This is a genomic window from Streptosporangium sp. NPDC002607 (genome assembly GCF_053592655.1).
Window position 1 is genome coordinate 218,110 of the sequence record NZ_JBSFWD010000001.1, and the last position, 57,671, is coordinate 275,780.

At 67.6% G+C, this 57,671-nt stretch carries 41 protein-coding genes, 2 tRNA genes and 3 pseudogenes (2 of these 46 only partly in view); 17 read left to right on the forward strand and 29 right to left on the reverse strand.

The genetic code is table 11. From position 1 onward, the window contains the following. A protein-coding gene (locus ACWD3H_RS01005; protein WP_451953578.1) for a serine/threonine protein kinase crosses the window boundary here: on the reverse strand, positions 1-1,287 show its 5' portion. Its footprint begins 363 nt before the window's first position; the window shows 1,287 of its 1,650 coding nt (coding positions 1-1,287); it begins with the start codon at positions 1,285-1,287; its stop codon lies beyond the left edge, outside the window. Positions 1,288-1,753: 466 nt separating this feature from the next. On the opposite strand from ACWD3H_RS01005, the gene ACWD3H_RS01010 reads away from it, so the two are divergent. Both ACWD3H_RS01010 and ACWD3H_RS01015 read left to right on the forward strand, forming a co-directional pair. Further along, the gene (locus ACWD3H_RS01010; RefSeq protein WP_451953579.1) at positions 1,754-2,518 is read left to right on the forward strand and encodes a maleylpyruvate isomerase family mycothiol-dependent enzyme; all 765 of its coding nucleotides are present in this window, start codon (positions 1,754-1,756) and stop codon (positions 2,516-2,518) included. Between the two features lie 339 nt (positions 2,519-2,857). Beyond that, positions 2,858-3,253, forward strand: a complete 396-nt coding sequence (locus tag ACWD3H_RS01015) for a tyrosine-type recombinase/integrase (RefSeq protein WP_451953762.1) — start codon at positions 2,858-2,860, stop codon at positions 3,251-3,253. Positions 3,254-3,311: 58 nt separating this feature from the next. On the opposite strand, the gene ACWD3H_RS01020 is transcribed toward ACWD3H_RS01015, so the two are convergent. The 3 genes from ACWD3H_RS01020 to ACWD3H_RS01030 all read right to left on the reverse strand — a co-directional run bounded on the left by ACWD3H_RS01020 (position 3,312) and on the right by ACWD3H_RS01030 (position 5,194). Beyond that, a complete protein-coding gene (locus ACWD3H_RS01020) occupies positions 3,312-3,719 on the reverse strand; it encodes a hypothetical protein (RefSeq protein ID WP_451953580.1) in 408 nt (135 codons plus the stop codon). 312 nt (positions 3,720-4,031) lie between these two features. Further along, positions 4,032-4,646 (reverse strand): hypothetical protein, encoded by a 615-nt coding sequence (locus ACWD3H_RS01025; RefSeq protein WP_451953581.1) that lies wholly within the window; start codon positions 4,644-4,646, stop codon positions 4,032-4,034. After that, entirely contained in the window at positions 4,643-5,194 is a 552-nt protein-coding gene (locus ACWD3H_RS01030; RefSeq protein ID WP_350925451.1) for an RNA polymerase sigma factor, read from the reverse strand. The genes ACWD3H_RS01025 and ACWD3H_RS01030 overlap by 4 nt, the downstream gene beginning before the upstream one ends. 536 nt (positions 5,195-5,730) lie before the next feature. Between ACWD3H_RS01030 and ACWD3H_RS01035 the strand changes: the two genes are divergently transcribed. Next, positions 5,731-6,342 carry a hypothetical protein gene (locus ACWD3H_RS01035; RefSeq protein WP_451953582.1) on the forward strand — a complete coding sequence of 204 codons (612 nt, stop codon included), beginning with the start codon at positions 5,731-5,733 and terminating at the stop codon, positions 6,340-6,342. Positions 6,343-7,299: 957 nt separating this feature from the next. On the opposite strand, the gene ACWD3H_RS01040 is transcribed toward ACWD3H_RS01035, so the two are convergent. Then, the gene (locus ACWD3H_RS01040) at positions 7,300-8,322 is read right to left on the reverse strand and encodes an RDD family protein (protein WP_451953583.1); all 1,023 of its coding nucleotides are present in this window, start codon (positions 8,320-8,322) and stop codon (positions 7,300-7,302) included. 142 nt (positions 8,323-8,464) lie between these two features. Between ACWD3H_RS01040 and ACWD3H_RS01045 the strand changes: the two are divergent. From ACWD3H_RS01045 to ACWD3H_RS01060, 4 genes and pseudogenes are all read left to right on the forward strand, one after another. Next, positions 8,465-9,603: pseudogene (locus ACWD3H_RS01045) on the forward strand (replication initiator). Then, on the forward strand, positions 9,600-9,785 hold the full coding sequence (locus ACWD3H_RS01050; protein WP_451953584.1) for a helix-turn-helix domain-containing protein: 186 nt from the start codon (positions 9,600-9,602) through the stop codon (positions 9,783-9,785). Before ACWD3H_RS01045 ends, ACWD3H_RS01050 begins: the two are co-directional and overlap by 4 nt. Further along, positions 9,782-11,026 carry a tyrosine-type recombinase/integrase gene (locus ACWD3H_RS01055; RefSeq protein WP_451953585.1) on the forward strand — a complete coding sequence of 415 codons (1,245 nt, stop codon included), beginning with the start codon at positions 9,782-9,784 and terminating at the stop codon, positions 11,024-11,026. Before ACWD3H_RS01050 ends, ACWD3H_RS01055 begins: the two co-directional genes overlap by 4 nt. A gap of 58 nt (positions 11,027-11,084) precedes the next feature. After that, complete coding sequence (locus ACWD3H_RS01060) at positions 11,085-11,756, forward strand: hypothetical protein (RefSeq protein ID WP_451953586.1); 672 nt, start codon at positions 11,085-11,087, stop codon at positions 11,754-11,756. Positions 11,757-11,819: 63 nt separating this feature from the next. Here ACWD3H_RS01060 and ACWD3H_RS01065 read toward each other — a convergent pair. The 9 genes from ACWD3H_RS01065 to topA form a co-directional block, all read right to left on the reverse strand. Further along, positions 11,820-11,896: transfer RNA gene (locus ACWD3H_RS01065), tRNA-Thr, on the reverse strand. 64 nt (positions 11,897-11,960) lie between these two features. Further along, positions 11,961-13,457, reverse strand: a complete 1,497-nt coding sequence (locus ACWD3H_RS01070; protein ID WP_451953587.1) for an alpha/beta hydrolase — start codon at positions 13,455-13,457, stop codon at positions 11,961-11,963. A 148-nt stretch (positions 13,458-13,605) separates the two neighbouring features. Beyond that, positions 13,606-14,463 (reverse strand): PSP1 domain-containing protein, encoded by an 858-nt coding sequence (locus ACWD3H_RS01075; protein WP_451953588.1) that lies wholly within the window; start codon positions 14,461-14,463, stop codon positions 13,606-13,608. A gap of 226 nt (positions 14,464-14,689) precedes the next feature. Then, positions 14,690-15,844 carry a glycosyltransferase family 4 protein gene (locus ACWD3H_RS01080; protein ID WP_350930220.1) on the reverse strand — a complete coding sequence of 385 codons (1,155 nt, stop codon included), beginning with the start codon at positions 15,842-15,844 and terminating at the stop codon, positions 14,690-14,692. After that, positions 15,841-16,593, reverse strand: a complete 753-nt coding sequence (locus ACWD3H_RS01085) for a hypothetical protein (RefSeq protein ID WP_451953589.1) — start codon at positions 16,591-16,593, stop codon at positions 15,841-15,843. The genes ACWD3H_RS01080 and ACWD3H_RS01085 overlap by 4 nt, the downstream gene beginning before the upstream one ends. Before the next feature lie 504 nt (positions 16,594-17,097). Then, a complete protein-coding gene (locus ACWD3H_RS01090) occupies positions 17,098-18,279 on the reverse strand; it encodes a DNA polymerase III subunit delta' (protein WP_451953590.1) in 1,182 nt (393 codons plus the stop codon). Between the two features lie 100 nt (positions 18,280-18,379). After that, positions 18,380-20,443 (reverse strand): dTMP kinase, encoded by a 2,064-nt coding sequence (gene tmk, locus ACWD3H_RS01095; protein ID WP_451953591.1) that lies wholly within the window; start codon positions 20,441-20,443, stop codon positions 18,380-18,382. Between the two features lie 194 nt (positions 20,444-20,637). Beyond that, positions 20,638-22,044 carry a metallophosphoesterase gene (locus ACWD3H_RS01100; protein WP_451953592.1) on the reverse strand — a complete coding sequence of 469 codons (1,407 nt, stop codon included), beginning with the start codon at positions 22,042-22,044 and terminating at the stop codon, positions 20,638-20,640. Between the two features lie 133 nt (positions 22,045-22,177). Further along, entirely contained in the window at positions 22,178-24,829 is a 2,652-nt protein-coding gene (gene topA / locus ACWD3H_RS01105) for a type I DNA topoisomerase (RefSeq protein ID WP_355547387.1), read from the reverse strand. Between topA and ACWD3H_RS01110 the strand changes: the two genes are divergently transcribed. Further along, positions 24,756-25,172, forward strand: a complete 417-nt coding sequence (locus ACWD3H_RS01110; RefSeq protein WP_425427982.1) for a DUF5703 family protein — start codon at positions 24,756-24,758, stop codon at positions 25,170-25,172. The genes topA and ACWD3H_RS01110 overlap by 74 nt on opposite strands. Before the next feature lie 182 nt (positions 25,173-25,354). On the opposite strand, the gene ACWD3H_RS01115 is transcribed toward ACWD3H_RS01110, so the two are convergent. The 3 genes from ACWD3H_RS01115 to ACWD3H_RS01125 form a co-directional block, all read right to left on the reverse strand. After that, a complete protein-coding gene (locus tag ACWD3H_RS01115; protein WP_451953593.1) occupies positions 25,355-27,589 on the reverse strand; it encodes a chaplin family protein in 2,235 nt (744 codons plus the stop codon). A gap of 249 nt (positions 27,590-27,838) precedes the next feature. Then, positions 27,839-28,459 (reverse strand): hypothetical protein, encoded by a 621-nt coding sequence (locus tag ACWD3H_RS01120; protein WP_451953594.1) that lies wholly within the window; start codon positions 28,457-28,459, stop codon positions 27,839-27,841. Between the two features lie 109 nt (positions 28,460-28,568). After that, on the reverse strand, positions 28,569-29,876 hold the full coding sequence (locus ACWD3H_RS01125; RefSeq protein ID WP_451953595.1) for a M20/M25/M40 family metallo-hydrolase: 1,308 nt from the start codon (positions 29,874-29,876) through the stop codon (positions 28,569-28,571). Between the two features lie 163 nt (positions 29,877-30,039). Between ACWD3H_RS01125 and ACWD3H_RS01130 the strand changes: the two genes are divergently transcribed. After that, a tRNA-Leu gene (locus ACWD3H_RS01130) sits at positions 30,040-30,125 on the forward strand. A 535-nt stretch (positions 30,126-30,660) separates the two neighbouring features. Here ACWD3H_RS01130 and ACWD3H_RS01135 read toward each other — a convergent pair. The 3 genes and pseudogenes from ACWD3H_RS01135 to ACWD3H_RS01145 form a co-directional block, all read right to left on the reverse strand. After that, positions 30,661-31,779 (reverse strand): annotated as a pseudogene (locus tag ACWD3H_RS01135) (recombinase family protein); the annotation flags it as partial. 381 nt (positions 31,780-32,160) lie between these two features. Next, entirely contained in the window at positions 32,161-33,036 is an 876-nt protein-coding gene (locus ACWD3H_RS01140) for a hypothetical protein (RefSeq protein ID WP_451953596.1), read from the reverse strand. Continuing rightward, complete coding sequence (locus tag ACWD3H_RS01145) at positions 33,037-33,435, reverse strand: hypothetical protein (RefSeq protein ID WP_451953597.1); 399 nt, start codon at positions 33,433-33,435, stop codon at positions 33,037-33,039. 696 nt (positions 33,436-34,131) lie between these two features. On the opposite strand from ACWD3H_RS01145, the gene ACWD3H_RS01150 reads away from it, so the two are divergent. After that, a complete protein-coding gene (locus ACWD3H_RS01150; RefSeq protein WP_355510402.1) occupies positions 34,132-34,479 on the forward strand; it encodes a GntR family transcriptional regulator in 348 nt (115 codons plus the stop codon). A 942-nt stretch (positions 34,480-35,421) separates the two neighbouring features. On the opposite strand, the gene ACWD3H_RS01155 is transcribed toward ACWD3H_RS01150, so the two are convergent. Then, entirely contained in the window at positions 35,422-36,507 is a 1,086-nt protein-coding gene (locus tag ACWD3H_RS01155; protein WP_451953598.1) for a tyrosine-type recombinase/integrase, read from the reverse strand. 493 nt (positions 36,508-37,000) lie between these two features. Here ACWD3H_RS01155 and ACWD3H_RS01160 point away from each other — a divergent pair, with 493 nt between their 5' ends. Together ACWD3H_RS01160 and ACWD3H_RS01165 are read left to right on the forward strand one after the other, a co-directional pair. Beyond that, on the forward strand, positions 37,001-44,854 hold the full coding sequence (locus tag ACWD3H_RS01160; RefSeq protein ID WP_451953599.1) for a LamG-like jellyroll fold domain-containing protein: 7,854 nt from the start codon (positions 37,001-37,003) through the stop codon (positions 44,852-44,854). After that, positions 44,827-45,282, forward strand: coding sequence for a hypothetical protein (locus ACWD3H_RS01165; RefSeq protein WP_451953600.1), 456 nt, complete (start codon positions 44,827-44,829; stop codon positions 45,280-45,282). The genes ACWD3H_RS01160 and ACWD3H_RS01165 overlap by 28 nt, the downstream gene beginning before the upstream one ends. A 370-nt stretch (positions 45,283-45,652) precedes the next feature. Here the strand turns inward: ACWD3H_RS01165 and ACWD3H_RS01170 are convergent, their stop codons facing one another. The 8 genes and pseudogenes from ACWD3H_RS01170 to ACWD3H_RS01205 form a co-directional block, all read right to left on the reverse strand. Then, the gene (locus ACWD3H_RS01170) at positions 45,653-45,793 is read right to left on the reverse strand and encodes a hypothetical protein (RefSeq protein ID WP_451953601.1); all 141 of its coding nucleotides are present in this window, start codon (positions 45,791-45,793) and stop codon (positions 45,653-45,655) included. Between the two features lie 327 nt (positions 45,794-46,120). Further along, positions 46,121-50,083 (reverse strand): MobF family relaxase, encoded by a 3,963-nt coding sequence (mobF, locus tag ACWD3H_RS01175; RefSeq protein WP_451953602.1) that lies wholly within the window; start codon positions 50,081-50,083, stop codon positions 46,121-46,123. A 429-nt stretch (positions 50,084-50,512) separates the two neighbouring features. Beyond that, positions 50,513-51,364 carry a helix-turn-helix domain-containing protein gene (locus ACWD3H_RS01180; protein WP_451953603.1) on the reverse strand — a complete coding sequence of 284 codons (852 nt, stop codon included), beginning with the start codon at positions 51,362-51,364 and terminating at the stop codon, positions 50,513-50,515. A 4-nt stretch (positions 51,365-51,368) separates the two neighbouring features. Further along, positions 51,369-51,821 carry a DUF6879 family protein gene (locus ACWD3H_RS01185; RefSeq protein ID WP_451953604.1) on the reverse strand — a complete coding sequence of 151 codons (453 nt, stop codon included), beginning with the start codon at positions 51,819-51,821 and terminating at the stop codon, positions 51,369-51,371. Between the two features lie 43 nt (positions 51,822-51,864). Further along, the gene (locus ACWD3H_RS01190; protein ID WP_451953605.1) at positions 51,865-52,089 is read right to left on the reverse strand and encodes a hypothetical protein; all 225 of its coding nucleotides are present in this window, start codon (positions 52,087-52,089) and stop codon (positions 51,865-51,867) included. 49 nt (positions 52,090-52,138) lie between these two features. Continuing rightward, positions 52,139-52,699: pseudogene (locus ACWD3H_RS01195) on the reverse strand (WbqC family protein); the annotation flags it as partial. A gap of 180 nt (positions 52,700-52,879) precedes the next feature. Beyond that, positions 52,880-53,548, reverse strand: coding sequence for a YdcF family protein (locus ACWD3H_RS01200; protein WP_451953606.1), 669 nt, complete (start codon positions 53,546-53,548; stop codon positions 52,880-52,882). Continuing rightward, positions 53,451-54,665: a helix-turn-helix domain-containing protein gene (locus ACWD3H_RS01205; RefSeq protein ID WP_451953607.1), complete on the reverse strand. Its 1,215-nt coding sequence runs from the start codon at positions 54,663-54,665 to the stop codon at positions 53,451-53,453. The genes ACWD3H_RS01200 and ACWD3H_RS01205 overlap by 98 nt, the downstream gene beginning before the upstream one ends. Positions 54,666-54,822: 157 nt before the next feature. On the opposite strand from ACWD3H_RS01205, the gene ACWD3H_RS01210 reads away from it, so the two are divergent. The 5 genes from ACWD3H_RS01210 to ACWD3H_RS01230 form a co-directional block, all read left to right on the forward strand. Next, complete coding sequence (locus tag ACWD3H_RS01210) at positions 54,823-55,266, forward strand: recombinase family protein (protein WP_451953608.1); 444 nt, start codon at positions 54,823-54,825, stop codon at positions 55,264-55,266. After that, positions 55,256-55,879 (forward strand): hypothetical protein, encoded by a 624-nt coding sequence (locus ACWD3H_RS01215; RefSeq protein ID WP_451953609.1) that lies wholly within the window; start codon positions 55,256-55,258, stop codon positions 55,877-55,879. The genes ACWD3H_RS01210 and ACWD3H_RS01215 overlap by 11 nt, the downstream gene beginning before the upstream one ends. Before the next feature lie 170 nt (positions 55,880-56,049). Next, positions 56,050-56,220 carry a hypothetical protein gene (locus ACWD3H_RS01220; protein ID WP_451953610.1) on the forward strand — a complete coding sequence of 57 codons (171 nt, stop codon included), beginning with the start codon at positions 56,050-56,052 and terminating at the stop codon, positions 56,218-56,220. A gap of 68 nt (positions 56,221-56,288) precedes the next feature. Next, a complete protein-coding gene (locus ACWD3H_RS01225) occupies positions 56,289-56,462 on the forward strand; it encodes an FxLD family lanthipeptide (protein ID WP_355510375.1) in 174 nt (57 codons plus the stop codon). A 62-nt stretch (positions 56,463-56,524) separates the two neighbouring features. Next, positions 56,525-57,671 carry the 5' portion of a lantibiotic dehydratase family protein gene (locus ACWD3H_RS01230; protein ID WP_451953611.1) on the forward strand. 878 nt of this gene lie beyond the right edge of the window, so only the first 1,147 of its 2,025 coding nucleotides appear in the window; the start codon lies at positions 56,525-56,527; its stop codon lies beyond the right edge, outside the window.

Consider the following 57,671-nt stretch of genomic DNA (forward strand, 5'->3'; position numbering starts at 1 on the left):
TGTCGACGGTGGTGTCGACGGTGGTGGTGTCGACTGCGGCATCGACTGCGGCGGGGAAGCCGGTTGCCCGCCTGCGACCGTGCGTGATCCGGAGTCCCTGCCGCCACTGGTAACGGCCTCCGGCCTCGCCGCGCCGTCGCCGGAGGAGCCACCGAACGTCCCTGTCGCGTACAGCGTCACCGCCGTCGCGAGCGCCGCTGCGACGCCGGTGACCGCGATCAGTACCGCAGGCCTCCGTCCCCGTCGGGGCACCGGCTCACCAGGCCGCGGCTCCGTTTCCTGCACCGCCGTATCCGAACGGCCGAGATGGCGGGTGGGGGCCGGGCCGTACGCGGGTCCGGCCGGGCCCTGTGCTCCGGACGAATCGGCTGGAAGCAGTCTGGTCGGCCCGGGACCGGCCGCGACCGGAACCTGATCCGCCCGGCCGCTCCAGTCAGCGGGAAGGTAGGCGGTGGGCACCGGGCCGACGTCGGGGACCGTGACGGTGGGGGCTCCGGTGTCGACCAGGCGGATCATGAGCGCCCGGGCGGAGGGGCGTACCCCGGGGTCCTTGGCCAGACAGACGGCCAACGTCTCCCGCAGGGGCGATGAAATGTCCGTGAGGTCGGGCTCGGCGTTGAGTATCCGGCTGAAGACCGCGGCAACGGTGTCGCTGCCGAACGGCGCCCGGCCGGTAGCGGCGTAGACCATGGTCGCGGCCCAGGAGAACACGTCGGCCGCGGGTGATCCGTGCACGCCGTTGAGCTGTTCGGGAGCCATGTACGGCGGGGTGCCGGACATGGCCGAGGGCATCGTGCTCGCGTCGAGCAACTGGGCGATGCCGAAGTCGACCACCCGCGGGCCGTCCGGGCCGAGCAGCACGTTGGCCGGTTTGAAATCCCGATGGATGACCCCCGCACTGTGGATGGCGGCGAGCGCGGTAGCCGTGGCGACCGCCAGGCGATCGAGGTCGCCGCCACGAAGGGGACCCTCGTCACGTACCCGATCCTGCAGTGCGGGACCCGCGATGAACTCGCTCACCACGTAGGGGTCTGGCCGGTCGGTCTCCGCCTTCAACACCCGGGCCGTGCAGAAGGGGGCCACCCGCAGTGCCGACTGCAACTCCCTGGCCAACCGGCGGCGCGAGGCGGGATCCGCGCCGCTGCGAAGTACTTTGATCGCCACCCGCTCGCCGGACCGGCTCCACCCTTCGTAGACGATCCCCTGCCCGCCCTCGCCCAGACGCCCGACGATCTCGAACTCCCCCAGCACGCGCGGGTCTCCCGGCTCCAGCGGGCCAGCGGGCATCGGCTCCTCCATGCACGGTCGTCTCCACACACTAGCGATGCGAGACCCGGCCCACCATGGTCCTCCATCAGGGCGATGGCCAGGGAACCGGAACGGCAGGGAGATCAGGCCATGGGAGCCATCGAGTGACCTGGAGCCGCCTTGGGGAATCGACCCCAAGCCCCCTTCATTACGAATGAACGACATGTCCCCAGGGTGGGCAGAGCCCTCCGCGAAATGTGTACCGGAACCTAAAAAACGACAGCGGGTGAGCGGTAGCGATACTTCTTTCCGGGCCAACGCGCTCTTTGCCGGGTGTGGTCAGTCGTAGTGGAGGCTGTCTACGCAGGCTGATCCGCACTCTCGCGCGTGGATGGTCGGCGATAGCTGCCGGGATGCGTCTGCGGGCATACTGGGCGACTGGTGGCCCAGTGGCCCGTCGCCGGGCGGGCTGAACGAGCCGTGAGCGTGTGCTGAACTGTTCGGTATGGAATATCCCCGACTCCTTGACTGCCTCGCGGCCGACTTCGGCCGCCTGCGGGCCGTCGTGCCGACCGACCCGACCGCGGTGGTGCCGAGCTGTCCCGATTGGACCGTCGCCGACCTGACCCGTCACATCGGCGAGGTGTACCTGCATAAGACTCTGGCCATGCGCGAGGGCGCCGAGCCCGACCCGTGGCCGCCGAAGGAGCTCGCGGACGAGGAGCCGCTCGCGCTGCTCGACCGGGCGTACACCGGGCTGCTCGACGAGTTCGGCGCCCGCAAGCCGGGGGATCCGGCCGGCTCCTGGTACACCCCGGATCAGACCGTCGGCTTCTGGATCCGGCGGATGGCGCAGGAGACGGTCATCCACCGCATCGACGCCGAGCTCGGCACCGGGCAGCCGGTCACGCCGGTCCCGGCAGACCTCGCCGTCGACGGCATCGACGAGCTGCTCAAGGTCTTCGTGGCATACAGCGTCGCCGAGTGGGGCGACTACTTCACCGACATCCTGGCCGGCTCGCCGGGCCGGACGTACACGGTGCGGACCGACGGCGCGGCGTGGCGGGTGCGGACCGGCCCGGGGCTGTTCGCCGTCGAAGACGGCGCTGACGACGACGCGGCCGACGTGACCGTGAGCGGCCCGCCGACGGCCGTGCTGCGCTGGATGTGGAACCGGGAAAGTGCCGGCGAGCCGAGCGGCGTGACGGTCGAGGGCGCCCCTGAGGCGGTCGAGGAGCTGCGGCGCTGCATCGTCATGGCGACGCAGTGAGGCCGGTCGCCTGCACCCTTGCCCAACTCGGCGGTCCGATCCGCACCCGGCTCAGGCGGGTGACCGCCCAGGCCTCCTGACGCCTTCGTAGTTCACACCAGCATGATCACTCCGTGACCCCCTTTCTGGCACACATTTCGTGGAGGGCTCTGCCCGTCCTGCGGGCGAACCGCCCTGATCCGCGTCGACGGCCCCGTCGATCGTCCAGCCCTGCCGGTTTCCCGAAGTATGTGCCAGAACCTGTTTTCACCCGTCGTTGACACTGGCTCGTCTTCGCCGATGAGTCCGGCCGGAACCTGAGACCGCCCAAGCCGCAAGGGGCAGCCCCCGGTGTTGCGGGTGTCTTATCGCGGCCATGGGCGGACGGCCTCTCTGCTCCTGTTCGGGTTGTGCATAGCAGCGTTCCTGGATCGTCAGCGGATTCAGGGTGCCGGGGAGAGGTGGAAGCACTCCGGCCTCGTGTTCACCACGAAGAACGGGACCCCGGTCGAGCCGCGCAATTTCTACCGGTCCTTCGAGCGCTACTGCGAGAAGGCCGAGGTTCCCCGTATCCGCGTCCACGACACTCGGCACACCTGCGCCTCGCTCCTGGCCGCACTCGACGTTCACCCCCGGGTCGCGATGCGCATCCTCCGGCACTCGCAAATCTCGGTGACCATGAACGTCTACACGCAGGTCCCCTCACCGGAGACCCGTAAGGCGCTCGACCGACTCGACCAAAGCCTCGACGGCTGATCACCGTCCAAGCAGGACAGAAAGTGACTCTTCCGGATGAGCTGAGAGGGACTCTTGATCAGCGGTTAAACCAAGCTCTCGCGGAGGGGAGAAGCAGTAGAACGACCACTATGACCGGCAGAACCACGTTGATATTCAGCAAGCTACGCATGCTGAGATCGGAATCCAGAGCAAGCACGGAGACGAAGCCGAGCGCCATGAGGGTTTCGAGCGCGAGCACGGCGATTCGGTCTCGCCTTTCACGATAGATCCACTTATTTGCCAACCAACCGGCCAGGACTGCGATAACGACGCAGAAGCCAACGAACAACAGCACAAGCCCGGAGTTCATGTCGTCAGCTGAGTTCACGAAGACAAAGGCGAGCAGCGCACCACCCGCCAGCGCTTGCACTGCCTGGAGCGACACAATGAACTCGGCGATCTTCATCACGCGCGGCATGTGTTGGGTCTTGCCTGTCTCAACCACGGGAACCTCTTGAGGGGTAGGAGATCACCGGCAATCCCCCTAAGTGTACGGCCTAGGTCACATCCCCTATTTGGGTGTTCCTGTAAGAAACGGGACTTTCTTCGATCAACGCCAGGAAGCCGCACCGGAGTTCCACTGCGCCGACAGCACGTTGCTGCACGGATACGGAAGAGGCCCTCCCGGACGACGGCCACCTTCCAGCCCGATGCGCCGAGGCGGGAGCCTGCCCGATCAAGCTGATCGGGCAGAACCTCTATCGGATCCACCTTTGGGTGGTCGCCGCCCTACGAACGGGGATCGCTCCTCGCGGGATCAGCTTCCTGCGGGGGGCTGGCCGGTGCCGTCAACGTCGTTCCAGGTCGGATTGTCGACGACGACGCACGGCTTGGCCTGGCCATTGACCACATATGCGGAGAACTGCCACGCCGTCTCCGGCTTCTTCACCCTAGAGGCCTGCTCCTTGCTCTCGCTGAACGCCATCACCAAGGTCTGGCCCTTCCCGACGTACCGGGGGTCGATCTCCAACCCCCCCGTCCTGAGCAGACGCGCGGCCCTGTCGGACACGGAGCCCTTCCACTCCTCCGGGGAGCCGCCCCCGACGATCTCGCCTCTGTCTCCCCCGCACCACTTGCCGGGCTTGAGATAGGTGATGTCCGCAGATACCCCCATCCTCTTTAGATCCTGTTCCAGTTTGTCAGCGTCCCTGAACTCGTTGAGCTTGACGTTGATCGTGCCGTCGCCGTTCCTGGTCACCGCGTACGCGGGCTGCTCCGCTCCGGTCAGCAGCGGCACCGCGATCGCCGCCGCCGCGGCCAGCCCGGCCACCGCCGCCCCCGCGAACAGGCGGCGGCCGGTGCGACGACGCCGTTCGGCGCGTGCGATGATCTCGGCTTTAAGTTCCATCAGTATCTGCTCCTCGAAACTCATCCCGGTGTTCCTTCCATGACAAAGGGCAGTCCCTGCAGCGTGCGACGAGCGCGATACAGCCGCACCTTGGCGGTCCCCGGCCGGATGCCCAGGGCCGTCGCCGCCTCGGTGACCGTGAGCTGGTCGATGACGACCAGTTCCAGGACGGCGCGTTCCCCTTCGGGCAGGTAGGCCATGGCCTCGAAGATCCGCCTGGCGTGCCGTTCCGCGTCGATGCGCTCTTCGAGCCTGGCGAGGTCGTCGGTGTCCAACGACCGCCGCCCGCTCACCCGGCTGGTCAGCCGCGACTGCTTGAACACCCGGCGCCGCTCGGTCGAGAGTGTGTTACGTGCCACGCCGTACAGCCACGCGATCTCGGTCCCCAACCCGGCCCGGTAGGTGTGGGCGGAGTCAAGCACCGCCATGAACACCTCGGCCACCAGGTCGGCGACCGTGTGCGGGTCGTCAACACGCCGAGCGAGAAAGCGGGTGACCGCATCGACGTGCCGCCGGTAGAAGGCTTCGAACGCCACGTGATCTCTAGCGATCTCCGCCTGTTTGCGACGCACCGGCAATGCTCCCTTCGTCGATTGACACCCCTGCTTGGTCAGAACCATCCAAATGGTTACAAGAGGGCGGCTCTCCGCCTCTCCATCCGAACGAAGACGAGAGAACGACACACGTTGTCTCCGGTCGTGGCATGCGGTGACCGAGCTCTGAGAGCGCGTAGGCGTCGACGGCCTCGGCCAGCCCCGTCCGCTGAATCTTGCCGAGCTGGTTGTCCGCGGTGCCGTTGGTGACGATCGCCACCTTCCAACCTGACGCACGTAACCGTGACAGCCCGTCCATCACCTCTCGACAGTGGACGAGGTACGGCATGCGCTGGCGGTAGCGGCTCCACAGCTCGTCGACCGGCTTGGGTAGGGCGAAGTGGTCGCGGACCTTGGTGAAGAAGACCTCACGGTGCGGGTAGCCGGCTTGGCCGAGAGAGATCAGCCACCCGATTGCCTCACGCTCAAGCCCATGAGGTGCTCCACCTCTCAGCTCTGTCTCAGACGCGCTTTGCCATACTGGCGCCCGATTTAGAACACGTTCGGGGGAAGCCGTGGCAGTCGTGGAGCAAGATGCGCAGGTCACTGGCCTGCCCGGCGCAGCGGCGAAGAGGGTCCGCATCAGTATCGTGCTAGGTGCCTGGGGCCTGTTCTACACCTGTTATCGGACCTACTACGCGCTGGGCGGGACCGTCGGCATGTTCGGCACACCCGTGTCGTATCAGCAGTGGCAGATGGTCAACGCGTTGGGGGCGGGCATCCTGCTGGTCGCCACGGTGCTGCCGGTGGCGACGCTGCCGTTATGGCGCCGGTCCCACGGGCGACGCGTCCTGCTGGCCATGTGCTGGGCGGTGACGGTGGGGTGCGTCATGCACGCCCTGATCAACAGCATTCAGCGGGCCCTGAGCCTGGCCGGCCTGATGCAGCTGAATCTGCCGTTCTGGACGACGATCGACCATCGCACGGCCGATCTTCAGGATCTCCTGTTCAACGAGCCATGGTTCCTGGTGGAAGGGCTCCTGTGGGCCTGGCTCGCCTTCTCGAGCCTGAACGCCGGCACGGCGAGACGCCGATGGTTGATCAGTGCCGGGGTCGCGATCGCCGTCCTCACCATGATCGGCATGCTGAGCGTAACCGGGGTGATCGGCACTTTCATCGTGGGGTAGGCCACGTCCGCTCGGCGCCGCCGGCTGCTGCCGGCAGTGGATCAACAGGCCATCGTTCCTACCACGACCGGCCTTGCGTTTAAGGTTCCACGTCCTGGTTGATCACGTTCTGGATGGCGATGCGAGGGTCTACTGGACGGCCCAGGGATGGGTGTTTTACGGAATCGTGGACGGCGACCGGACGTGGGGTGTGGAGGTTCTACTGGACGGTCGTGCCGGGATGCCCCTCGCTGACAAGCCGCTCAGGATCCTCAACGGAGCATCGACCAGCGGCTTGAGGCACACGCGCTGCTCCTGGCTGTCCACCGCTGGCCACACCTGACGCTGGAGTTGGCCCTCCCACAGGGAACAACACCGGTCCTGGTAGGTACGGACCTTCTGCCATGGGTCGATGAGGCCTCGGGACCGACGGACCTGTGGTGGTTCGACGGAGCATCCGCCGTGCACTTTCACCTCAGCAACTGGTGGACAAAGGATCATGACATCTGGGTGGCCCGTTGCTTCAGCCGAGACGCCACAGCCCTGAACCAGATCAAGGAAGCGTTGCTCAACGAGGTGACCGAACTGCTGCAGCTGAGGGAGGTTTGGTGCTCACTGTGCGGGCGGCGCACCACCTCGGGCAGACCGTGTTTATGAATGCTGCAGTCTCCAGGTGTTGAAGACTGATCGATTCCCAAACACTCACCCTGCCGCGGGAGAAACCACCGGGCCCACAGCACTGTTAGCAAAAGGCCCCCGCCGGTGTCCGGTGGGGGCCTTTCGACCTGGAGCCGCCTTGGGGAATCGAACCCCAGACCCCTTCATTACGAGTCAGAACACGATCGTCCAGAACCGTCCGCCGCCGTCTTCTGGGCCTGGTCAAGCGGGTGTTACGGGGTCCCTCAGTCCATGGTCGTCCAGGACCGTCCAGACCTGTGGTAGCACCCGCGTTAGCAAGATCATGCCGATGGTGGCCAGTTACGTCTGAGGCTGAGAGTCCCGTACCCGGTCGCGTACCACCGCGGCGCCCAGCCAACGGTCATGAAGAACCCGGCCTTCGGGATCGAGGAACATCCACAGCCCGCCCGCGAGGAGACACAACAGCCCGACGTCGGGGACGAAAGCGAGGAGAGGAAAGACCAGCGTGCGGAGCACGGTCCTGCCCGCGCCCAGCCGTCCACCCGTCCGCACGGCGATGACCCGAACACCCAGCAACCGCTTGCCCAGCGTCCGCCCCCACAGAGCGTGCTGTACCCCGAAGTAAAGGAACAGCCCGGACAAGATGACCAGCTCCTCGAGGCCCGTACCGACCTGAAACAGGTCGACCTGCACCAGAAGCCCGAACCCCATCCGGAACCCGGAGCCGAGGCCGATTAAGGACCAGACCGGTCCCACGACGACACCCAGGACGGCAACGGCGATCAGATAGTCGACCAGGGCCGCCGCCAGCCGACGCCACACCATCCCGGCCCGTAACGCAGTCGGCTCGTCCTCGGTGACAGGCCGTATCTCGCGCGACGCGGCGAACACCAGCGCCGCGGCCGCCAGGAGACACAGCTGGGTGATCCCCCACCCGCCAGCGCTGAACAGCGGGATCGTCTCGCCGTAGATTCCCCGCCCGCTGTACAACCAGGCGAGAAGTTCGATGCCCGCGATCAGGACGAGGAGTCCCGCCACCCGCTGGCCTGTCGTCCGGGGATCCCTGCAGCCGAGACACGCAAGGAGGCCGAGCAGGACCACGAGAGCCGAAACCGCCCAGTCCTCCGTGATCGTCATGACCGTTTCGAGATCACGGCGCAGCGGGGCAAACGGCGACAGCGTCGTTCCGCTGTTGTACAGGCCCACGACCCCGTAGATCGGGTCGGCCCCCGCATGGGTCCGGGTGAACTCCTCAGCAGCGAGGCGCTCTCGCCACAACTCCCAGGTCGGCAAGGCGGCGACGACCGCAGCCGCCGCCCATACCGACAGCGCTGACCGCGATAATCGGGAGAACTGCGGCACAATGATCCTTTCGGCCTGAGAGCGACACCTTACGACGCCCCGGCACGCAACACAGACACGACGGCCGGGTCGGGCACCGCATCGGGGAAGGATCCGAGCCAGTTTCCCACCGAGCTACAGCACCGCCACCGAACCGGACGGCATCCTTCGTGTCCCGTGCAAGACCCGGCGCGCCTCGCGCTGTCCGGCCTGCGCCGAGACCTACCGGGCCGACACCTACCACACTCGGTCACCGCGCACCCCTGCCTGTTCGTCACCCTCACCGCTCCCTCCTTCGGCACCGTCCACACCCGGCGAGAGAAAAACGGGACCGTCCTGCCGTGTCACGCTCGACGCGATGCGGCCACCTGCCCACACGGGCGCGTCATGTCCTGCACCGCTCGGCACGGGGCCGACGAAAGCCGCCTCGGTGAACCGCTCTGCCCGGACTGCTACGACTACGCGGGCTCGGTGTTGTTCAACGCGATGTCCCCGGAGTTGTGGCGGCGCCTCACCGAAGCTCTTCGCCGACGCGTCGCCAAGAACGCCGGGCTGACCCAGCGGGAGCTACGGGAACAGGCCCTGCTCTCCTTCGCCAAGGTCGCCGAGTACCAGCGGCGCGGCGTCGTCCACTTTCACGCGGTCATCCGCGTCGACGGTCCCGAGGGGCCGGCTACCCCTCCACCGGCCTGGGCGACGGCCGACCTGATGGCCGACGCCGTACAGCATGCCGCCACGGCCGTGGCGGTCACCGTCCCTGCGGTACCCGGCGAACCCGCGCGGTCTTTCGGCTGGGGCACTCAGCTCGACGTCCGCGAGATCACCATGACCGGTGACCTCACCGAGCAAGCCGTAGCCGCCTACATCGCCAAGTACGCCACCAAAGCCGCCGAATGCGTCGGCACCCTGGACCGGCGCATCAACCCCCTCGACGACCTCACCGCCCTGCCGATCCGGGACCACGCCCGACGGCTCATCGCCGAATGCCTGCGCCTGGGCGCCCTCGACGAACTGACCGAATTCCGGCTCATCAAATGGGCTCACGTGCTGGGCTTCCGCGGCCACTTCTCCACCAAGAGCCGCCGGTACTCCACCACCCTCGGCGACATCCGCGCCGCTCGCACCGAGTACATGCGCGGGGAAGCGATCACCACCGGTCGCCTGCCGCTCTTCGACGAGGACACCGTGCTCGTCGTCTCGCACTGGGAGTACGCCGGACAGGGCTTCTCAGCCGGTGACGCCCTTTTGGTAAGCGCCCTTACCGGAAACCGCCTGCCTGCTCTCTCAGGGGGTGGCTCATGACTCGGCTCCTTCTCACCGTTCCCGAAGCTGCGGCTGCCCTGGCGGTCTCCCGGAGCAAGCTCTATCAGCTGATCGCCTCCGGCTCGGTCGCCTCGATCCGGATCGACGGCTCCCGACGGGTCCCGGTCTCGGCTCTGCAGGACTACATCACTCACCTGATCTCGGCGGAGCGTGCGGCATGACCAAGCTCCTCGTCGGCGCCCCTGACAAGCCGAACAAGAAGAGCGCGCCCAAGCTCCGCGACAGGGTCATGAAGCGCGGGAACACCTGGTCCTACGTAATCCGCGTCAAGGATCCGGAGACGGGCGAGAGCAAGCCGAAGTGGGTGGGCGGCTTCACCACTGAGGAAGCTGCCAAGGCCGCTCGTGACGAGGCACGTGTGAACGCTCGGCGCGGCGAGTACGTCGACCGAAACGAGATCACCGTAAGCGAGTACCTCGATGACTGGATCGAGGATCACGCCATGGAGATCAAGCCGGGGACGCTTGAGGACTACCGGATCACCATTCGCCTCTACATCAAGCCCCACATCGGAAAAACGAAGCTTCAGGCGGTCCGGCCCTCCACGATCACCAAGCTCTACCGGGATCTGCTGGCCAGGGGTGGGCGCGGTGAGAAGCCACTGGCGGTGTCCACCGTCGTCCACACGCATGCGATCCTGCGCCGGGCCTTCCGTGATGCCGTCGAGGTTCGCGAGTACCTCAGCAGTTCACCTGTTGACAAGGCCAAGCGTCCCCGTGAGGACTGGAAGGAACCGGGCATGATCTGGACCCCGGCACAGCTCCGGACCTTCCTGGAGCTGGCCCGCTCGCATCGGCTGTTCGCCTTCTTCCATCTGGCCGCGTACACGGGCGCCCGGCGGGGTGAGCTGCTGAACCTGCGATGGCCGGACGCCGACCTGGAGGGGCGGCAGATCATCATCAAGGGCTCGACGGGCGTTGTCGACGGCGAGCACATCGCGGGCACCACGAAGAGCGGCCGGACTCGCGTCATCACCCTCGATGAAGGGACGGTCAACGTTCTCCGCACCCACCAGGAAGCACAGGAAGCTGAAAAGCTCCGGGTCAGAGGCGTCTGGAAGGGCGAGGAGAATGGCCACGTCTTTACAACCGCCTGGGGCGGCCCCATCTACCCGACCACCGTGACGGCGTTACCGGGCAAACTCATCAAGGCGTACAACGAGCCGGAGGACAAGAGCCAGACCCCGGCTGATCCCCTGCCCTATGCCCGTCTCCACGACCTCCGGCACATCCACGCGACCACCCTCCTCCTAGCCGGCGTTCCCGTCCACGTGGTCGCTTCCCGGCTCGGCCACGCTGACCCCGCCATCACCCTTCGCGTCTATGCTCACGTGATCCGCTCAGCAGAGACCGCTGCCGCCGATGTCTTCGCTCAGGTTCTAAGCTCCGACGAAACCCACTGATAACGATCCACACCTTGCTGCCGATGATTTATAGGTAGATCCAACGGCAAGGAGAGTTATGGGTTCAACACTGTTGGCGGAGACAGTCAAGACGATACCCAACCTCGTCGTCGCCCTATTAACGCTCTCTTTAGGGTGGTTTGTCGGTAATCGCCTAACCGCCCGATGGGACGAACGCAAGAAGCGCCGAGAGCTGGATCTCCTGGCTCTCGGCACTTTCTACGAGGCTTACGGACAGTTCTGTGCGATCTGGAAGCTGTGGGGCGGTACTCCCAACAGTCTTATGGAAGATGATCAGTTCCGGGCCGATGTGCTCAAGCAGGCTGCCGAGGTGGAGGGCAAGGTGGAAGCACTCCTCGTCCGCCTCGCCTCCGAACGCAGCCTCTCCGAGCGGGAATGCGTTCTTCTCGGGTGCTTTCGACAAGGTTTCCAAAGTTTGCGCAAGTCGATTCAACGTAAGGATCCCCTTCGATCCCGGATCTACAGGGCAGGCGGCCCCGAGATAACGGCATACCCGTGGACTAGCTCGGACGCCCCTCCCTACCTTGCTTTCAAGGCGCTGGCTGGATTCGCCGCCGATCTGATGTCCAGGAACAGCCGATCAAACATCGAACCGGGGGCTGCTTCTATCGCACTTCGGCAGATCACCAGCAACGACCTGGAGCGGACATGGGTCGACAAGACGTTCACATTGCTCAGCCTCGAAAGCCACACCTGGCCGATCAAGTGAGCCGCTGTTAGCAAGGGTGTTAGCAAAAGGCCCCCACCGGAACCCGGTGGGGGCCTTTCGACCTGGAGCCGCCTTGGGGAATCGAACCCCAGACCCCTTCATTACGAGTGAAGTGCTCTGGCCGACTGAGCTAAGGCGGCGTGCCGTGTTTCACCACGACCTACGGCAGTCTACAGGCTCCCAGGGCCTTCCCGCGCACCGGAATCAGCCGATCTTGGGACACTGGGTTCCATCGGCGGGGACGGTCAGGTCGATCAGGTAGTCGTCCACCAGGCGATCCACGCACGCCGAGCCGGTCAGATAAGCGGTGTGGCCGTCTCCGTCGAAACCGACCAGGACGCCAGAGGAGAGCTGGGAGGCGAGGGCCTCTGACCACTGGTAGGGCGTGGCGGGGTCGCGTCTGGTGCCGACGACCATGATGGGCGGGGCTCCGGGGGCGTCGATCTTCTCCCGGGCCCCCGCCTTGACCGGCCAGTACGCGCAGGGCAGTGAGCTCCACATGACGTACGCGCCGAACAGGGGGGCGACCTTGGCCGCCTGTTCGGCCGCCTTGGCGTAGGCGGCGGGGTCGCGGGGGTAGATGCTGTCGACGCAGTTGACCGCCAGGTTGGACTCGGTCTGGTTGGTGTACTCGCCGTCCTCCCCACGGTCGACCAGCAGGTCGGCCATGCGGAGCAGGACGGTGCCGTCCCCCTTCAGCGCCTGGGCCAGCGCCTGGCGGAGGACCGGCCATGCCTGCCGGTCGTAGAGCGGGGTGATCACACCGAGGATGGCCCAGGCCTCGGTCACCGTACGGTCGTCGCCGGTCCTGTTGGCCAGGGAAGCGGTGTCCGCCCTGCGGAGCAGCGTGGTGATCTCCGCACGGGCGGAGGCGACGGAGCCCTGGAAGGGGCAGTCGGTGGCCGCGAGGCAGTTTTCGAGGAACGCGTCGAGGGCGACCTCGAAACCGCGTGCCTGCGCGGTGTTCAGCTCCAGTGGGCCGAGCGAGGGGTCCACGGCGCCGTCCAGGACGAGGGCGCGGACCCGGTCGGGGAAGAGATCGGCGTAGACGGCGCCCAGCTGCGTGCCGTACGACTTGCCGAGGTAGGTGAGGTGGGAGTCACCGACGGCGGCACGCAGCAGGTCCATGTCCCTGGCGGCGTCGGCGGTGCCGACGTACGGCAGGAGCCTGCCCGATCGGGTCTCGCATCCGGCGGCGAACCGTTGCGCCCCCTCCTCAAGCACGGTGACCTCCCCCGGCGAGTCGGGCGAGCTGTCGAGGCCGACGAAGGTGTCCAGCTCGCTCGGCGACAGGCACCGGACGGGCGCGGACTCGCCGACCCCGCGCGGGTCGAAGCCCACGACGTCGAAGCGCTCGCGAACCGCCTCGCTCACCGCGGTGCGGGCACTTCGCGCGTACTGCACTCCGGAGGCACCCGGCCCGCCGGGATTGAGGAGGATCGAACCGATCCGCTCCCCCGAGGCCGGGAGCCGGATCACGCTGAGCTCGATCTTCTCGCCGTCCGGCTTGCTGTGATCGAGCGGTACGGCGAGCTTGGCACACTCGAAACCGTCCTCGCACTCGTGCCAGCCGAGAGCCGCTCCCGCCACACCGCGGCCGGCTCCGGTGCCGCCACTGGCGTCGGCAGGGACGTCGGCGCCGGTGCACGCGCTCGCGAGCAGGGCCACCGCCGCCAGTACGGCGGTCACACGGGATCTCACGCCTTGTCCGCTCCGTAGTCCGTAGGTCGGGGTCACACGCGGATCCGGCAAGGGGGCCGACACGCGGAGAGGCCGAACGGTCGAATCCTATGTGCCCGCGCCGAGCCCCCATGACGGGACATCGACCTCAGCGGGGACAGCCGATCGGTCACCCTTCCGGCCCGCTCTCGGCGACCCGCACCGCGCCACCGTACGCCTCGTCGTGCTGCTTGCGCGGGGAGCAGACCGAGGCCGACGGGCAGGCGCAGCGGCGGCCGCCGTCCTCCAGGCGGACCACGACGGAGTCCGAGGGTACGTTGCGGCCCACGACGGTTCCGGTGCCCTCGGGGGTGTCGACCTTCAGCCCGATCCGGGGCATCCTGCTCTGGGCGTCGAGGTAGAGGGGGTGCTCGTACTTCAGGCAGCACATCAGCCGCCCGCACGCCCCCGCGATGCGCAGCGGGTTGACCGGCAGGTCCTGGTCCTTGGCCATCCGGACGGAGACCGGCTCGAAGTCCTTGAGGAAGGTGGCGCAGCACAGGTCACGGCCACAGGGGCCGATGCCGCCCTGGAGGCGGGCCTCGTCGCGCGGGCCTATCTGGCGCAGCTCCACCCTGGCGCGCAGGTTGCGGGCCAGGTCACGGACGAGGGCGCGGAAGTCGACCCGGTGCGGGGCGGAGAAGTAGACCGTGTAGACGTTCTCGGCGTCCAGGTAGTCGACGCCGACGACCTTCATCGGCAGCGTGTGCCGCTTGATCAGGCGCTTGGAGACGCTCCGGGCCTCGGCGCGGCGCCGTTTGTTGCCCTCGTCGCGGGTGAGGTGCTCCTCGGTCGCGATACCCGCGCACACCGGCAGCCCGCCGATCTCCTCGCTCGTCCACTGCGGCGCCCAGACGCACTCGGCGACCTCGGGCCCGGCCTCGGTGGGCACGAGCACCTTGTCGCCGACCTTGGGGCTGTGCTCGCCGGGGTCGAGGTAGTACAGCCTGCCGTAGCGGGTGAAACTCACCGCCATGATCATGCCCATATGGCTCCAAACCTGGGGGTACGGCTCGTGCTCACCCTACGCTCCGCACCCGGCGAAGTGCGGGGCCGCCAAGGCGTGAACGCGGGCCGTGTACCCCGCGCACCGCCCCATCAAGAACCACTCCGGGGACGAGCACTGCTCTCTTTCGGCAGCCCACGGGAGCATCCTCACGAGGGCCGGGAGAGAGTCGTCTGTCGATGCAGGGCCCGGCACCCCGGGCAGCCGCTCAGCGGCCGAGTTCGGCGAAGGACTTCTCCCAGCGTTCGGCGATCATCGAGATGTCGTAGCTCTGGGCCGTCTGGATGGCGTTCTTGGCCATCCTGTGGCGGCCCTCCTCGTCGTCGATCATCTGGATCAGCCCGTCGGCCAGGGCGTCCACGTCGTCGGCGGGAACCAGCAGTCCGTCGATCCCGGGTGTGATGATCTCGCGAGGTCCACGGGGGCAGTCGAAGCTGACCACCGGCACCCCGGAGGCGAACGCCTCGATGATGGTCATGCCGAAGCCCTCGAAGCGGGAACTGACCGCGTGGATCGACGCCTTGGCCAGCTCGCCCTCGATGTCACCGGTGGGGCCCATGAAGGTGACGTTGTTGTGCAGCCGCAGCTTGACCGCCTGCCTGACCAGTTTGTCGCCGACCCGGCCCTCGCCGTAGATCCGCAGCTTCCAGTCGGGACGTTCCCTGGCCACCCGGACGAACGCCTTCAGCAGCCGGTCGTACCCCTTGACCGGCACCAGCCTGCCCGCGGCCAGCACGATCCGGTTCTCCTGCCTGGAGCGTGGACGCGGCCCGCCGGGCAGCCCGTTGCCGATGGTGAACACCCGGGTGGGCGACCCGTTGAGCATGTTCCGGTAGTCGTGCTCGTCGGCCTCGGTGAGGGTGACGACCGCGTCCAGTTTCGGGTACCAGGTCCGGATCTCCTCGAAGATCCCGGGCTGGTGCGCCTCGAAGTGCAGGTGCTCCTGGGCGATCGTGACGACCTTCCTGCGAGTGTACCTCGCGGCCATGATGTTGAGACCCGCGCGGGTGGTGATCAGGACGTCGCTGCGGAGCCTGCGCAGCTCGCGGACGAGGACCTCGTCGCTCCAGGCGCTGAAGGACGCGTAGGCGCGCTCCTCGGGGTGGATCAGCGCGCTCTCCCGCGCGCCCAGCCGCTCGGCCCTCTTCGTGTACGGCCAGCGGACCCTGGCCCCCTCCCGCAGGTCCACCAGCGAACGGAGCCTGACCCGGGGGCCCAGCGGCAGGAAGGGGGTGTCGGTGTGCTGGAAGACGCTGACGACCTCGACCTCGTGCCGCTCGGACATGGCGGTGGCGAGGTCGAAGGTGGCGCGGATGGTGCCGCCCATGCCGTAGGCGTTGAGAATGAGAAAGGAGATCTTCACGGTTTCTCCTCTTCGATGCTGAGCGCGACGGCGAGGCTGTCGGTCTCGGTGTAGTACGGGCGGACCCTCACCTGCCCGACATGCTGGGCAGGAAAACGAACTTTGATCTTCTTATCTGTTATGTCGTCAAGACGGGTCGCCAGCGGCAGCCGGACCCCGGAGATCTCCGCGTACAGGTCCCAGAAGACCCGGCGCCGCACCTGCGCCTCGGCCATCGGCGCGATCTCGATCGCTCCCTCGAACCACCGTCCCTGGAAGGTCGCCGGCCCGCTCACCGGCTCCGGCCCCCGGCGGGCCACCGCCACCAGCCTGGCCTCCCCCCGGATCGGGTCGCCGTACGCGACGGCGCCCTCGACGGCGATCACCCCGTCGTCCGCGGTCACACGGATCACCTCGACGTACGGCTCGACCTCGCGGACCCGCAGGCCCAGCGTGCCAAGGGAGGTGCGGAACGCCCTGATCTCCCGGTTGCGGCGGATCTCGGCGTAGGACCAGAGCCCGTCGAGCGAGAACCCCGGGTCGTCGGTGGCGACGGGCTCGCCCCGGCATGAGGCCATCCAGATACCTGGGGCCAGCACCGTCAGGTCCGCCGTCCCGCACTCCTCACCGGTCTCCACATGCCGCAGGACGATCTCCGCGTCCGTCGGTGCCGACCATTCGATCCTCAGCGTGTCGTCATCGCCCACCCGGCTCGTGACGGCCCGCCCGCTCACGGACGGGACCACCCCGTGGCGCGCCTCGGTGCTCACCAAAATTCCCCCGGTCTTCGCTGCTCATCCCCATAGAGCAGGACACTTCCCGTTGTTTTATAACAAAAGCATTGATTTTTGCCCGTGAATCCTAACGACCCACACTCATGCTTTGAGGTGATTTAGCGAGGAATGGTTCCATCTAATCGAAAAAAGACGGGTAGGGGGCGCGCGGTCGCGACGGCCCCCTCCCCTCACCAGCCGATATCCGTCACACCGGGTTACCGGAAACCTTGAGGTGTCCGATGTCGGCCAAAGTTGATCACCTCGAACTCCGGTTCCCGCCGGACCACGATGTGCGCCTCCGAACCATCCGTGCCGGCCGGCCGGAAACCTCCCGGCCATCGCGGTAGCGCATGTCCGCCCGCCTGCCGCCCCTGGCGTAGAGCCTGCTGATCGTCTCAGCGGGCTCCGGTCCGCCCAGTTCCAACATTTCGGTCTGCATGACCAAAAACGTGAAAACCATCTCCCGTCGTGAGGCGGATCAGGCCAGGCCGACGCGGTTCAGAGCCGGGGCTGATGCAACGAGAGGGTCATCGACTCCACGGCCATCTGCGGGCTGACGTTGGCCGCCAGCCGCCTCCGGCAGCGCATGATGGCGTCGATCCTGCGCAGGGTGTCCTCCGGGGTGGAGGCACGGGCCAGGTCTTCCAGATCGGCGCGGCGGTCCTCGCCGGCCAGTTCCACGTGCGCGCCGAACTGCACGGCCAGCACGTCGCGGTAGAACGCCACCAGGTCGAGCAGCGCCGCATCGATGACGTCGCGCTTGGTGCGGGTCGCCCGGGACTTCTGCCGGTCCTCAAGGTCCTTGAGCGCCCCGGCGCCGCCGCGGATCAGCCCCCTGTTGAGCCCCTTTCCGGTAGAGCCCTCGCCGTAGACCTGACGCAGTTCGGTGATCTCCGCCTCGTTCAGCACCGCCGTGACCGCGGCGGCCTCGTCCTCGGCGGTCTTCACCAGGCGTTCGGCGGCCATCACGCACTCACCGATGCCGGTGAGCGACCTGGGGATGGACAGCACCGCCTCGCGACGCGAGCGCGCCTCCTCGTCCAGGGCCAGCCTGCGGGCGCGGTCGATGTGCCCGTGGGCGGCCCTGGCCGCGAACTCCGCCATCGCCGGCGGCACGTTCTCGCGCGTGGCCAGCACGTGGGCGACCGCCGAGGTGGGCGGGGTGACGAGCGTGACGATCCGGCAACGGGACCTGATGGTGATCATCATGTCGTCCGGAGCAGGCGCGCAGAGCAGCCAGACGGTCTTCGGCGGCGGCTCCTCGATGGCCTTGAGCAGCGCGTTGGACGCCCCCTCGGTCGCCCGGTCGGCGTCCTCGAACAGCACGACCCGCCAGCGGCCCAGCGTCGGCGCCCCGGCCGCGCGCAGGATGAGCCTGCGGGTGTCCTTGATGCCGTACGAGAGTCCCTGCGGGCGGACGATCTCCAGGTCCGGGTGGGAGCCGACCGACACCTGATGGCACATGTCGCAGTGGCCGCACCCCTGCTCGTGGCAGAACAGCGCGGCGGCGAACGCCCGCGCGGCCTCCTCACGCCCGGACCCGGGCGGCCCGGTGAACAGCCACGCGTGGGTCATCCCGGCACCGCGCCCCCCGGCCAGCAGGTCGGCCCCGGCCGCCGCGGCCCGGCGGAGCGTTACCGCGGCCCGCTCCTGCCCCACAAGATCATCAAAGACTCCCACGGACCCAACCTACCGCCGGTGCCGGTCGCCGGGTCAGGAGCTCACGGAGAGGACTCCCCCCGCGACCTCGGCTCCGCTCACGGCTCGCGGAGGCACCGGGTCAGTCACGGATCGCCGGGATGGTCCCGGTGACGTCCTCCGACTCCTGTGGCACCGGGTCGGGCATGATCTCGCGGACCCGGTCGTAGATGAGCGAGGAGATCCCTTCCTGGGTCAGGGTCCCGTCGACGACCAGGTAACGATCCGGCTCCGCGGCGGCCAGTGCCCGGAACTCGCGGCGGACGCGCTCGTGGAACTCCAGCGGCTCCGACTCGATGCGGTCGGCGGCCCCGCCCAGCCGGGCCAGCCCCACCGACGGCGGAGTGTCGATGAGCACGGTGAGATCGGGAACGAGCCCACCGGTGGCCCAGCCGTTGATCCTCTTGACGTCCTCGATGTCCAGCGCCCGGCCCGCGCCCTGGTAGGCCAGCGACGAGTCGACGTACCGGTCGGAGATCACCATGGAACCCCGCTGGAGGGCCGGGTGGATGACCTTCTCCACATGCTCGGCCCGGTCGGCCGCGTACAACAGGGCCTCCGACCTCGCGGACAGTCCCTGGTGCACCGCGTCGAGCAGGATCGCGCGCAGCCGCATGCCCACCTTGGTCGAGCCCGGCTCACGGGTCTGTACGACGTCGAACCCCTGGTCGCGCAGCCAGATCGCCAGCAGCCTGGACTGGGTGGTCTTGCCCGACCCCTCACCGCCCTCGAAGGCGATGAACATCCCGCGCGCCTGCTCGACGCTCTCGGGGGTGAACCGCTCCCCGCGCGCCGCGGCGATCAGGTCGGCGACGATCGAGACGCCCCTGCGGTCGTCCATCTGCCGTAGCGCGACGGCCCCGACGGCCACCGCGAGCAACCCGCCGACCAGCAGCACCAGGTTGGAGCCGTCGAACTGGTAGACCGGCTCCTGCCCGACCCTGATCTCCCGCTCGCCGAACAGGCCCGCCAGGGTCGGCGCGACCGCGACCACCAGCAGCAGGGTCACCCGGGCGAGCGACTGCAGGAAGGAGAACGTGCGGCCCCGCAGGTTGTCGTCCACCTCCAGCCCGATCATCGTGTAGCCGATGATCCAGGCGATTCCCGCGCACGCGCCGAGCAGCACGGTCAGCAGGACGACGATCACCAGGTTGTGGACGAGCGCGATCGCGACGAGGACCACCCCGGCCACCACGATCGACAGGCCGAACAACCGCCGCCGCGACAGCTCCCTCAGCAGCCTCGGCCCGAAGAACATGCCGGACGCCATGCCGACGAAGACCGCCCCGAAGACCACGCCGTACGCCGCGTCGCCGCCGCCCAGCGCGTCCACGTAGATCTTGGCCACCCCGACCACCGCGCCGCCGGCGGCGAACGCGCCCAGCATGCCGATGATCAGGCCGCGGATCAGCCGGTTGCCGCCGACGAACCGCCAGCCCTCGAAGATCTGCCGCAGCACCGACGGCGTGGAGGTCGCGGCCCGCGCGCCGGCCTTCGGGATGTCCTTGAGCGAAAGGATGATGAAGGCCGAGACCAGGTAGGCGAGCGCGTTGATGAACAGCGCCAGGTAGGTCTCCCGCTGGGCGAAGAACGGCACCAGGTTGCCCAGGGCGTCGTCGGCGACCGACAGCACCGCGAACAGCAGCGCGGCGATCGGCGCGGTCCCGTAGGTGACCAGGAGGTTGAGCTGGTTGGCCTCCTCCAGTCGCTCCTTGGGCACCAGGTTGGGCACCGTGGCGTCCTTGGCCGGAACCCAGAAGAGGTTGACGCACTCGACCAGGAAGGTAGCGATGATCACCCACTGGTAGTTGCCGATCAGCGGGATCGACAACACCAGCGCGAAGCGCAGGAAGTCGCAGAAGAACATCGTCATCCGCCGGTCGAACCGGTCGGCGAACGCGCCGGCGAGCGGGCCCAGCAGGATGGCGGGGAGCATCTTCGCCACGAAGACGCCTCCGATGGCCAGACTCTGGACCTTGTAGCCGGACCCCACCGTGAGGTTGCCCGCCAGGGCGGTCAGTGCCAGCAGGTTGAGCCAGTCTCCGAGGCTGCACACCGACATCGCCGTCCACAGCTTGCGGAACGGGGTGTTGGCCAGCACGTGGGGGGGCTTACGTCGCGCGGTGCTCCGGCCAAGGGTGGTCATAGTGTCAGCGTATCCAGGTGCTCGCTGGGCTGGGGAAAACATGAGCCAGGCGGAAATGCCCGGCTGCCCGTCGCATGAGGGTAATGCCTCCACCCTGTGCCCCGCAGGTGCCACACCCGAAAAGAAGCGTCAGATGCTCGTGTTTCCAGTGATGCGTCTCCGCGCCCTGGCCGGCTCTCCCGATCGGTGCCGGGCTACCGGAGCCTCTCGTTGCTGACTTCCAGCAGGGTTATCTCGGGTGGGGCGCCCACCCGGACCGGCGGCCCCCAGAAACCCGCGCCCCGCGTCACGTAGACCTGGGTGCCGTCCACCTCGCCGAGACCGGAGACGACCGGCTGCTGCATCGGGATGATCAGATTGAAGGGGACCATCTGCCCTCCGTGCGTGTGGCCGGACAGCTGGAGGTCCACCCCGTAGGTGGCCGCCTGGACCGCCTGGACCGGCTGGTGGGCGAGCAGGACCGTGGACCGGGAGCGGTCACGGCCACCCAGCGCCCGCTCGAAGTCCGGGCCGTCACCCGATGCGACACCGCCGACGTCGTTGACCCCGGCGAGATCGAGCACGGCTCCCCCGTGGGCGATCTCCACACGCTCGTTGCCCAGCGGGCGGATGCCGAGCTCGCGGAGCTCCTCGATCCACTCCTGCGGGCCGTTGGCGGTGTAGTACTCGTGGTTACCGGTGACGAAGTAGGCGCCGTAACGGGATTCGAGGTCCTTCAGCGGCCTGGCCAGCGGGCCGAGCTCGGCCACCGTGCCGTCGACCAGGTCGCCGACGACGGCGACCACGTCGGCCTCCAGTGAGTTGATCATGCGGACGATGCGCCGGGTGTGCTCCGTACCGGTGAGCGGGCCCAGGTGGATGTCGCTGACGACCGCGAACCGCAGGCCGTTCAGGCGTGGATCCAGCCTGGGCAGCACCACCCCGGCCGACTCGATGACCGGGTCCCCGAGGGCGGTCCTGATCCCGAACCCGATCGTGCCGAGCGCCCCCGCCCCGGCGGCGACCGCCGCCGTACGGGCGATGAACAGCCTCCTGCTCAGCCCGCCTGCCGTGTCCTTCGCCCCTCCGCCGCGCGGCGTGCCTCCAGGACCCGGTACGACGACCACCCCACCGACCGGGGACTCTCCACGGTCCGTCTGGGCCGTGGAGACGGGCCGGAGGGAGTGCTCGGGGTGAACGGCGGCCACGGACGCCGGTGTGCCGACGGTTTCGGATCGAACGGCGAGCTCCGGCTGCGCGGCTCGTTTCGCACGGCGGGCGGCCACCCCCGGCGGCACCAGGTGCCGCTCGGCCCGATGCTCCATCCCGCGCACCACCAGCAGGGCCACGGCCCTGGGGATCTCCAGGACCACCAGGAACACGACGAGGTAGAACATCGTCGCGATCCAGAAGAATCCCGGCCACGCCAGGAAGTGCCCCCACTCACTGCGGGAGACGATCAGCGTCACGGGGGCGAGCACCGCCAGGCCGACGAGGATCCAGGTCAGCACCCGGCGGGTCCGCCCCGGCCGGGTGGTCGAACGGACCAGGCGACGCCACAGGTAGTAGTGGACCACCGTGATCGCACAGATGACCAGCGACACGAAGCCCACGATCGTCACTTGCCTTCCCTCTCGCGCCCACCGGCCGTCCCGGCGCGTTCCGAAGAACGCCCGAAACGGCGAATGCGTTCCCAGCGGGTGCGGAAACCCCGCGGGCCAGGGCCCCGGTACGAGGGGTCCTGGCCCGGCGGCGTCAGGCCTTGGCCTTGGCCCGGGTGGTGCGGGGACGCTTGGGCGCCGGGCCTCGGGCGCGACGGTCGGCGAGAAGCTCGGCGGCGCGTTCGGTGGTGATCTGCTCGACCTCGTCCCCCTTGCGCAGCGAGGCGTTGGTCTCCCCGTCGGTGACGTAGGGCCCGAACCGCCCCTCCTTCACCACGATCGGCTTCTTGGAGACCGAGTCCTCACCCAGCTCGCGCAGCGGCGGCGCGGCCGCGGCCCGCCTGCCCCTGGTCTTGGGCTGGGCGAACAACTCCTTGGCCCGATCGAGGGTGACCGTGAACAGTTCCTCCTCCGACCCCAGGGAACGAGAGTCGGTGCCCTTCTTGATGTACGGCCCGAACTTGCCGTTCTGCGCCGTGACCTCCTGGTCGTCGATCACCCCGAGCACCCTCGGCAGCGAGAGCAGAAGCAGGGCGTCCTCAAGGGTGACGGTGTCCAGGGACATCGACTTGAGCAGCGACCCGGTGCGCGGCTTGGGGGCGTCGGCCTTCTTGGTCTTCTTCTTGCCCTCGGCCGGAGGCGTCTCCACCGGCAGGATCTCGGTGACGTACGGACCGAAGCGGCCGTCCTTGGCCACGATCACGTGCCCGGTCACCGGGTCCTTGCCCAGTTCCCGGTCACCCGTCGGGCGGGAGAACAGCTCCTCGGCCATCGAAGCGGTGAGCTCGTCGGGGGCCAGGTCCTCCGGCACGTTCACCCGGACACCCTCCCGGTCCAGGTACGGACCGTAGCGGCCCACCCGGATCATGATGTCGGTGCCCCTGATCGAGAACGAGCTGATCTCCTTGGCGTCGATCTCACCGAGGTCGGTGACCATTTCCTTCAGACCCTCGCCGCCGTCCACACCGAAGTAGAACCGGCGCAGCTCGGGCACCCGCTCCGCCCGGTCGTTGGCGATGTCGTCGAGGACCTTCTCCATGTCGGCGGTGAAGTCGTAGTCGACGAGGTGGCCGAAGTGCTGCTCCAGCAGGTTGACCACCGCGAACGCCAGGAAGGACGGCACCAGGGCGGTGCCCTTCTTGAAGACGTAGCCGCGGTCCAGAATCGTTCCGATGATCGACGCGTACGTCGAGGGACGGCCGATCTCCCGGTCTTCCAGCTCCTTGATCAGCGACGCCTCCGTGTACCGGGCCGGCGGCTTGGTGGCGTGCGACAGCACGTTCAGCGCGGACGCGGTGAGCGGGTCGTTCTCGCTCAGGTTCGGCAGGCGCTTCTCGGAGTCGTCGCGGTCGGTGGACGGGTCGTCCGCGCCCTCGACATAGGCCTTCAGGAAACCGTGGAAGGTGATGGTCCGCCCGGAGGCACTGAACTCGACCTGCTCCCCCGAACTGGACGTGCCGTCCACCTTGACGGTGACCGACTCGCCGACCGCGTCCTTCATCTGGGAGGCCACGGTCCGCTGCCAGATCAGCTCGTACAGGCGGAACATGTCACCGCTCAGCCCGGTCTCGCCCGGCGTGCGGAACTCCTCACCCGAGGGACGGATCGCCTCGTGCGCCTCCTGCGCGTTCTTCACCTTGCTGGCGTAGACGCGCGGCTTGTCGGGCACATAGGCCGAGCCGTAAAGCTTGATGGCCTGGCTGCGGGCGGCGGCGACAGCGGTCTCCGACAGCGTGATGCTGTCGGTCCGCATGTAGGTGATGAAGCCGTTCTCGTAGAGGCGCTGGGCGACCTGCATGGTCGACTTCGCGGAGAAGCCCAGCTTGCGGCTGGCCTCCTGCTGCAGCGTGGTCGTCCTGAACGGCGCGTACGGCTTGCGGGTGTACGGCTTGCGCTCGACCGACCTGACCTTGTACGGCACACCGGCCAGGCGCCCGGCCAGGGCCTGGGCGGCCTGCTCGTCCAGGTGAAGCACATCGGCGCTCTTGAGGGTGCCGTTGCTCGCGAAGTCCCGGCCCTGGGCGACGCGCTTTCCGTCCACGCCGGTCAGCATGGCGGTGAACTCGTGCGGAACCTCGTCACCACCGGTGTCGAGCAGCGCCTGCAGGTCCCAGTAACTCGCGCTGGTGAACGCCAGGCGCTCGCGCTCGCGCTCCACGACCAGCCGGGTCGCCACGGACTGCACGCGCCCGGCCGAAAGCCGGGGCTTGACCTTCTTCCACAGGACCGGGCTGACCTCGTAGCCGTAGAGACGGTCGAGAATGCGCCGGGTCTCCTGGGCGTCGACCAGCCGCAGGTTCAGGGCGCGGGGATTGGCCACCGCCTCCTGGATCGCCCGCGGGGTGATCTCGTGGAACACCATGCGGTGCACCGGGACCTTGGGATTGAGCACCTCGCGGAGGTGCCAGGCGATCGCCTCGCCCTCGCGATCCTCGTCAGTGGCGAGATAGAGCTCGTCGGCGTCCTTGAGCAGCTGCTTGAGCTTGCTCACCTGCGCCTTCTTGTCGTGGTTGACGACGTAGAGCGGCTCAAACTCGTGATCCACATTGACGCCGAGGCGTGCCCAGGACTCTCCCTTGTACTTCTCAGGGATGTCGTCGGCCTTCTCAGGGAGATCACGAATATGCCCGATGCTGGACTCCACGACGTAGCCGCGGCCGAGGTACCCGGCGATGGTCTTCGCCTTGGAAGGCGACTCGACGATCACCAGGCGGTTTCCGCCGGCGTTGCCGTTCTTGGCTGGCACGCTGCTTCCTACCTCGCTGTTCGCATTCGTTCCCCGTTTACTTCCCCTCGGGTTACCCGATCTGAGTCGGGAACACTCCCAAGGAAAGCCGCAAGGACGCAGAATAAAGCCCTATGAGTGTCGACGTCCCTCGGCTCACCCTCGGAGACTAATCGCTGTGCTGGACTACTCCTACTTGGTTCTCCACCTCCCGCGTGGCACCTCACGGGACGCAGCCCGCCGGATACTGACCGAACATGCAGAATACGGCGACTGGGAGCTCGACCGCCTGCGACTGTATCCCGATGGCCGCCGAGACGTCCGGCTGCGCCGGAAGATCATACGTGTGACCAGGACGATGTGATTCCAGACATGGCTTTGCCCGCCCCGGGCCGCGCCCCCGGAACGGGCAAAGCTTCCGTGCCTCGCCACGCGAGCGAGCACCGCACCACGCAGGCGCGGTCATCCTGTCTCGCCGCCGTCGAGGCGTCTGCGCGCCTTCCTCAGTGGCTCTGAGGAAGGCATGCCTAATGGGTGACTAATGCCTTACTTTTTACCGAAACGGATGCGGCGGGTGGTGCCGAAGACGGTCGCGGAGGCCGCGGCCAGCGCCCCGATCAGCAGGGTGACCAGGGAACCGACGTTCATTCCGGTCACGCCGACGGGCTGAGCGGCACTCATCAGACCCAGGTCACGGATCGGCAGGTCACCGGCCGGGGTGGAGGACGTCAGGCCCGTAACGGGAGCCAGCGGCGAGCTACTGTCGGCCGCCGCGGCCCGCTTGCTCACCGGGGTGGCGGGCATGACGGGGAGCTCGGGCAGACCGGCGGCGGCCGGAAGCCGGGACTGGCCCGCCTCCTGGGCACCGCGGGCGTCGGACAGCGACGCCTGACCGGCCTCGCCGCCGATCCCCGGAACGGCGGGGAGGACGGACAGCAGGCTACTGGTCCTGTGCCTGCTGGGCTTGCCGTCCCAGTCGCCTCGGCCGCCGTTGTGGCCGCCCTTGGGTCCGCCCCGGTGACCACCCTCGTGGCCACCCCACTGACCGCCGTTGTGGCCGCCCCACTGGCCACCGCCCGGCCCTCCGGCACGGGAGCCGCCGAGGCAGCCCGCGGCGGCGTCGCCCAGGACGGCGACCGCGTTGCCGCAGATGTTGATCGGCGCGGTGATCGGCGCGACCACCTGGTTGCCACCCAGGACGCTGCCCTGCCCGGAGGTGCGGTTGCCACCGGCCCCCGCACCCGCGCCGCCGGAGACCGAGGCGCCGCCCCTGCACCCGGCCGCGGCCCGGCCGAGCACGCCCACCGCGTTGCCGCAGACGTTGATCGGCACGGTGATCGGCGCCACCACCTGGTTACCGCCGCCGATGCTGTGATCACCGTTCGTACGGTTGCCACCGGCACCGCCGCCACCGGGACCACCGGTCCCGACGGACGCACCACCCTGGCAGCCGGCGAAGGCTCCACCCAGGACGGCCACCGCGTTGCCGCAGACGTTGATCGGCGCGGTGATCGGCGCCACCACCTGGTTGCCACCCAGGACGCTGCCCCGCCCGGAGGTGCGGTTGCCGCCCGCACCGCCGCCGCCCTGGCCCGTCCCCGCGGACGAACCGCCCGGGCAGCCCGCCTGGCCGTTGCCGACGGCGCTGCCGCAGACGTTGGCGGGCGCGGTGATCGGCGCGACCACCTGATTGCCGCTACCGGCTCCGAAGCGCCCGTCGGTGTCGTTTCCTGGCCGGCCGTAGCCCGAGCCGGGGCCGCCGGGACGCGGGCCGCGCTCCCAGCCTCCGCCGTGGCCGCCGTGGTCGCCGTGGTCTCCATGCCCCTCGTGGCCTCCGTGACCGCCGTAACCCGGCTTACCCGGCCAGTCGGGCTTGCCAGGGCCGCCGTGCTCTCCGGGGCCACCCGGCCGTCCCGGACCACCTGGGTGCCCGGGACCACCAGGCTGTCCGGGCCCGCCAGGGTGCCCGGGACCACCGGGGTGCCCAGGACCGCCAGGGTGCCCAGGACCACCGGGCTGCCCCGGCCTGCCGGGCCTGCCGCCGACGACCTCGGCACCGCCCTCGCAGCCGGAGAACGCCTCGCCGACGACGGCGACCGAGTTGCCGCAGATGTTGATCGGCGCGGTGATCGGCGCCACCACCTGGTTGCCACCCAGGACGCTGCCCCGCCCGGAGGTGCGGTTGCCACCGGCACCGCCGCTGCCACCGCCCTGATTGCTCACCGAGGCACCACCCCGGCAACCGGCGGTTGCCCCACCGAAGATCGCGAAAGAGTTGCCGCAGGCGTTGATCGGCGCGGTGATCGGCGCGACCACCTGGTTGCCGCCGCCGATGCTGTGATCACCGTTCGTGCGGTTGCCGCCGGCACCGCCGCCGTTCCCGCCCTGGTTCCGCACCGAGGCACCGCCTCGGCAGCCCGCCTCGGAACGGCCGATCACCGACACCGCGTTGCCGCAGGCGTTGACGGGCGCGGTGATCGGCGCCACCACCTGGTTACCCCCCAGGACGCTGCCTCTCCCGGAGGTCTCGTTGCCCCCCGCGCCGCCGCCACCGCCGTTCTCGACGGACGCGCCGCCCTCGGAGGAGGCGGCCGACTGTCCGGCCACAGCGACGGCGTTTCCGCTGATGTCGATCGGCAGGGTGATCGGAAGGTTGACCTGGTTGCCTCCGGCGATCGAGTGGTCACCGTCGGTGTCGGCGAAGGCCGTACCGCCGCCCATGGCCATGACACCCAGTGCGAGCAGTGCCGCAGGGGCCGTGCCCCTAACCCACGTACGCATGATTGAAGCTCCTAGCAGTCTCGGGGGGACCTTGAACCCTCGTGAGGGCATGCGAGAGCCATGCGAGGACCGGACAGGTCCGCACAGCGGAGGCCCAGGCGGGCCGTCATGAGGAGTTGGGAACTGGCTGACTCGTCGGCCTGCTCGTCGCTCACCGGTGGAGCGGCTCTCCTGGGGACGGAGGGTCGAGACAGGCTCCGCGACCGGCGGATCACTCGAAAGGAGATCAGGCCGGTCTACAAGACGATGTCAGTCAGGAGAGAAAGAAGGGTCGTCCGCCGCTGTGCGGACGACCGGGGGGAGCACGAACGCCAGCGGAACACGCTGTGTCGCCAGTCGCGGGTCGTAGGCGAACCACGCGACATCCCCCGGACCCGAGCCGAAGAGGCCGGATCCACCACCGCTCTGGGGCACGAATCCATTGCTGCCAGAACCGTGGTCGACGGTGGCGGGTGCCGGGGCCCCCGGCTTGGAGTGGCTGGTGAGCCCGTCCACACCTCGCCCCGCCATGGCTTCGGCGTTGTCCGTCGCCGACGGTTTGCCGCTGCCCGTGGGGAAGTCATCGACCTTTGAAGCCGATCCGGAAGCGGCAGCGTCAAGGGTCTGGGAACGGGCCACTCCTGTCGCCGCGGTGGCGTCCGCGACCGCGGGAGTGGCACTGAGAAAGCCGAAGACGATCGCGAGCAGCCATGCGGCGGCCAGGAGGCCGCCGATGGCGAGGGCTTGCCTGATGCCCCACCGGGTGCCGGCCGCGAACCGCGCCATCCGGTCAGCCCGGTCGGGGATCGTGTCGTCGACGGAGAAGGCCACGGGCACGCGTCGAGCAGCGGGCGAGGACGCCCTCCACTGCTCGTGCGGCACGTGCGCCACATGGCCTCCCAAAGCTCCTGGACAGGCCCGCTTGGACACGAGCCACCCTTCAACGGAGAGTCACGTTAGCACTACGTGGAGTCAACGCAACGGATTTCCCGAGAACGGATCAGCAGCCGTCCAGGAATCGGTCAAGAACCCGGACCCCGAACCGCAACGAATCCACCGGCACCCTCTCGTCCACCCCATGGAACATCCCGGAAAAGTCCAGGTCGGCGGGGAGCTTCAGCGGCGCGAACCCGAACCCCCGGATTCCCATCCGGCTGAACGCCTTCAGGTCCGTACCCCCCGACAGCGTGTACGGCACGGCCAGCGCGCCCGGGTCCTCGGCGAGGAGGGCGTCGGCCATCGCGCGCACCAGCGGCCCGTCGAAACCGGTCTCGATGGCGATGTCGTGGTAGATGAACTCCCTAGTCACATTGGGGCCGAGCAGTTCGTCGACGGTCTGGAAGAACTCGTCCTCATATCCCGGCAGGAAGCGGCCGTCCACGTGCGCGGTAGCGGCCTGGGGGATCACATTGGCCTTGTAACCGGCCTCCAGCATCGTGGGGTTGGTGGTGTTGCGCAGCGTGGCGCCGATCATCCGCGCCAGCGGCCCCAGTCTGGCGACGGTCTTCTCCGCGTCGTCCAGGTCAAGCTCCAGCTCCAGCGCCCTGGAGGTCTCCTCCAGGAACGTCCTCACCGTCTGTGTCATCCGTACCGGCCACTCGTACCGGCCGATGCGGCCCACCGCCTCGGCCAGCTCGGTGACCGCGTTCTCCGCGTTGAGCATCGAGCCGTGCCCGGCCCGGCCGGTGGCGGTCAGGCGCATCCAGGCGATGCCCTTCTCGGCCGCCTCGATCAGATAGAGCCTGCGCGCCTCGTCGATGGAGACGCTGAACCCACCCACCTCACCGATCGCCTCGGAGCACCCGTCGAACAGGTCCTTGTGCTCTGAGACCAGCCACTGCGCGCCGTAGTGGCCCCCGGCCTCCTCGTCGGCGGTGAAGGCCAGCACCACGTCCCTCGGCGGCCGACGCCCCTCGCTGAGCCGCTGTCGTACGACCGCGAGGATCATCGCGTCCATGTCCTTCATGTCGACCGCGCCGCGCCCCCAGACGCAGCCGTCCGCGATCTCACCGCTGAGCGGGTGGTGGGCCCAGTCGGCGGCGTTGAAGGGCACGACGTCCAGATGTCCGTGCAGCAGCAGCGCGTCCCGCGAGGAGTCCTCCCCCGCGATGCGGGCGATCACGTTGGCCCGCCCCCTGTCCGACTCCAGGATCTGCGGCTCCAGCCCGACCTCGGCCAGCTTCTCGGCCACGTACTCGGCGGCGGCCCGCTCCCCGGGCCCCGAATTGTCACCCGCGTTGGTCGAGTCGATCCTGATCAGGTCGCGGCACAGCCCGACGACCTCATCCTCACCGTTGAGCGTGGCCATGTGGACTCCTTGAGTTCGGTACGGCTTCCCCCCCATCCTCCCGCCGTACCCTCCTTCCCGGCACCCCGTCCGCACCCGCCCTCCTACCGATATGACGCAAGCTCAAGAGTTTGCTAACCTAAGTCCGCCGACGCGGGATGACGGTCCCGCGTGCAGGCACCACGTCCGGGTGGCGGAATAGGCAGACGCGCTAGCTTGAGGTGCTAGTGCCCTTTGCGGGGCATGGGGGTTCAAGTCCCCCCTCGGACACGTTCGATTCGCCCATGAGGTCCTGGTCAGACGTAGAGCTGACCAGGATTCTTCTTTTGCTGGGGTGATAGGTCAGCCGAACGCCGAGCCCGGCGTACAGCCGGGCCTTCCTGACCGGCTCAGCCTTTCCCAGAAGCCGTACTGCGTCACCCATGGTGTTCATCACCTTCGCAAGGTCGTCTCGGGTTAGCTGCCGCCTGCGGTTCGGTTCACGGCGTAGCTGTGCTTCGGCTCGGATCTTCTTGGCTTGTTCCTCTCGGATCCAGCCGGCGACCACGGCAGGGTCCGCACCCGCCTCCAGCGCGGCGCGATGCTGGGCGAGCTTTCGATCGCATTCAGCCAGTTGACGCCGCGCCACGGCGAGACTCTCATGCTCCGACGGCTCGATCCGCTGAGCTTCGACCAGAAGGCCGAGCGTCTCATCGACTCGGTGAGGAACGAACAACCTCCCCAGCCAGCGATCAAGCTTCGGAACGATCGCGTCCTCTCGGATGTAGACATTGCGAGGGTGCACGACCCGATTCGCCAGGGCGTACTCCTCGGGAAAGCGGCACCGGTAGTACGGCGCCTCGTTGGACCAGTTGCCCTGCATCCGTCGATCACATACTCCGCAGAAGAGCAGCCCTCGGAGGATGTATGTGTGGCTCGCGGCCTTGAGGCCGCGGCCGGTCTGCCGCCCACCGCGCCCGGCGAGCAACTCTTGGACGACCTCGAAGTCCTCTGCGGTCACGATCGGCGGTTGCGCGATCTCGTCGGACCACACCCACTCCTCGCGCGTGTTCCAGCGGAGCTTGGTGGCGTGGCCGAGGCCGACGTCGTCAACGTCGATGAGGACCTCGTCCTTTCGCTGCCGGTTCCAGACCTGGCGGCCGGTGTAGCGAGGATTGGTGATTATGGCCCGTATTGCGCTCTTGGACCATGCGATCCCGGATCTGTGGCGGTTGCGGCCCGGGTCATGGGCCGAAGGGCAGGGAACGCCGTCGGCGCTCAGACGTTCGGCGATGGCGTAGAGACCACGGCCCTCCAGGAACTCATCGAAGATCCGGGCCACGACGGCAGCGGCGAACTCGTCGAGTTCCAATCGGTGCTGCCGCTTGCCTTCGGCCGCCTTGGCGGGATTGGGATGGGGGCCGGCATCAGCCAAGCGATAGCCGTACGGCGGCCTGCCCCCGAGGAAGCGGCCTTCCACCTGGGCTTGGGCCTTCATGGCGCTGCGCACGCGGATCTTGATGCGATTGCGCTCGCCCTTGCTCATACCGGCGAACACGCTCATGACGAGGTCATGAGCCTCGTTGTTCGGGTCGATGGGGCCGCCCACCTCGGGCACCCAGAGCGGAACCCTGAAGTGCTCGAAGACGGGAAAGGTCAGGCCGTACTGGTTGCCGTAGAAGGCTCGTTGCGGCTCACCGATCACCACCGCGTCGAAGCCGCGGTTGGGGTTGCGTAATTCGGCGAGCAGCGCCGCCGCGTGCGGGCGGCGCTGCCAGGGGATCGAGCGGGACTTGTCGACGTCGAAGAACTCGGTGACGATCACGCCCCCGCGCGACTCGATGAGCGCGCGGGAGCGGGTGATCTGCCAGCCTCGCGAGGACTGGGGATCCTGCTTGTCCTCGGTGGAGACCCGGCCGTAGAAGGCGAAGCGGATGGTGTTCATGGGTCCTATGCGGCGTTGGGGTGGTTGACAAGCATGGCTTGGTGAGCCTCCAGCAGGATGGCGAGCAGTTCCGTGGCGGCGCTGGGCGTCAGGCGGGGCGGTCCACTTGGTAAGACGATGTGCGGAGTCGGCTGTTTACGAGTGGTGGATGCGGTCATGATGAGAGGCGCTCCTATGCGTTCGTTGCCGGCGGGTAGGGGTGCGGCCCCGGCGACGTGCTTGGCGGTACTGGAGTCGGGGCCGTTTTGCCGCCGTACCTTGGCGTAGATCCGCACGTTGCGGCTGGCACCTCGGCAGGGCGGCGGGTCGGATGTTTCCGTGACGTCGAAAGCACGGGCTGCCTGCGGTGTTTTCTCAAGCAGGACGGTGCTTTGCGTCTGGTCATGACGCAGGTCTCTTAGCTACGAGTGGGTGGCACGCCGGGCAGCGCGCCACAGTGTTGTCGCGAAGTTCCATCTGCCGGGTGCGCTCGTCGCAGTGACCGCACCAGTCTGGGGCGATTCTCAGCGACGGACTGGGCTCGACGCCCTCGACCGCAGGCAGGAACTTGTCGGGGTCTTCCTTGATTGCCTTGGCCACGTAGCGACTGCGGTGTTTGACGGACCGGCCATCGAGGATCGTGTGGCGGATCGCGGCCGCGTCGAGGAGGCGGATCTCGCGGCCGGTCAACTCAGCCAGGAGCTGGACGATACCGCGATCGATGGAGTCGTCGTCGTTCGCCCAGGCACGCGCGTTACGACGAGAAGACGACTGATTGTCTGCATCTTCTTCCGTCCTAGTCCCCTTCGGGGACTGGACGGAGCTGCGTGGCGTTAGTAACGCGTTACGTTTGGCGTTACTAACGCCACCGTCGACGGCGTGTGGCTCGATCCGGTTGCGTCGCTTGTCTCGCCACCTCTTCTGCCGCTCGGCGTTGGCCTTCCGTTCTTTCTCCGCCCGCTCCTTAGCGGGCACGAATGCGAAGAAGTCATGGATCACCCACCCCTTAGCCACAGGCGCCGGGCAGAGATCGGAGGGACACTCCTCGCCAGGCAGATGCCAGGTACCCCGGGACACGAGTTCGGCGATGAAGCGCAGCGGCTTTCGCACTCGCGGACACACGTCGATCAGGTCTTCCTGGAGTACCGCACCGTCGGTCAGGTTGTGGGCACACCAGAAGATCGCTGTGAAATGTATACGAAATGCGGCGTCCGACAGGCCTGCTACCTGCCTCCGAGTCGGGAATCGGTCGTCGAAGTACAGCCCTTCCCGTTTCATCTAGCGCCTGCCTCTGTCCGTCAGATGCAGAGCGGCCGTGGTGTTGAAGGCACGGTTGATTCGGAGCGCGAGGTCACGTGCTGTCTTCCGGGCCGCCGTAAGTTCTGACAGAGCCTTGTCAAGACGCTCGCCGGGGTCGCCATGGTCGTCACCCAGTTGCCCGGATTCCTGCATGCGCCGCAACGCCTCGCCGAGTTGCCCCAGCAGTTGGTCAAGCCCAGCTGTCGAAATGCTGATACGGCCGAGGACGTCGTACACGGTGGACGGATAGGTGACGCCGACATGGGAGAGCGTGGCGTGGTTGAGGACGCGAACGGCCTCGGATACGGCTGCGGCGACCTCGCTGGTGTAGTCGTCACCATGGGGGCCATCTGACGACAGCCAGACGGTGTCAGCCACCGGCGTTGACTCCGATCGCTGAGATCTTGTCAAGATGCCCGCGTCCCGTCAGAGTGGTGACGAGAGTCAGCAGCCGACGCATGAGCCATTGAGGCATCCCTAGGGTGTCTGTGCTCGCGATGGATGGGATGCTGAACATGACCTACTCCCTTCGAGTGGGTCTGATGGGAGGCCCGGCGCCAGCCAGCCTCCAAGCAATGCGGGCGCCGGGTCCTCCTGTAGTTAACTCGCAGAGGGCCAACTTCATGATTCGGCGGGAAGCTGTTCAGCTACGCCGACATGCACAGTTGTCCGCTTCTCATCTACTGGTGCTCCCCCAGACGTCTCACCCCCTCGTGTTCCAGGAATCACGTACGTAGCAGACGTATCTACCATGATGACACAAATCACTTTGCTGGTCTTGACTCAAGAAGTCAGAAGATTCACCTTGCGCTTCAGCGCCCCGCGACCCCCTGCTGTCCTCATCACCTTCACGCCATGCCGCTGATTTGCCATGCGCGCACATCCATCCGGCTAGTGATCCGAAGCACGGCGACATCACACCGTGTCGGAGCCGTCAGCCCATGGCGATTGCTCTTACCTTTCCTTCTTGCCTGGCGATCAATTCGATCTAGGTAGACCATACTGTACTAGTTCAATCTAGGTATAGCTCAACTGTGCTTTCCTGGTACAGCTGAAGGGCTTAGCCTTGGTGTTGTGTCCGTGCCTGATTTCAGCGATCCTCGGCCTGCCTACCTGCAGATTGCAGACGACCTGCGTCAAGAGGTGGCGGCAGGTCGACTCAAGCTCGGCGAGCGGCTTCCGGCGCGGCGACAGTTGGCCCAGCGCTACGGCGTGGCCGTTGAGACGGTCCGTCGGGCCTTGGACGAACTTGCGCGCGATGGCCTGATCAGCACGCAATCGACGCGCGGCACATACGTGGTCAAGACTCCTGACCAGAATGAGCCGTCCTCCGAACTTCAGCAGGCGATGACCGAGGTGCGCCGGCTGGCCGAACGCATAGAAGGTCTGGAGTCTCGCGTGAAAGACCTCGAAGGCCGCTGACCCCCTCCACGCGTCCCTTCGAGCTTCATCCCTTCAGAACGTCGTGCGTGCAATGCCACGCACCTTCGAGGTTCCTCCCTCTCGGGCTCCGGGCTCTTCCTCGGCAGCAGCCGAATCGGCCGTTGCGAAGCCACAGGTCCAGGTGGAGCGGCCCGAGCGAAGCGAGGGACGACTACCTGGAGGTGCGGCTTCGCAACGGCCATCATCGGCCTGCGAGGAAGACTCGAGCGGCCGCGATTCTCGCCCGCCGTTAAAGAAGATCGTTTTTGACGGTTCCGGCTGGGTTGCGTCTTCTCCCAGAGCTCGCGAAAGGCAGCGTAAGAAATAACCCCTGAGTTCCGACTATGTCTGCCGCTCTCGGATACCGCCGCTGCGGCCTGGGACCAGGGACTTTCCGCCTTCCTCAGCACGATCACACTGAGTTGAAGTAGCTTCACGATTTGTGAAGAGACCTCGGCTTGGCCGAGCTTCTTGCCGACCGGGTGGAAATCCCAGAGTTCCCGCGAACCCAAAGGTCGAGTCCAGGCTGTTGGGGTGGTCTGGGAGGTTGTGCACCCTTGGGTTCCCCGGAACCCAAGGCCGTCTACGGTCAGCCGTTCCCGGAGCGGCACCGGGCGGCGCCCCAAGGCCCGGCGACGCGAGACCCCCCGGCCCGGCGAGCAGTCAAGGCGCCTGAGCCGGTGTACGGTGCCAACCCCCGCATGAGCAGGCGTCCTCTGCCAGGGCGGTGCCCAGCACCGGACCGAGTCATCCCCGGCCCGGGCCAGCACACGGCTCCTCGGCTTCACCACCACGACAAAAACCTCAACGAAGAGGAAGAGGCTTCACCGATCCCGAGACCCCTTCAACCGTCAAAGCGACGTGCCCTGTACGGAGAACGCCCAGGTCCTGGAGCTATGGCCACGATGGAGGGCTCAGGGAACTGTGGGGTTATTCCTTAGATCAGTAGTCGAGGGCGCGGTCGACGAGGTCGGCGACCTCGGTGGCCGAGGCGCGGAAGTAGCGGGCGGTGGTCTCGATGGAGGCGTGTCCCAGGAGGGCTTGGATCTGGGCGTGGTCGGCGTCGGCTTCGCGCAGCCGGGTGGCGTAGGTGTGGCGCAGCCGGTGCGGGCGCAGGCCTGGCAGTCCGGCATCCTTGCCGACCGCGCGGACCACGTCGGTGACGCCGTCGACCGACAGCCGTCCGCGCTGGCCGGCCCACAGTCCTTCGCCGACCGCGTCCGCCAGGGCGGGCCGCGCGGCCAGCAACTCGGCGCGCGCGAGCAGCCAGGCGGTCAGGCGTTCGCGGGCTGGGACCGGCAGCGGGACGGTGCGGACCTCGTCGCCTTTGCCGTGCAGGCGGGCGGTGCCGCTGCGTGCGGTGATCGGTATGTCGCCGACGCGCAGGCGCTGGCATTCCTCGGCGCGGGCTCCGGCGCCGAGGAGCAGGGCGATGAGGGCTGAGTCACGGGGGCCGCGCCGGTCGGCGGCGCGGCGGACCGCGTTCTCCTGCGCCCGCGACAACGCATCCGGAGCTCCAGGCTTGGGGATCCGGGCGCGTTTGACCGCCAGGCGCAGCGCGGGCCCGTGCTCATACAGCAACGTCACCGCCGCCAAGGCCTGATTCACCGTCGCCGGCGACGCGCCCGCGGCGAGCAGGTGGCGGCGCCAGGCGGTAACCGCGGCCTCGGCGCCGACCAGGTCGACGAACGCGTCCGCGTGCTCGGCCGCGTGCGCGAGTAGCCAGTCGCGGTAGGCGATCGCTTGGCGGCGGTAGGCGGTCACCGTGTTCGCCGCCAGCGCGCACCGATCGAGATGCGTGCCGAACGCGGCCAACGCCACCTCCGCGGCGGCGGTCACCGATCCCGGGTCGAGGCCGGGCCGGATCGCCACCACGTTGCCCGCGCTAATCCCTCGCCGATCGGCAATGCGGTTGTCGACTGGGCCGCCGTTCTGATCGCCACCTTGATTGCCGCCCCGGTCGTCAACCTGGTTGCCGATTGTGTCCTCGCCACCGTTGTTGATCTTGTTGTCGGCACTCGCGGTCACCCTCCGGACCCTTCCTCCTTATTATCCGGGGAGTTTTTCCGGCGTTAGCTCCGGGCCCGGCTGGATGTTATCCGGGGAGATCATACCGAGACTCCCTGGATAACGGAACTTATCCGGGGAGCATGCGGAGAGCCGACGCATCTCCTTCTATACCAGAGCACAGGCCCCGCAATTCGTAACCCGCAGTGATTCATCGTGTACACATACGGCAAGTTCTCAGGTGAAACCTGGCTAAAACGTCTTTTATTTGTTCCTTATGTAGATCTTGCGAGGTTAGATGATCTATGGGTAATTTCTGATCGTTTGCTCATATCTGTTGCACTCCGAACCGTTGACCCCGGCTGTGTCCGGACCTTTGACGGGCTGGGGTAACGCGAGGGCGTTCGGGTCTCGCGCTGACTTGTTCGGAGGGTGACGGCGTATGCGCCGGAATGTGTCATGGTCGCGCTCGGCCCACTGGGCTCGTCTGGCGTTACTCGCAGTCGTTCCAGGATTGCTGCAAATTCCCGCATTGCCCGCCCTCGCGGCCGCTGACCCGGTGACCTCGGCCTTGGCGGCGCCTTTGGTGACCCCCCGGCAATTGACCGGGTCGGCGGCTGGTTTTCCGACCCTGGTCGGCAGCGAGGCGACCACGGAAATGTCGGCGGCGGTGGTTGAGGGGCAATGGCGCTCGGACATCGAACCTCCCCAGGACGCGGTTCCGGTCGAGGAGCGGTTTGTCGATCAGCGGGAGGCGGGCACGCAAACCGGGCCGCTATCGAAGACGTCGGCCGCGCCGGCGCAACAGCGGGCCGCGTTGCTGGCGAATGAGCCGTTGCTGCTGAACGCTTTCCCGCGCAGCGGGATGTTGATGGATTCGCTGACCCCCACCTTGCGGGCGCAGGGGCGCAGCCCCCTGGGCGGGACATTGCGATATGCGTTCAAGATCTGCGACAAGGCGACGATGACCGGGACGGGCTGCACCTCCTCGGGCACCCTGGCGGCCGGGGTGAGCACGTGGAAGGTTCCGGCGGCGAAACTGGCGTGGGCCAAGCAGTACTGGTGGACCGTGACCATCACCGACACCACCAACTCCCTGACCACCGTCTCGGCGGTGCACACGTTCGTCACCGGGGTGCGCCAGCCGGTGATCACCTCGCAGCTGTCCACCTCCGGAGTCGGCGGCCAGGAGTTTGACCAGCAGAGCGGCAACTACACCACCGCCGCCACCGATTTATCGATTCCGACCGCGGGGCCTCCGCTGTCGGTAGCGCGCTCTTACAACAGCATGGACCCGCGTACCGATGGGATCTTCGGGGCGGGCTGGTCGACCCGCTGGGACATGAAGCTCGTCAAAGAGACACGGGGCGCGGTCGTCTCAGCGCTGGTGACCTATCCCGACGGGCGGCAGGTGCGGTTCATGGGGACCGGGGCGGGGGTGTTTCAGCCGCCGCCGGGCATGCACGCCACCTTGGCCGAGGAAAGCGGCGGCACCTGGCGGTTGATGGACAAGTCGGCCACCTCCTATGCCTTCGACGCCCAGGGCCGGTTGACCGAGATCACCGATTCGCAGGGCCGCGGCCAGGAGCTGACGTATGGCACCGGTGGGAAGCTGGCCACGGTGACGGCGACGGGCGGGCGGTCGCTGACGTTCACCTGGAGTGGTGATCACGTCAGCGCCGTCTCCAGCGACCCGGTGGGCGGCACGCCGCTGACCTGGACCTACCACTACGACGCCGGCCGGTTGACCGGGGTGTGCGCGCCGGTGGCCGCCCCCAACTGCGCCCACTACGCTTACGGCAGCGGATCGCAGTACCGCAGCCGGGTGCTGGACTCCGACCCGTACGCCTACTGGCGGCTGGGCGAGGCCTCCGGGACGGTGGCCGCCGACCAGGGGGCGGGCGCGGCCGATGCCACCTACCAGTCGGTCGCCTACGCCAAGCCCGGCGCGCTGGCCGGCAGCACCGACACCGCGGTGGAGTTCACCACCGGCTCGGCGGTGAAGCTGCCCGCGCACACGGTGCCGCATCTGGGCGATCAGATCTCGGTGGAGATGTGGTTCAAAACGGCCCAGTCCGGGGTGCTGATGGCCGCCGGCACCCAGGAGACGAGCGGGATTCCGTGGGGGCCGATGCTGTATGTCGGCACCGACGGCAAGCTGCGCGGCTCGCTGGCCGCGGTCGCCGCGCCGATCACCTCGACCGGTGTGGTCAACGACAACGCCTGGCACCACGTCGCTTTGACCGTCTCGGGCCAGGACCAGACGTTGTTCCTGGACGGGGCGCAGGTCGGCACCCTCACCGCGGCGGTGACCGCCTGGCGCAACAGCGCGACGATCGGCAACGGCGTCGCCGACCCGGCCACCTCCCCGGCGGTGCCCACCCCGCGGGCGGCGTTCGCGTTCAAAGGCCTTATTGACGAGGTCGCCCTCTATGACAAGCCGCTGACCGCGGCCGAGGTCGCCGCCCACCACGGCGCCCGGGCCGAGGCGGCGCACAAACTCACCGGGGTTGCGCTGCCCTCGGGCCGGGTGTGGGCGGCCAACACCTACGACGCGGCCACCGACCGGCTCAAAACCCACGTCGACCGCAACGGCGGCACCTGGCAGATCGGCGCACAGACCTACGACCCGCAAAACGGCGCCGCCCGCGTCACCGTGGTCGACCCGCGCAACGAGGAGCTGAAGTACCTCTACGACGCCTGGCGCGGCTACCGCATCATTGGCGCCACCGACCAGCTAGGCCACACCTCGTGGTTTGAGTACAACCTGTCGGGCTCTTTGGCCAAGCTGATCGACCGCAACAACATCGTCAACGACGTCTACTTCGACGAGCGCGGCAATCTCATCGCCCGCAAGTACTGCCGCGCCGTCGGCGAATGCGCGATCGACCGCTGGACGTACTACCTCAACACGGCTGATGCCTTCGATCCGCGCAATGACCAGGTGACCGTACATCGCGATGGGCGTTCGGCCTCTGAGACCGACAATACCTTCGCCACCGTCACCGAGTACACCACCCACGGTGAGGTGGCGAAGGTGACCAGCCCGGCCACCCCGGACTTTCCCACCGGCCGCTCGGTGATCTCCTCCTACACCGACGGCACCGAGCCCGCGATCGGCGGCGGCACCACTTCGGCCGGGTTGCTGAAGTCGGCCAAGGACCCCAAGGGCAACGAGACGACCTACCGCTACACCGCTTCTGGGGATCTGGCCGAGCAGACCAGCCCATCGGGGGTGAAGACCACGTTGGTCTACGACGCGGTGGGCCAGGTGATCTCCAGCACCGAGGTCTCCCAGGCCCACCCTGGCGGTATCACCGCGACGTTCACCTACAACGGCCTGGGCCGGCTGCTGACCCGCACCGCTCCCGGGGTGGAGAACGAGGTCACCAATGTGACCCACACCGCCCAGACCACGCTGACCTACGACGCCGACGGCAACCCGCTCACCACCACCGTGGCCGACCTGACCGGTGGCGACGCCGCCCGCACCACCACCTACACCTACGACATCTTGGGGCGAGTCGCGACAGTCACCGATCCCGAGAGCGGGGTGAGCGCCTCCACCTGGGACGTCACCGGCGCCAAGGCGTCGACGACCGACCCAATGGGCACGGTTGTCACCTTCGCCTACACCAAGCGCGGCCAGCCGGCCTCTACCACGCTGAAGAACTGGACCGGCAGCCCGGTCAACCCGCAGGCCCCGCAGGATGTGGTGCTGAGCTCCTCCTCCTATGACCCCGGCGGCCGACTGGCCGGTCAGATCGACGCGATGGGCCGCAAGACGGCCTACACCTACTGGATGGACAACCGGCAGGCCAAAACGATCGGCGACGACGTCAAGCTCAACGGTTCTGCCACCCCGGCCGATGTGGTGTTGCAGTCCAGTGAGTACGACCCGGCCGGTAACCTCGTCCAGCAGGTCAGCGGCGGCGGCAAAACCACCGTCGAGTCCGTCTACGACGCCGCGGGCCTTCTCACCTCCACCACGCTCGACCCCGCCGCTCTCAAGCGCAAGACCGCTTTCGAGTACGACGCGGCCGGCAACATCACCAAGGAGACCTTCACCGCCGCGGGCACCACCCGCACCGAATTCACCTCCTACACCTACAACGCACTGAACCAGATGACCCGGCAGACGGTGGAGAACGGCGCCGACGACCTGGTCACCACCAGCACCTACGACGACCGCGGGTTGCTGACCGCAACCGTCGATCCGCGTGGCAATGCCTCCGGCGCCACGCCCGCGGACTTCACCACCACAATGCGCTACGACCTCATCGGCCAACTGGTAGAGGTCAAATCACCGCAGGTGACCATCGAGAAGAACGGGTCCGCCGCCGCCGGCCAGCCCACCTTGACCTACGGCTATAACAGTGCCGGACTGCAGACTCATACGGTCGACGCCGAGGGACGAACCCTCACCTCGACCTTCGACAAGGCCGGACGCCTCACCTCGACCATCGCCCCGTCCTACACCCCACCGGGTGGCAGCGCCCTCATCCCCAAGATCACCTACGGCTACGACGCGGCGAGCCGCCAGACCACGGTCACCGACCCGCGCAACCACGTCACCTCCACGACCTACGACGCGCTGGGCCGCCCGGTCAAGGTCACCGAACCCGGCCCCTCCGGGCCGGGCGGCGTGCGAGTGGCGGAGTACGATCTGCTGGGCGAGCAGCTCGCGGCCATCGACCCCACCGGGGCGCGCACCGAGGCCACCTACGACGATCTGGGCCGTACGATCACCCAGACGCAGATCGAGCGCAGGCCCACCACCGCCGCGCACACCACCAGGCTGACCTACGACACCGCGGGCAACCTCACCCAGAGCGTCGCACCCGCCCCCGGGAACAAGACCACCACCTATGTGGTCAACGCCGCCGGTGAGGTCACCGACGTAACCGACCCGCTCACCCACACCTCCACCATCGCCTATGACCTCCTGGGCCGGCAGACCAAGGTGACCGACGCGCTGGGCAACGCCACCGAGGCCACCTATGACCTCGCCGGTCGTAAGACCGCGGCCAAGGACCTGACCAGAACCGGAAGCACCGAAAGCGTTGTGCGCACGTTCGGCTTCGGCTACGACCCGGCCGGCAACCCGACCAGCACCACCTCCGCCGAAGGGCACGTCACCCAGCGACAGTTCGACGCGCTGGGCCGGATGACCTCCCTCGTCGAACCGGTCGCCGCGGGCACGTCGATCACCTCGACGTTCGGCTACGACGCCACCGGGGCACGTACCCGCACCACCGACGGCCGAGGCAACGCGACCTGGACCGGCTACAACACCCTCGGCCTGGTCGAGTCGGTCATCGAACCGGCCACCACGGCCCACCCCAATGCCGCCGACCGGACCTGGACCAGCGTCTACGACGCCTCCGGCAACGCCGTGGCCACCCTGCAGCCGGGCGGAGTGCGCATCGACCGCACCTTCGACCCCCTGCGCCAGGTGGTCGAAGAAAGCGGCAGCGGTGCCTCGGTGGCCACCCCGGCGCGGAGCTTCACCTACGACGCAGCGGGCCGGGTCACCGCGGTCGGTGACTACACCCTCGAATACAACGACCGCAGCCTGCTGACCAAGGTCTCCAAGGCCACCAATCAGGTCGCCGCCTACACCTACGACGCCGTGGGCAACCCCACCCAGCGCGTCGACCCGGCCGGGACGGCGAACTACACCTGGGACAACGCAGACCGGCTAAAGACCGCAAGCGACCCGGTGACGGGACGCACCTGGACCTACGGCTACGACAACGCCAGCCGGCTCACCACCAAGACCTCCACGAGCCCGGTGGGCACCCAGACCTACGGCTACGACGCTATGGATCGCCTCACCTCCCACAGCCTGAAGAACAGCTCCGGCACCGAGCTGTCAAAGATCGTCTACGGGTGGGACAAGGACGATCTCCTCACCACCAAGACCACCACCGGCACCGCCGGGGCCGGGGTCAACACCTACGGCTACGACCGCGCCGGACGCCTGACCTCCTGGACTGCCCCCGGCGGCGCTGTCACCGCCTACGAATGGGACGCCTCCGGCAACCGCACCAAGGCCGGGGCCGAGACCTTCGTCTACGACCAGCGCAACCGGCTGACCTCCGGCGCCGGAGTCGACTACACCTACACCCCGCGCGGCACCACCGCCACCGAAACCACCAGCGGCACCACCCGAAACCTGGTCTTCGACGCCTTCGACCGGCTCATCTCCGACGGAGAGGCCACCTACGGCTACGACGCCCTGGACCGGATGATGTCACGCACCGCGGGCAGCAGCCAGCAGCGCTTCACCTACTCCGGGCTAAGTAACGACCTCGTCGCCGTCGCCGACGGCGCCAACAACCCCTTGGCCAAATACGGTCGCGACCCGTTTGGCGGACTGCTCAGCCTGCAGGAAGGCGCCAGCCCCGGGCTCGCCACGATGAACGACCTGCGCGGTGACGTGGTGGGAACCTTCTCCGGCACCGCCCTGGTCGACTCGGTCGCTTACGACCCGTTCGGCGAGGTTACCCACCGCTCCGGCACCCAGCGCACTCTCGGTTACCAGGGCGAGTACACCGACCCGGACACCGGCAAGGTCAACATGCTCGCCCGCTGGTACCAGCCCGGCACCGGCGCCTTCACCTCCCGCGACACCGCCACCCTCAACCCCGCCCCCTCCGTCCAGGCCAACCGCTACACCTACGCCAACGCCAACCCCCTCACCAACACCGACCCCACCGGACACAGCTCCATCCAGATCAACAACGCGAGCTCCGGTGCAACTGGTGGCTCCGACTGGCAGTCAATCGACATAAGCAGCTACTGGGATCGACGCCCCCGCGGTTGGGACGTGCCATTGTCACCGAACGCCACCCACGCAGAGAGCAACTCAGTATGCGCCTGCGTGTACACCGGCTCCAACGATAAAACTGATAATTACTGGTGGAATCGGAACTATGGGTCGTATGCACTGTTACCACTTCTCGGCCCTGACGAAATCAAAAGGCTCGGCAAAAAATACATGCCCAACGGCAGGCCGGTGGTGGAGGGCACCAACTTCTGGAAAGCGGACCCGGAACTGCAGGACAGATTTATGGCCGCCTACGACCCTAGCCTGGACGATTTTATACTAGGGCTTATATGGAAGGACATGGGCGGGAAGTTTGAATATCTTCTTTTTGACTCGCCCCAAAATCAGGCAGGAAGTGTCGACCCCTGGGTAAAGTGCACCAAGGATTTATCAGAGGAGACATGCGAGCAATGGCGTGCTGCCGCAGCGCAACTAGCCGCACTACGAGGCGTTCAGCAAGAGTGCGGGAAAATACCCGCAGGGGAAGGGGCAGATAAAAAGCTTCGCGCATGTAGCAACTTGATAACACAGGCCGGCATGACCGACGACCAGTGGTGGGAGTTAATTAAAAACAACGTCGAAAAATCGCTACTCTTTAAAACTATCGACTTTCTTGCGGGCGATGCACTGGCATGCAAACGTGGCGACTTCATTTCCTGCATGCTCATGGCCTCCGACATTTTCGGAGGCCCTGCATCAAAGGGAATAAAGGCGCTCGGAAAGAAGTTAGGGAAAGCCGCCAGCGCTTTCGTCGATATAGCTAATGCGTGTCGTCGTAGCAGTTTCCTTCCCGGCACCAAAGTGCTCATGACTGACGGCTCTTTGAGGCCGATCGAAGAAGTAAACGTGGGGGATCGTGTAATCGCAACGGATCCCGAGACGGGCAAGAGCGAAGGTCGAGTAGTCACTAGGCTGATTACAAGCTTCGGTAGTAAAAAACTCGCCCAGCTCCGGGTCGATGTAGACGGCAGCGATGGTGACGAAGTTGGGCAGGTCACCGCAACGGCAGAACATCCAGTCTGGGCGGTCGGTCAAAGCCAATGGATCGACGCAGGTGAACTGACTGCCGGGACGCGCCTCCTCTCCGCTAGTGGTGAGATCTTGGAACTAGTCTCCGTCTACCGGTACATTCAGGACAACCAGCGCGTCTACAATCTGACGGTAGAAGGCATCCACACTTACCATGTGGCTGCAGGAGGCGCTGACCTCCTCGTCCACAACGCAAATCCATGCTTTGTTGGTCCGCCACTCACTATTACAAATGCACAGTTCGGCCACAAATGGGGGCAGCACGCAGGGCACTTTGGTGCGGCCGTGGGCGACGCCGCTGCTCGAAACCGCATACTGGAATCCATTAGATATGCGGTCAAAAATCCAGATCAGGTACGGCACGGGGAGTGGCGTAATGGCGGCAAGGACCACTGGTTCTACCAGAAGGGTGATATGCTAGTGGTTCTAAAACCAGACGGAACATTCGTCACAGCATTCCCAAACGATGGCAATCACTGGTGGAAAAAGGCCAGGGTGATAAGTTGATCGGCGCAAATTTAGATGGCAAGCTACTGGCCAAAGTTAGGTGTGCATTCTATGAGTTCAAAGGCATCGTCGAACGGGATGCAGGATTCATAGAACTATCCTTCGCCGAAGGCACGTGCGTTCACTTCGGCGTAGGGCCAGACGCAGAGTCTCTCTCGTTAAATCCTGGACCATGGATCGACCCCCTCGCCTTACCTCGAAGTCGAGAAAACGAGGAATACGTCAACTCTCACGGAAAATACACAGCATTCGACGTTAGTACCCAGGAGCCCTATACGGAAATCCTCGGGCGCGTTGTGTCGAGAGTACAGCCTATTATTAATGAAATAACATCAAATCAGACGGGACTATTAATCGACTTCGGCGCTTCTTGCCTTAAAATTGAGGTAATTGCAGACGAGCTATATGTCTCTTACATAGCAGGCTGATCATAACCGGCGGACCGGCTCGTCCTCGTCCTGGCTGCTGTAGCCGCGATTTCCTACGCGCTCGCCGAGAGGTCCCCAGGCGTCCGACACCCACAGGGCACCATCACCAGCGTGCGCGCGCTCTGGTCCAGGTGGGCCACCATCTTGGATCCCAAGCAGTAGCGGCACCCCAGGAAGGCGGCGACCGCGGAGTCCGACCAGATCCGGTGCTCCCAAACCGGCGGCGGCTCAGCGGGCGGTGGGGGAGATTCGGCGGGCTCGTGCTCAGCACCGACCCAACCCCGGCCATGGCAGAACGAGCAGGCGATGCGCAGGCGGCCTAGGCGCTGGCCTCCCTCTCCCTCGCACTCGGGGCAGGTGATCGGGTCGGTCATCGCCGCCCCGTCCCCGCGCACGAGGTGCACGCCACCCAGACGCTCTGCTTCTTGCTGCTGCCGTTACGGTCGATCCACTCCCCGCCGGCGCCCAGGCAGATACCCCAGATCGGCGCGCCCTCTTCTTCCTCGGCCATACCTCGACGCTACGCCGCCCCGAGAACCCCGTCAGATCCTTCCTGGTCACCTTGCCCACTTCCTCCACACCGTAGAGCGTGGGGGTGGTTGTGCGACCTCCTCGCCTTTGCGGCGTAGATTTATTTTCTCATTCGAGCCGCGTGGTTGTCGTGGTGGCCCTTGAAGGCTGTCGGCGATGGCGGCGGTCAAGGCTGCGGCCGAGCGTAGCGAGGGCTGTGGCCTTGAGGGCCGCGGAGCCGGCGGCCATACTTCGGGCCGCGACGACCACCTCCCTGACCCGCGCACGCGTAGGGGCTCCGAAAGCTCCAGGAAGTCCGCCCCCGCGGTCACATGCTCAACCCCCGGTCGGGGCCCTTGGTGGTGGGCGATCGGTAGGTGGGTGTCCGGTTGGCGGACCTGGGGGCGGCTGGGCCCTGGTGCGCGGCGTGTGCGCGGGCCTGCTCGCGCCGGGAGTGGGCCAGCTGCGCCGCGGCTGGATCGCGGCGGGCGTGGTCTTGGCTGCGCCGGACAGTGTCGCCGAGCTGGCGGCGGTAGTCGTGCTCAGCTCTCAAGGTGGCCAGCAGGCGGGTGGCGCGCTGGTGCTGGCCGGCGGGGGACGTGGTGGTGGCCAGGGAGCCGAGCTGGGCGGCCTCGACGCGTTTTCTGTCGGCGAAGCCCGGCATGACCTGCTCCAGGTGGGCCGCGATCGCCTTCTCCATCACCGTCGTGAAGGAGGTGCGGCCGGTCAGGAGGCGGTGTCGCGCCTGCAGGTCGGCGGTGTTCGCACACGACGGGGAGGCCTGCCGTGCGGCGTGCAGCGCGGCCTGCTCGGCGCGACCGGCGACCTCGGCCCGGTGAGCGGCACCGGCCAGCGCCTGGGATGCCTCCTGCAGTCGCTGCTGCAGCCGGGTGCGCTCGCCGCTGGGCAGCCGGCCGCGCAGGCCGCTGTTCTTCTCGCGTAGTGCCGCCTGCAGCTGGGTGACGCGCTGTTCGGCGCGGCGGTGCGTGGCTTGAGCGTCCTGGCGTCGGTTGCCGGCGGTGTGGGCCTGGTCCAGGGCGTGGGTGAGGTGGTCGCGTTCGTCGACGAGCTCGGCCTGCACCTGTGTGCGGATGGTAGCGACCTGCTCGGCCTGCTCATGCTCGCGGCGCCGTTGCTCCTCGACCTGCTCGGCCAGCTGCGTCGTCCGCGCGGCCGTGGCCTCGATGCGTGCTTGTAGGTCCTCGTCGCTGAGCAGGCCGTGCGGGCGGTCGGGGCGGGTGACCTCGTTCAGCGCCACGCGGGCGGCCACCACCTGGGCCGCCGCGGCTTCGATGGTCTCCAGTTCGCGGGCCCGCGCCGCGGCGATCGGCTCGGGCTCAGGGGTGAGGAGCCGGTCGGTGCGATCGCCCTGCAGGGTCGCGGCGTAGGCGTCCAGAGCGCGGTGCAGTTCCTCAGCCGGGTTGCGCGGCTCGCCGTGGCGGGCGCGGTCGGCGTCGGACTCCAGCACGTTGCGCGGCAGGTACAGGTGAACGCTGATGCGATCGCGGCTCATCGCCGCGTACAAGGTGTGCGGATCCAGGCCCATGCCGTAGATGAGGGTGTGCCGGCTGGTCAGGCCTTGGGCGGCGGCCACCGTCATCGCGGTCCCATGCGACAGGCCACCGGCGGCGATATAGGCAGAACTCACCCGTTCGACGACCAGGGCCGGGCCGTCGGCGTCGAGGCGGCGCCACTGCACGCTGACCGACCGGTCGGGGTGGATCTCGGTGATGATGCCGCGGTAGCCGTTGAGGACGTCCGCGCGCCGCCCCTTGCTCTTGCGGGAGCGGTAGTCGTTAGCCCGCACTCGGACATGGTCGCCGACCGCCAGCGCCACCGTGCGCCCCCCGGGAAGCCGATACACCGCATCCGGTCCCGACACCTCCCCGGCCTCGCGGCGGATCGCCCGCGCGGCCGCGTTGAGACGCTCTGCCTCGGCGTTCGTTCCGGCCAGCACCAGTACGGCAGCGAGCTCGTCGTGCACGTCGCGGTAGCCGGTGCGCAAGGTGGCCCAGTCGGCCAGCAACGTGCTCAAGGTGTCAGTCGCGTCGCGTCCGGCGTGCACCCGGCCGCCGCGACTCCAGGTGCGCAGCGCTTCGGCGCGGTCTCCGTCGCGCCACTGCTGCAGCGCGTGGCGCTCGATCGGGTCGCGCTGGCGCCGGTTCTCCTCCAAGACCAAGCCGTCGACCTGGCGGTGGATCGCGGCGAAGGTGCCACCGACGCCGATCGCGCGCAGTTGCAACGGATCGCCGATCGCCACCACCTTTGTGCCGATGCGCTGCGCTTCGGTCAGCACGACGGCCAGGTCGCGGTCGTCGACCATCGCGGCCTCGTCGATGACCAGGACGTCGACGCCGTCCAAACCGGGGCTGTCGGGGTCGGTGATGCGGTGGATCCAGGTGGCGATGGTGTGCGCGCCGATGCCCGATTCCGCGGTCAGGTTCGCGGCCGCCACCGCGGCGGTCGCGGCGCCGGCCACCACCAGGCCGCGACTCTCCCACCCCGCCCGGGCTGCGGCCATCAGCATGGTCTTACCCGCCCCAGGAACGCCGATCAGCGCCTCGACGCCGCGCCCGTCGGCCAGCAGACGGTGCAGGGCGGCGCGCTGGGCGGAAGAGAAGGTGATGTCGTAGGCGACCTCGAAGGCATCCAGCGACAGCGCGACGGCCGCGGCGTCGAGAACGGCGGCGCCTTCGTTGTAGCGCTCGCGGGTGAGGTGCAGCACCTGCTGCTCGGCCTCCAGGATGTCGGTGGAGGTGTAGCGGGCGGAGTTGACCAGGTGCCGCGCTCCGGTGTCGGGCAGGCGCACGGCCGGCTCGCAGGCCAGCACCGCATCCGTCAGCGCTTCGGCGTCGGCGCGGTCGGCGATGCCGTCGGGGCAGGCATCGGCCACCGCGGCGAACACATCGGCGCGGGTGACGACCTTGGCGTGAGAGGTCAGGCCACCGTCGGCGCGCCAGATCCACGCGGCGATCTGTTGTGCGCTGGGACGCGGCGGGAGACCTTCGCCCGGGTGCAAACATCCCGCCATCACCGCCGCGGCGTCGACGCCATCGGCGGCACATTGCGCATGCCAGTTCGCCGACAGGTCACCGGCCGCGACGGCGTCACCTTTGGGCTGGCGGCTGGTGGCGCTGGCCACCCGGCGGGCGTGCTGGTGAGCCTCCTCATAGGCGATGCCGCGCTCGGCCAGCAACGCCTTCACCTGGGTGTCGCGCTTGGAGAACCGGGCGCGCAGCGTCTCGTCGACGCCGACGATTTCCCACGCCCCGGTGTGCGCGTCGCGCTCCCAGCGCACCCCGAATGTCTCGATCGTCTGACGCCGGACGCGCGCTTTGAGGAACGCATCAGCGGCGTGGGCGTGGCGAAACAGGTCCCGGCCGCCGGCGGCCACCGCCGACCACCTCCCATCCACGCCGCGCACCATGTTGGCGATCGACGCGTGCGCGTGCAGGTGCGGATCCGGGGTCTGGCCGTCGACCGGGCGGGCGGTTCGGTGCTCCAGGACCCAGCCCAGCAGGCCGCTGGAGGCGATGCGCTCGGCGAGTTCGTCATCGCCCTGGTGGCCGCGCTGGCCGTAGGCGACCCATTCCTGCACCGCGGCGACGGCCTCGACGACGCTCTGGGTGAACATCGTCTGGACCGCCGCGCCGACCTCGGGGCTCGACAGAGCGTGCAGCAGGCTGACGCTTTTGCTGACGTCCAAGGTGAGGTCGTATCCGCGGTTGCCGACGCGTACCCGCGCCTCGCGCCAGCGGCGCGCCTCGGCCAGCTGGTCGCCGTCGTAGACGGCGGCGAGATCCAGGCCGGCCGCGCGGGCGAGTTTGCGCGCGTCCTCGTATGCCAGCACGTAGGCCTCGCCCTTGCGTTGCACGCCGCGCTCCAGCCGCGCCGCGCGTTTGGTCATCGCGTCGTTGCCGCGCACCAGGGCGCTGACCGCCGCGGCGCCGCGCTCGATCGCGGCCTGCTGCAGGGCGGCCAGGAGCGGGGCGCCGGGCAGCATCGCGCGCGGGTCGACGGCCAGTTTCGCCGCCACCAGTACCTCACCGGTGTGCGGGTGGCGACCGTCCATCAGAGCGCGGGCCGCGTCGTGCTGGTCGGCGGTGAGCGGGCTGCCGGGGGTGATGCCGACCTCGCGCAGACCGTCGCCGATCCACATCAAGGGACGCTCGCCGGCCAGCCGGTAGGCCAGCTGCGCATCCGCCTGGAGCTCGGGGACGCATCCGGCGCCTTCGCGTAGCCGATAGTCGACCTGCGCCTGGTCGGGCCCGAGCGTGCTCACCCACGCCACCGCGCCCACCTCCACGCATCCGCCCAGCTCAGCGCCGGTCTTTCGGCCGAAGGCCGCCCGTATCGCAGATACCTTCGTCCAAGTCTTGAATTGATCTTGTAAGGAATTATGACAGATTGTGTTGATATCAGGTAGATCGTAATCAGAGATGGTGATGGCAGTGTTGAAATAGTGGTTTCTGAAAGATCTCGCTTGAAGGTATTTCGTTAGCAGGTCAATGAGCGACTGGCGATCTGGGCGAAAGAACGTGGCCCCTCCTTACGGCCCTGAGAAGGTTTCTTGAAAAGGTCCGCTAGACAGCTAGGCCGCAGGTCAAACACCTGTATGACCGCTAGCGGGCCCGCTAGACCTAGCGGGGGGAGCCGCTAGGAAACGCCCCGTCGTCCAGCGTCCAGGCGGCGGGACGTCGCCTTGCACAGCAGGGGCCAGTCAGTCATCCAGGGCGGCCACCGCCGACATGATGAGGTTGCGGGCGGCCTTGCCGTACACCGCGAGCTCCGCCATCTTCGTGAACACCTTGCCGTACATGGCGATCTCGTGGGGCTGCGTGATCGTCAGATGCCCCGACACCAGTTCCACGGTGACCTCATCGTCGTCGAACATGAAGAACGACTCCGTGGGCCACATGCGGGAGCGGTCGGCTCCGAGGGGGATGATGCCGAGCGACACTGACGGCATCGCGCTCGCGGTGAGCAGGTGACCGAGCTGGGCGGCCATCACCTCACCGCCACCGATGGGAGCGCGGAGAACGCTCTCCTCCAGCACGACCGCAAATCGGTGGTCGCCCTCCTGGACCACCCTCTGCTTGTCCAGGCGCACCTGTACTGCCTCAGTCACGTCGTCGGGGACGCTCCGGCGCAGCATGAGCGCCGTAAGCACCGCCGCGATGTAGGGGCCGGTCTGCAACGGCCCCGGGATCAGCTTGGATGAGTAGATCCGGAATTGCCGTGTCCGCTCCCACAGAGGAAGCACCGCCTCTTGAGCTTGGCGCAGCCCGTTGCGCTCCATGTGCCGCCACTCGACGAACATGCCCTCGATCGTCTCCAGCGAGACCACCAGTTCGTTCGCCTGCTCCAGCGCACCGCAGTAGCGACACCAGATGCGGATGTCGGCCGCGGCCGGGCGCCGGCGGGCGTGCTCGATGCGGCTCACCTTGGAGGCGTGCCAGCCTGCCAGCCGCGCGAGATCACGATCGGACAGGCTGGCTTCTTGCCGAAGGTGGCGGAGTCTCGCCGCCAGGAGTTCGAGCGCCTGCTGAGCGCTGGAGGACGTTGGGCGCACGGGCTCAGGCTGGCCGATAGTCCTCGTGCGGGGTGGCACGCTGCCATACGGCCTCGAATGCCTCCGCCTGCTGCTTGACCACGATGGGATCGGTGATGAGCTCCTCTCCCACCTTGTCACCCACCCCGCTGAAGTAATGAACGAGCAGCGTGCTGCCGTCGAACAGCCAGAAGTCGTTCGCGGGCAACATCAGGTCCGTGGCCTTTTGGCGGGGCAGCCATCGCACATGCTCCCCCGCCCGTATGTTCGGGACGGTGACGTCGTACTCGTACTGGATGTAGGGGCTGATCGGCTCCGATACGACGCGTGCTCGCTGTACTTCAACGCCCCGGCTTACAGCATCGACGATGTTCTGCAGCCATGGCCGCCACCACGAGGAACGGTCATCCAGGTCGATCCTGTGCCCGGATTGCCAGGCGCTGAGGCCGGGATCGTTCAGGGTGTAGCCGTCGCGCATCTCCAGATGACAGGCAGAGCGCTGACAGGCGGTCAGGAGTTGCTTAAGCGTTGCTGTTGCCGCCACCGGCTACCTCCGGGAAGAACTGCATCATGCGCTTGGGGAAGCGGATCAACGTTTCACCCTCGGGCATGTCGCCCACATGCTGGAGAGTGGCGGTATCGGTGATGGTGAAGCCCTGCAGGATGTAGTCGTCGCCGTCCTCCCAGACGGTTGGCGAGTCGCCGTCGGGGCTGTCGGGATCCTTGCCGAGGAACCGGGGTGCCATGAGCCCGGCATGGCAAGGAATGCGAACCGATCTCCAAAGCCCAGCAGGGCTAGGCACCAGATCGGGGATCTTCCTCAAGAACTCGTCCGCGCAGGGCCTCCAGTTCCCGCCCCAGAGCGCCCGACCCGACGAGCATCAGGGCGTGTACCGCGCTCACCTCCCGGGCGGATGCCCATATGCCCGATCCGCGGGCCTGGAACGGGAGAACCTCGATCGAGTGGACCCGGAAGGCGGCCGGGTCCAGGTATCGCATGCCCCCGGTCCCGCACAGGTAGGTCGTGGCGCCTGTCAGCCAGGCCAGGTCGGCCAGGCGTTGCGAACGTTCACCGGGTGCGAGCAGATCGCTGCTGTGCAGGATCCGCCCCCGCCACCCGACCTCCTCCAGCAGCAGGCGCGTGGACAGCTCCGTCACGTCTGCCAGTCGATCCGTGCTCTCGAACGCGGCAAGTACGGGTTCGAGCCCCCTCTTGAACGACGGCCAGTAGGCACTGTGCCGGCAGTGGTCGGCGAGGAGCTGAACGACACGGCGACGGCAGCGGGAGGGATCGGCCAGACGCGCTCCGCGGATGGAGGTGGAGCGACCGTATGGCAGGTGGGTGGAAATGGAGAGCCACCGCGGCTGCCACGAGCCGTCGAGCGAGGCGAGGCGCGCGCGGTGTGGTAGTCCCTATGTGCGAACTGCACGTCGTCCAAGACGATCCAGTAGTCGGCGGCGAACAGCTTGGCCAGCGTCACCAGCCGAGGGAAGAGGTTGGGCTGGTGGATGGCGCACACCTCGCCGTACGGCAGGTCAGGGCGTAAGGAGCCTGCTGTCGAATCCGGCGCGAAGAAGAGCCTGGTAGGCGTCATGGACCTCTCCTGGGACGGGCTGCTCGATGGCGTAGCCGAGCTTGGGGTACTCGATCACGCGCTGGAGGTCGCCGACGAGCATGTCGATGACCAGCTTCGGATCACCGATCGAGCTGACGTAGTCGTCCAGCTCAAGCGGCTCGGAAGCGCACACCACCTCGACCTCGGGCCATACCTTTCGTGCCGTGGCGTAGGCCCGGCGCTCCATGTACGGCTTGGAGATCAGGAGCACCGAACCGGGCCGAATACCCGCATCGGCCAACACCTGGCGGGACAGTGCGACGTTCTGGCCGGTGTTGGTGGCGTTCGGCTCCAGCAGAATCGCCTCGTCGGACATGCCGAGGTCGAGCGCGTGCTCGCGGTAGTGGACGGCCTCGCCTCGGGGGAAGCGCGTCGCGGTGGTGGGGCTGGTGGCACCGGAGAAGACGAGCAGTGGAAACCAGCCGGCGCGGTGCAGGTCGACCGCCGCGCGTGCCACCCCCAGATCGTGGCTGCCCAGACCGATGGCCACGTCACACCGGCTCAGGTCGTGGTGCATCTGGTGGTAGTCCCAGATGGTGTGGGCGTGCTGCCACTGCTCGTCGGTGATGACCTGCTGCTTGACGCTCACCCGGTTGCTCCCTGGTCGCCGTGGCAGAGGGAGGCGGATCTCCCCCCTGGATGGTCCGCTGGATGCCCTCGATGCTGCGCAGTTGGTGCGCGAGCCCGTGCTGCGCGGCCTCGCGCGCGGCACGGTCGAGGATCACCACCCCATCATCCACGGTGGCCCGATCCGAAAGCAGGACGTGCCCGTAAGCCGTCTCCAGCCGGACCCGCTGCATGGGCGCATCGGTGACTGCGGTGGCGCGGGCGAGGTCGATCAGGCGTAGCGTCTCCGAGAGGTTCCCTGCGCCACGGTGGGCCAGAGCGATTTTCTGGTGCGCGACGGACCAGTCCTCGGGTTCACCGAGGCTCTCGAACTCGCGGATGGCGGTCGTCATCAGGCGGGCGGCGTAGTCATTCTTGTCGTTCTTGCTCAGGGCGGTCCCCACCCACAGCCGAGCTCGCGCCCTATCGCGTGGTGAGAGCCGGTCGTCCACCGCCAGCGCCTCATATTCCTTGGCGGCCTCGTCCAACCGGCCCCCCATCTCGGCGACCACCGCCAACGAAAGGTCGAGCTGCGCGATACGACGGGGGATGTCGAGCTGTCCGTAGATCGATCGGGCGTTGAGGTAGGAGCGGCGAGCGGACAATGGGCCGGCGACTGCTCCTTGGTCGCGCTGGAGGTCGCCGAACAGCGTCGTCGATCGTGCGAACAGGTAAAGACCCTTGTCGTCCAAGGCGTGCGGGTCGTAGCGGGTGAGCCATCGGTTCAGCAGGTCGGTGGCGTAGCTGAAGCTCTGGCGGCTGAGGGCGACCACAGCCCGGTCAAGGTCGTCCGTCCAGGTCTCGTAGTCCCAGGCCCGTGGTCCCACCCGGGTGACTCGCAGTCCTTGGTCCACGTCCTGGCCGAGTTCCAAGAGCAGCGTCTCGAACCGCAGGTGAGTCGCCGAATTCGCGCGGGCGAGCGCGGTGTCCAGGATGGCTTGGGTATCCGGACGTGGCCGAGTAGTGGTACCGAGATGGTCCCACTTCGCCACGGTGCGGGGAGCCACGCCGAGGTGCTGCGCGAACACCCGCACGCTCATCCGCAAGGCTCGGCGAAGTGCACGCGCTTCGAGGCCGGTCCACTCATGCACGGTCGTCACGTCGCTGCTCCCTTCCACGGCCATGGAAGCACGTAGAGGTACCGAGGGCCTCCGGAAGTGCGACGCAAGTGCGACAGCGGGTCGTATCCAGCGGGGTCGGGGCTGGCCATGCTCAAAGAGCGGGCCGTAAGCCCCGGCCACGGTAAGGACGGCTACCTTGTGGACACTCACCGAACAACACGATGTGGACGGCCCGATCGTCTACGGGTACCTACGGCTGCATCGTTCGACGCCCGAGCGGCACGCCGCCCTGACGGTAGCCCTCGCCCAATACTGCGAGCAGCACGAACTGCAGCTCTGCGGCATCTTCACCGATCGAGGGGCCGCATCGTCGGACGCCCCGGCCTTCGCCGGCCTGCTGGACGTCCTTCTCATGTCCGGCGCCTACGGGGTGGTTCTGCCCACTACGCACCACTTGGGCGAGAAGCCCGTCGCGACCCGGCGGCGGGAACAGCTGAACGCGATTGGGGCGCGGCTGCTGGTCGTGCGGGGAGCCCTCCGTACCACTGGCTCTTCCGCCGGCCGACCGGTCGTGACTCTGGCCCGCGCCGTTCCCCATGGCCAACTCGAACCAACTCGCCAAGGACCCCATGATGATTGACACCTTCGTCGCACCACCGCCCGGCAGCGAATTCAACCCGAACGTGCCAGCGGTAGAGCGCACCTACGCCGCGCTCGCAGGTGCCGACAAGGACGGCTTCGAGGCCGACCGTGCAGCCGCCAGCAAGCTGAAGGGGGCGATTCCTGGGGTAACCGAGGTCGTCCAGGAGAACGCAGCGGCTATCGCGCGGGCTGTCGCCTCCCCGTACACCTTCGTGAAGTGCTCGATGCAGCCCCGGTATGACCCCGGCGCCGTCGAGGTCGCCAAACTGATACAGGCGCGGGCGCCCCGCTGGGTTGTCCTGTGGCGCCCGTACTGGCGGGTCCTGCAGGCGTGGGAGTGTTCCGACCCGCGGCTATGTCGCACCGTCATGGGGCGCAGCGCCACCGAGCTGTGGCAGCGCATGCAGGAAGCTGAACTTGATCTCTGGCGGGCCTCCCCGCGCGCCATGACCGCGGACCGGCCACCCACCACACCCGTCCAGGGTGGCCGTGAGGATCTGCCAGAGGCGGCCCCGAGACGATCACCGGACCCGGCAGCACCCCGCCGGCCCGGAAGACCTCGGGGCCCCAGACCACGCCAGAAGGGAGCGCATCGTGTTCACGTTCAGTGACGCGTTCCTGGCGGTCGCCGCCGGGTGGCCGTGTTACTTCTCCTCGTCTTGACATGGACAGCCGAGCAGGCTCACAACGTGCGGCCGTCCACGTACTCCGGCGCGGGCCCATGCCCCTACCTAGCGCCCATGCTGCCCCGCGCCACCTACGACCCGCCGCCCACTTCTTCGTGCTTCGTCCCGCCGGCAGGCGCGGGCACGAGCAAACCAGCCGAGGCCGGGCCTACCGCGACGTCATCCAGATGTACGCCGCCCTGGTGCGCAAACACCACCTTGACCACACCAGCCGCGGCGAATGGTACGAGGCCGACCCGTACGTGAACCAGGCGGAAGCGGGCTGACTATGCCCCTGCCCGGCTGGCGTGGACACCCCACGTCAGGAACCCAAAACAGGACAAGGAGTAGAGACATGAGCACTCTGACGCCGGAGGAGACCACCACGGTCGACACGGGAGAGACGTTCGACCCGTTCGCCCTCAACATCGAATTCATCGAGAACACCCCGGCGGCCGACACGGTGCTGATGTGCAGCACCGGCGACAACTGCGGGACCTCCTGCCCGAGCGCCTGCACGACCTCGTAGTCCGCGGGGCGCGGGTCCGCACGGGCCCGCGCCCCCCTCTTCCCCAGAACGGAGCGTGAGTGATGACGCGGTCGCGGCGGACCCTGTACCGGTGCACGGGCGCCGGGATGCTGCGCGCGGCGGTGAACCTTTCCGCCCCTGCCCTACCGCAGTGGCCGGGGCCCGCCGCGTCCCTCGAGCAGTGGCGTTCCTGGCTCGGCCCGATCTGGGCCGATGACACGTTCCGGCGCGCGGTCTCCAGTGCCAGCCTGGACCTGGCCCGCCAGGTGGAGGCAGTCCTGGACGGGCGGTTGTTGAACGCTCGCCGGGCGCGTCGCGCCGCGCTCGCGGTCGCCCGGTACGCCATCAGGTATGAGCACCGGTCCACGCCGTTCGGCCTGTTCGCCGGCGTCTGCCTGGTCGACTTCGGCGAGACATCCGCCGTACTGGTCGGGGAGAACCACGAGACCGTCACCCGAGCCGACCCCCGGGCGCTGGACAAGGTGATCAGCGCCCAGGAGGCCGACGGCGCGTCGATGGCGGCCGTCGAGGTGTGCGTCAACAACCTGGTGTACGTGCGCGGCGGCCGCGTCTTCGTGCCGTCCGAGGGCGCGTCGGAGTTCTCCCTCGCGCTGACGCCTGCGCTGACGCTCGTTCTCCAGGCGGCCAAGTCACCCATCCGGTATGCGGCGCTCGCGGGCAAACTCGCCGCAGAGTTCCCGCAGGTGGAAGGACACCGCCAGGCGGCGTTTCTCGCGGAGCTGCTGCGGCTTCGGCTGCTGCTGTCGGCGCTGCGTGCCCCCGCCACGATCGTTGACCCAGCAGCCGTCCTGCCTGCCATCGTCTTGGACGCCCGCGATCGGGACGCGTGCGTGGACCTACGGCTGGACGCCAAGGTTCGACTACCGGAGACAGTCGCGGTCGAGATGGAAACCGTAGCAACCGTGCTGGCCAGGCTCGCGGCCAATCCAACCGGCACCCGGGCGTGGCGGCGCTACACCGAGCAGTTCGCCGCCCGATGGGGCGAAGACGCCGAGGTCGGCCTGGAGCAGCTCGTTGACCCAGACAACGGGTTGGGCCTGCCTGACGGGTTCGGCTCGGTGTCCGAGCCGCCACGACCGATGTCGCGGCGCGACCGGCTGCTGTTGGATCTCGCAGGGACCGCCGCCATCGAACGCCACCGGACGGTGACCCTGTCCGAGCCGCTCATCGAGGAGCTGGAGGCCGCGG

Coding starts and splice junctions, on each gene's coding strand:
- tmk (WP_451953591.1), bottom strand. CDS start 20,443: ATGACCACCCTTGGCCGGAGCACCGCGCGACGTAAGCCCCCCCACGTG.
- ACWD3H_RS01170 (WP_451953601.1), bottom strand. CDS start 45,793: ATGGCCGAGGAAGAAGAGGGCGCGCCGATCTGGGGTATCTGCCTGGGC.
- ACWD3H_RS01140 (WP_451953596.1), bottom strand. CDS start 33,036: ATGAAACGGGAAGGGCTGTACTTCGACGACCGATTCCCGACTCGGAGG.
- ACWD3H_RS01190 (WP_451953605.1), bottom strand. CDS start 52,089: ATGGCACCCCGGTTCCTCGGCAAGGATCCCGACAGCCCCGACGGCGAC.
- ACWD3H_RS01185 (WP_451953604.1), bottom strand. CDS start 51,821: ATGCGCGACGGCTACACCCTGAACGATCCCGGCCTCAGCGCCTGGCAA.
- ACWD3H_RS01075 (WP_451953588.1), bottom strand. CDS start 14,463: ATGGGCATGATCATGGCGGTGAGTTTCACCCGCTACGGCAGGCTGTAC.
- ACWD3H_RS01115 (WP_451953593.1), bottom strand. CDS start 27,589: ATGCGTACGTGGGTTAGGGGCACGGCCCCTGCGGCACTGCTCGCACTG.
- ACWD3H_RS01060 (WP_451953586.1), top strand. CDS start 11,085: ATGGGTTCAACACTGTTGGCGGAGACAGTCAAGACGATACCCAACCTC.
- ACWD3H_RS01050 (WP_451953584.1), top strand. CDS start 9,600: ATGACTCGGCTCCTTCTCACCGTTCCCGAAGCTGCGGCTGCCCTGGCG.
- ACWD3H_RS01055 (WP_451953585.1), top strand. CDS start 9,782: ATGACCAAGCTCCTCGTCGGCGCCCCTGACAAGCCGAACAAGAAGAGC.
- ACWD3H_RS01025 (WP_451953581.1), bottom strand. CDS start 4,646: ATGAGTTTCGAGGAGCAGATACTGATGGAACTTAAAGCCGAGATCATC.
- ACWD3H_RS01110 (WP_425427982.1), top strand. CDS start 24,756: ATGGTCTTCGCCTTGGAAGGCGACTCGACGATCACCAGGCGGTTTCCG.
- ACWD3H_RS01010 (WP_451953579.1), top strand. CDS start 1,754: ATGGAATATCCCCGACTCCTTGACTGCCTCGCGGCCGACTTCGGCCGC.
- ACWD3H_RS01215 (WP_451953609.1), top strand. CDS start 55,256: ATGATGATTGACACCTTCGTCGCACCACCGCCCGGCAGCGAATTCAAC.
- ACWD3H_RS01225 (WP_355510375.1), top strand. CDS start 56,289: ATGAGCACTCTGACGCCGGAGGAGACCACCACGGTCGACACGGGAGAG.
- ACWD3H_RS01125 (WP_451953595.1), bottom strand. CDS start 29,876: ATGGCCACGCTCAACGGTGAGGATGAGGTCGTCGGGCTGTGCCGCGAC.